General features: G+C 70.6%; 48 protein-coding genes and 1 pseudogene (1 of these 49 only partly in view). 14 read left to right on the top strand and 35 right to left on the bottom strand.

Features of this window, described 5'->3' with window-relative positions:
- The 9 genes and pseudogenes from ACIRRY_RS27690 to infC all read right to left on the bottom strand — a co-directional run.
- Positions 1–508: the 5' end (the start) of a transcriptional regulator gene (locus ACIRRY_RS27690; RefSeq protein WP_403977442.1), read on the bottom strand. It extends 833 nt beyond the left edge of the window; 508 of the gene's 1,341 nt are visible here — the first part of the coding sequence; it begins with the start codon at positions 506–508; its stop codon lies beyond the left edge, outside the window.
- A gap of 198 nt (positions 509–706) precedes the next feature.
- On the bottom strand, positions 707–1,837 hold the full coding sequence (locus tag ACIRRY_RS27685; RefSeq protein WP_403977440.1) for a PP2C family protein-serine/threonine phosphatase: 1,131 nt from the start codon (positions 1,835–1,837) through the stop codon (positions 707–709).
- Between the two features lie 250 nt (positions 1,838–2,087).
- Positions 2,088–4,592: a phenylalanine--tRNA ligase subunit beta gene (gene pheT / locus ACIRRY_RS27680; protein ID WP_403977438.1), complete on the bottom strand. Its 2,505-nt coding sequence runs from the start codon at positions 4,590–4,592 to the stop codon at positions 2,088–2,090.
- The gene (gene pheS / locus ACIRRY_RS27675) at positions 4,592–5,719 is read right to left on the bottom strand and encodes a phenylalanine--tRNA ligase subunit alpha (RefSeq protein WP_403977436.1); all 1,128 of its coding nucleotides are present in this window, start codon (positions 5,717–5,719) and stop codon (positions 4,592–4,594) included. The genes pheT and pheS overlap by 1 nt, the downstream gene beginning before the upstream one ends.
- A gap of 154 nt (positions 5,720–5,873) precedes the next feature.
- Positions 5,874–7,001, bottom strand: coding sequence for an ATP-binding protein (locus tag ACIRRY_RS27670; RefSeq protein WP_403977434.1), 1,128 nt, complete (start codon positions 6,999–7,001; stop codon positions 5,874–5,876).
- A 56-nt stretch (positions 7,002–7,057) separates the two neighbouring features.
- A complete protein-coding gene (locus ACIRRY_RS27665; protein WP_403977432.1) occupies positions 7,058–7,897 on the bottom strand; it encodes a TrmH family RNA methyltransferase in 840 nt (279 codons plus the stop codon).
- Between the two features lie 175 nt (positions 7,898–8,072).
- Positions 8,073–8,456 carry a 50S ribosomal protein L20 gene (rplT, locus tag ACIRRY_RS27660; protein ID WP_019066261.1) on the bottom strand — a complete coding sequence of 128 codons (384 nt, stop codon included), beginning with the start codon at positions 8,454–8,456 and terminating at the stop codon, positions 8,073–8,075.
- Between the two features lie 102 nt (positions 8,457–8,558).
- Complete coding sequence (gene rpmI, locus ACIRRY_RS27655) at positions 8,559–8,753, bottom strand: 50S ribosomal protein L35 (protein WP_019065473.1); 195 nt, start codon at positions 8,751–8,753, stop codon at positions 8,559–8,561.
- Between the two features lie 108 nt (positions 8,754–8,861).
- Positions 8,862–9,627, bottom strand: a pseudogene (infC, locus tag ACIRRY_RS27650) (translation initiation factor IF-3).
- A 339-nt stretch (positions 9,628–9,966) separates the two neighbouring features.
- Here infC and ACIRRY_RS27645 point away from each other — a divergent pair.
- Complete coding sequence (locus ACIRRY_RS27645; RefSeq protein WP_403977431.1) at positions 9,967–10,338, top strand: DUF1844 domain-containing protein; 372 nt, start codon at positions 9,967–9,969, stop codon at positions 10,336–10,338.
- 18 nt (positions 10,339–10,356) lie between these two features.
- On the opposite strand, the gene ACIRRY_RS27640 is transcribed toward ACIRRY_RS27645, so the two are convergent.
- Positions 10,357–11,085 (bottom strand): SseB family protein, encoded by a 729-nt coding sequence (locus tag ACIRRY_RS27640; protein ID WP_403977430.1) that lies wholly within the window; start codon positions 11,083–11,085, stop codon positions 10,357–10,359.
- A 150-nt stretch (positions 11,086–11,235) separates the two neighbouring features.
- Here ACIRRY_RS27640 and ACIRRY_RS27635 point away from each other — a divergent pair, with 150 nt between their 5' ends.
- On the top strand, positions 11,236–12,237 hold the full coding sequence (locus ACIRRY_RS27635) for a serine hydrolase (RefSeq protein ID WP_403977429.1): 1,002 nt from the start codon (positions 11,236–11,238) through the stop codon (positions 12,235–12,237).
- Between the two features lie 74 nt (positions 12,238–12,311).
- On the opposite strand, the gene mycP is transcribed toward ACIRRY_RS27635, so the two are convergent.
- Together mycP and ACIRRY_RS27625 are read right to left on the bottom strand one after the other, a co-directional pair.
- Positions 12,312–13,487 carry a type VII secretion-associated serine protease mycosin gene (gene mycP, locus ACIRRY_RS27630; protein WP_403977427.1) on the bottom strand — a complete coding sequence of 392 codons (1,176 nt, stop codon included), beginning with the start codon at positions 13,485–13,487 and terminating at the stop codon, positions 12,312–12,314.
- Entirely contained in the window at positions 13,484–14,962 is a 1,479-nt protein-coding gene (locus tag ACIRRY_RS27625) for a hypothetical protein (protein ID WP_403977425.1), read from the bottom strand. The genes mycP and ACIRRY_RS27625 overlap by 4 nt, the downstream gene beginning before the upstream one ends.
- Positions 14,963–18,125: 3,163 nt before the next feature.
- Between ACIRRY_RS27625 and ACIRRY_RS27620 the strand changes: the two genes are divergently transcribed.
- The gene (locus ACIRRY_RS27620) at positions 18,126–19,328 is read left to right on the top strand and encodes an amino acid deaminase/aldolase (RefSeq protein ID WP_403977423.1); all 1,203 of its coding nucleotides are present in this window, start codon (positions 18,126–18,128) and stop codon (positions 19,326–19,328) included.
- Between the two features lie 50 nt (positions 19,329–19,378).
- Here ACIRRY_RS27620 and ACIRRY_RS27615 read toward each other — a convergent pair whose 3' ends face one another.
- The 3 genes from ACIRRY_RS27615 to ACIRRY_RS27605 are packed head-to-tail and all read right to left on the bottom strand — an operon-like array spanning position 19,379 to position 22,987.
- Complete coding sequence (locus tag ACIRRY_RS27615; protein ID WP_403977421.1) at positions 19,379–20,161, bottom strand: 3-oxoacyl-ACP reductase; 783 nt, start codon at positions 20,159–20,161, stop codon at positions 19,379–19,381.
- The gene (locus tag ACIRRY_RS27610; protein WP_403977419.1) at positions 20,158–21,576 is read right to left on the bottom strand and encodes an aldehyde dehydrogenase family protein; all 1,419 of its coding nucleotides are present in this window, start codon (positions 21,574–21,576) and stop codon (positions 20,158–20,160) included. The genes ACIRRY_RS27615 and ACIRRY_RS27610 overlap by 4 nt, the downstream gene beginning before the upstream one ends.
- 40 nt (positions 21,577–21,616) lie before the next feature.
- On the bottom strand, positions 21,617–22,987 hold the full coding sequence (locus tag ACIRRY_RS27605; protein ID WP_403977417.1) for a glutamine synthetase family protein: 1,371 nt from the start codon (positions 22,985–22,987) through the stop codon (positions 21,617–21,619).
- 85 nt (positions 22,988–23,072) lie between these two features.
- Between ACIRRY_RS27605 and ACIRRY_RS27600 the strand changes: the two genes are divergently transcribed.
- A complete protein-coding gene (locus tag ACIRRY_RS27600; protein WP_393760448.1) occupies positions 23,073–23,807 on the top strand; it encodes a FadR/GntR family transcriptional regulator in 735 nt (244 codons plus the stop codon).
- Positions 23,808–23,892: 85 nt separating this feature from the next.
- The gene (locus ACIRRY_RS27595) at positions 23,893–24,606 is read left to right on the top strand and encodes a gamma-glutamyl-gamma-aminobutyrate hydrolase family protein (protein ID WP_403977415.1); all 714 of its coding nucleotides are present in this window, start codon (positions 23,893–23,895) and stop codon (positions 24,604–24,606) included.
- Positions 24,607–24,794: 188 nt separating this feature from the next.
- On the opposite strand, the gene ACIRRY_RS27590 is transcribed toward ACIRRY_RS27595, so the two are convergent.
- Positions 24,795–25,718, bottom strand: coding sequence for a LysR family transcriptional regulator (locus ACIRRY_RS27590; RefSeq protein ID WP_403977413.1), 924 nt, complete (start codon positions 25,716–25,718; stop codon positions 24,795–24,797).
- Between the two features lie 70 nt (positions 25,719–25,788).
- Between ACIRRY_RS27590 and ACIRRY_RS27585 the strand changes: the two genes are divergently transcribed.
- The gene (locus ACIRRY_RS27585; RefSeq protein ID WP_403977411.1) at positions 25,789–26,898 is read left to right on the top strand and encodes a TDT family transporter; all 1,110 of its coding nucleotides are present in this window, start codon (positions 25,789–25,791) and stop codon (positions 26,896–26,898) included.
- Here the strand turns inward: ACIRRY_RS27585 and ACIRRY_RS27580 are convergent.
- The 4 genes from ACIRRY_RS27580 to ACIRRY_RS27565 form a co-directional block, all read right to left on the bottom strand.
- A complete protein-coding gene (locus ACIRRY_RS27580) occupies positions 26,825–27,544 on the bottom strand; it encodes a helical backbone metal receptor (RefSeq protein ID WP_403977409.1) in 720 nt (239 codons plus the stop codon). The two genes, ACIRRY_RS27585 and ACIRRY_RS27580, sit on opposite strands and share 74 nt — an antisense overlap.
- A complete protein-coding gene (locus ACIRRY_RS27575; RefSeq protein WP_200688694.1) occupies positions 27,544–28,110 on the bottom strand; it encodes a helix-turn-helix domain-containing protein in 567 nt (188 codons plus the stop codon). The genes ACIRRY_RS27580 and ACIRRY_RS27575 overlap by 1 nt, the downstream gene beginning before the upstream one ends.
- Before the next feature lie 387 nt (positions 28,111–28,497).
- Entirely contained in the window at positions 28,498–30,294 is a 1,797-nt protein-coding gene (locus tag ACIRRY_RS27570) for an ABC transporter permease/substrate binding protein (protein ID WP_403977407.1), read from the bottom strand.
- On the bottom strand, positions 30,287–31,348 hold the full coding sequence (locus tag ACIRRY_RS27565) for a glycine betaine/L-proline ABC transporter ATP-binding protein (protein ID WP_403977405.1): 1,062 nt from the start codon (positions 31,346–31,348) through the stop codon (positions 30,287–30,289). The genes ACIRRY_RS27570 and ACIRRY_RS27565 overlap by 8 nt, the downstream gene beginning before the upstream one ends.
- Before the next feature lie 252 nt (positions 31,349–31,600).
- Between ACIRRY_RS27565 and ACIRRY_RS27560 the strand changes: the two genes are divergently transcribed.
- The 4 genes from ACIRRY_RS27560 (at position 31,601) to ACIRRY_RS27545 (ending at position 36,219) form a co-directional block, all read left to right on the top strand.
- Positions 31,601–32,530, top strand: a complete 930-nt coding sequence (locus ACIRRY_RS27560; protein ID WP_403977596.1) for a 5'-3' exonuclease H3TH domain-containing protein — start codon at positions 31,601–31,603, stop codon at positions 32,528–32,530.
- An 89-nt stretch (positions 32,531–32,619) separates the two neighbouring features.
- Positions 32,620–33,465 carry a siderophore-interacting protein gene (locus tag ACIRRY_RS27555; RefSeq protein WP_403977403.1) on the top strand — a complete coding sequence of 282 codons (846 nt, stop codon included), beginning with the start codon at positions 32,620–32,622 and terminating at the stop codon, positions 33,463–33,465.
- A 231-nt stretch (positions 33,466–33,696) separates the two neighbouring features.
- The gene (locus tag ACIRRY_RS27550) at positions 33,697–35,247 is read left to right on the top strand and encodes an amino acid permease (RefSeq protein ID WP_403977401.1); all 1,551 of its coding nucleotides are present in this window, start codon (positions 33,697–33,699) and stop codon (positions 35,245–35,247) included.
- A 24-nt stretch (positions 35,248–35,271) separates the two neighbouring features.
- Positions 35,272–36,219: a pseudouridine synthase gene (locus ACIRRY_RS27545; RefSeq protein WP_403977399.1), complete on the top strand. Its 948-nt coding sequence runs from the start codon at positions 35,272–35,274 to the stop codon at positions 36,217–36,219.
- Here ACIRRY_RS27545 and ACIRRY_RS27540 read toward each other — a convergent pair.
- The 6 genes from ACIRRY_RS27540 to ACIRRY_RS27515 all read right to left on the bottom strand — a co-directional run bounded on the left by ACIRRY_RS27540 (position 36,213) and on the right by ACIRRY_RS27515 (position 41,674).
- Positions 36,213–37,697, bottom strand: a complete 1,485-nt coding sequence (locus ACIRRY_RS27540; RefSeq protein WP_403977397.1) for a cytochrome P450 — start codon at positions 37,695–37,697, stop codon at positions 36,213–36,215. The genes ACIRRY_RS27545 and ACIRRY_RS27540 overlap by 7 nt on opposite strands.
- A 52-nt stretch (positions 37,698–37,749) precedes the next feature.
- Positions 37,750–38,370, bottom strand: coding sequence for an ATP/GTP-binding protein (locus tag ACIRRY_RS27535; RefSeq protein WP_200680124.1), 621 nt, complete (start codon positions 38,368–38,370; stop codon positions 37,750–37,752).
- Complete coding sequence (locus tag ACIRRY_RS27530; protein WP_403977395.1) at positions 38,351–38,755, bottom strand: DUF742 domain-containing protein; 405 nt, start codon at positions 38,753–38,755, stop codon at positions 38,351–38,353. Before ACIRRY_RS27530 ends, ACIRRY_RS27535 begins: the two co-directional genes overlap by 20 nt.
- Positions 38,752–39,159 carry a roadblock/LC7 domain-containing protein gene (locus ACIRRY_RS27525; protein WP_019066134.1) on the bottom strand — a complete coding sequence of 136 codons (408 nt, stop codon included), beginning with the start codon at positions 39,157–39,159 and terminating at the stop codon, positions 38,752–38,754. Before ACIRRY_RS27525 ends, ACIRRY_RS27530 begins: the two co-directional genes overlap by 4 nt.
- Entirely contained in the window at positions 39,156–40,742 is a 1,587-nt protein-coding gene (locus ACIRRY_RS27520) for a sensor histidine kinase (RefSeq protein WP_403977393.1), read from the bottom strand. Before ACIRRY_RS27520 ends, ACIRRY_RS27525 begins: the two co-directional genes overlap by 4 nt.
- Before the next feature lie 296 nt (positions 40,743–41,038).
- Positions 41,039–41,674 carry a TetR/AcrR family transcriptional regulator gene (locus tag ACIRRY_RS27515; protein ID WP_403977391.1) on the bottom strand — a complete coding sequence of 212 codons (636 nt, stop codon included), beginning with the start codon at positions 41,672–41,674 and terminating at the stop codon, positions 41,039–41,041.
- A 186-nt stretch (positions 41,675–41,860) separates the two neighbouring features.
- Here ACIRRY_RS27515 and ACIRRY_RS27510 point away from each other — a divergent pair, with 186 nt between their 5' ends.
- The 4 genes from ACIRRY_RS27510 to atzF are packed head-to-tail and all read left to right on the top strand — an operon-like array spanning position 41,861 to position 48,487.
- Positions 41,861–42,685, top strand: coding sequence for an urea amidolyase associated protein UAAP1 (locus tag ACIRRY_RS27510; protein WP_403977389.1), 825 nt, complete (start codon positions 41,861–41,863; stop codon positions 42,683–42,685).
- Positions 42,682–43,299 carry an urea amidolyase associated protein UAAP2 gene (locus tag ACIRRY_RS27505; protein WP_403977387.1) on the top strand — a complete coding sequence of 206 codons (618 nt, stop codon included), beginning with the start codon at positions 42,682–42,684 and terminating at the stop codon, positions 43,297–43,299. Before ACIRRY_RS27510 ends, ACIRRY_RS27505 begins: the two co-directional genes overlap by 4 nt.
- Positions 43,296–46,805: a 5-oxoprolinase/urea amidolyase family protein gene (locus ACIRRY_RS27500; RefSeq protein ID WP_403977385.1), complete on the top strand. Its 3,510-nt coding sequence runs from the start codon at positions 43,296–43,298 to the stop codon at positions 46,803–46,805. The genes ACIRRY_RS27505 and ACIRRY_RS27500 overlap by 4 nt, the downstream gene beginning before the upstream one ends.
- A 20-nt stretch (positions 46,806–46,825) precedes the next feature.
- Positions 46,826–48,487 carry an allophanate hydrolase gene (gene atzF, locus ACIRRY_RS27495; protein ID WP_403977383.1) on the top strand — a complete coding sequence of 554 codons (1,662 nt, stop codon included), beginning with the start codon at positions 46,826–46,828 and terminating at the stop codon, positions 48,485–48,487.
- A gap of 67 nt (positions 48,488–48,554) precedes the next feature.
- On the opposite strand, the gene ACIRRY_RS27490 is transcribed toward atzF, so the two are convergent.
- The 9 genes from ACIRRY_RS27490 to ACIRRY_RS27450 all read right to left on the bottom strand — a co-directional run bounded on the left by ACIRRY_RS27490 (position 48,555) and on the right by ACIRRY_RS27450 (position 57,200).
- The gene (locus tag ACIRRY_RS27490; protein ID WP_403977381.1) at positions 48,555–51,419 is read right to left on the bottom strand and encodes a DEAD/DEAH box helicase; all 2,865 of its coding nucleotides are present in this window, start codon (positions 51,417–51,419) and stop codon (positions 48,555–48,557) included.
- Positions 51,420–51,505: 86 nt separating this feature from the next.
- Entirely contained in the window at positions 51,506–52,468 is a 963-nt protein-coding gene (gene tatC / locus ACIRRY_RS27485; RefSeq protein ID WP_403977379.1) for a twin-arginine translocase subunit TatC, read from the bottom strand.
- A 48-nt stretch (positions 52,469–52,516) separates the two neighbouring features.
- A complete protein-coding gene (tatA, locus tag ACIRRY_RS27480) occupies positions 52,517–52,798 on the bottom strand; it encodes a Sec-independent protein translocase subunit TatA (RefSeq protein WP_200680138.1) in 282 nt (93 codons plus the stop codon).
- 259 nt (positions 52,799–53,057) lie between these two features.
- A complete protein-coding gene (locus ACIRRY_RS27475; protein ID WP_403977377.1) occupies positions 53,058–53,252 on the bottom strand; it encodes a hypothetical protein in 195 nt (64 codons plus the stop codon).
- Positions 53,253–53,271: 19 nt separating this feature from the next.
- Positions 53,272–53,583: a hypothetical protein gene (locus ACIRRY_RS27470; protein ID WP_403977375.1), complete on the bottom strand. Its 312-nt coding sequence runs from the start codon at positions 53,581–53,583 to the stop codon at positions 53,272–53,274.
- Positions 53,580–54,617, bottom strand: coding sequence for a helix-turn-helix transcriptional regulator (locus ACIRRY_RS27465; protein ID WP_403977373.1), 1,038 nt, complete (start codon positions 54,615–54,617; stop codon positions 53,580–53,582). Before ACIRRY_RS27465 ends, ACIRRY_RS27470 begins: the two co-directional genes overlap by 4 nt.
- 19 nt (positions 54,618–54,636) lie before the next feature.
- A complete protein-coding gene (locus tag ACIRRY_RS27460; protein WP_403977371.1) occupies positions 54,637–55,590 on the bottom strand; it encodes a helix-turn-helix transcriptional regulator in 954 nt (317 codons plus the stop codon).
- A 131-nt stretch (positions 55,591–55,721) separates the two neighbouring features.
- Complete coding sequence (locus ACIRRY_RS27455) at positions 55,722–56,093, bottom strand: FKBP-type peptidyl-prolyl cis-trans isomerase (protein ID WP_403977369.1); 372 nt, start codon at positions 56,091–56,093, stop codon at positions 55,722–55,724.
- Between the two features lie 93 nt (positions 56,094–56,186).
- A complete protein-coding gene (locus tag ACIRRY_RS27450; RefSeq protein ID WP_403977367.1) occupies positions 56,187–57,200 on the bottom strand; it encodes an FKBP-type peptidyl-prolyl cis-trans isomerase in 1,014 nt (337 codons plus the stop codon).
- Between the last annotated feature and the right edge of the window lie 63 nt (positions 57,201–57,263).

The following is a 57,263-nucleotide window of genomic DNA, read 5'->3' as shown; positions in this document are numbered from 1 at the left end:
TGCGGTACATCTGCTCGTAGTGGGCGCGGGCCGCGCGCAGCATCTCGATGTCGGCCATGCTCACCCGGTGCCGGCCGCCGCGCGAGACGTCCACGTCGTCGGGCGGGTTCTCCCACTCCCATACGGGCATCACCGCGGGCGTGCCGGTGACCGCGGGGGCGCCGAGGAGGTGCGGGCGCTGCTGTTCGTCGGAGCGCCACAGGGCGGTGGCCCGCTCGACGAAGCCGGAGAGGGAGGTGCCGTGCGGGGTGGACGGCTCGCCCGGTACGCCGAGGCCGATGTCGTCGAGGGTGACGGGTCTGTGCAGACGGGTCGCGAGGACCTCACAGATCAGGTCGGGGACCTGGCCCCGTGGCCGCTGGCCCTTCAACCACCGTGCCACGGCGGTGTGTTCGTAGCGTAGTGCGAGCCCGCGGGCGCGGCCGGCCTGGTTCACATGGGCGGCGAGTCCCGCGTGCGAGATTCCCGCCTCGTCCAGGATCGCGTCGAGGAGTGTGTTGGGCTGCATGGATGGCCCCCCGGTGACTCGGTGCGGACAGAGTAGTGCGGTTCGGTTCACACCCGGTGTGAATGGAGTGCGCGAATCCGTGGTGTGTGCGCGCTGTTGCGGAGAGTTTCCGACGGGTTGACTGGATTGCCTCGCAAGAGGCCGGCCGGGCCGCCGGCTCCCCCTCGTAAGTGCGGCGGCCTGGCTTTGCGGCAGCCACTAAACGCCGTTGTGCTGTGGGTGGTTGGCTGGGTGCGGCGCCGTCGTGGCTGGTCGCGCGGTTCCCCGCGCCCCTAGGTAAGGATGCGCCGGCTTGCGGTCATTGCTCAGGACGAGTAAGGCGACGTCATCAGCGGGTGTTCCGCCCGCATGACGCAGAAGCTCCGTGAAGACCAGGCCAAGTACGGACTGCGGGACTGGGGGCGGCTGTTGGGCAGCCACCTCTGCCAGTACATCGCGCAGAGGGAAGAAGCGGCCTCGGCGGTCCCGGGCATCCTCCGCGCCGTCCGTGTACAAGAACAGCGCTTCGCCCGGGAGCAGTTGACCGCAGCGGACGAAAGGCAACGTCACCGGCAGGGGAAACGGGCCGAGAGGTGGCAGAGGATCCGCTCGGGCAAGCGGCTCGACACCCTCCCCACCCAACCGATACGGCCACGGATGACCGCAGTTGAGGGCGCTGACCTCGCCGTCCCCGCCGATCTCCAGCAGCAGTACGGTGACGAACTCCTCGGCGACCGGGCTGTCCGGGTCGAGGCCGCCCGACGCCGGGTGTTCCGCGCGGGCGCGTTCGCGGAGGTGGCGGGCGAGGGCCCGCTCCAGGCGTCGTAGGACACCCGCGAGGTCGGGCTCGTCGTGGGCGGCCTCGCGGAAGCTGCCGAGGACGGCTGCCACCGTGCCGATCGCGGCGATGCCGTGGCCGCGTACGTCGCCCATCACGACCCGGACGCCGTGCTCGGTGGCGATCACCTCGTACAGGTCACCGCCGACCACCGCACCGCGTTCGGCGGACAGTTGGGCGGCGGCTATGTTCAGGCCGTCGAGACGGGGTGGGAGTGGGCGCAACAGCGCGTTCTGGGCGGCGCCCGCGATCTGGCGGATCTGCCTGAGTTCGCGGAGCAGTGAGCGCCGGACCTGGAGGATGAGACCGGTGCCGACCGCGAAGAACACGGCACTGGTGACGATGCGGGCGCCCAGACTGTTCTGCTGGGCGAGCGGGCAGGTGAGTTTGTAGGTGATCGCTATGGCGCCCCAGACCGTGGGCAGCCCCAGGGCGAGCGCCCTGCGCAGCGGACGGCGGGCACGCGTCCTCGGGCGCGGCCTGCGGGGTACCCCAGCCTTGATGCGGATCATGCCTGTGGCCCCCCAAATAGGCCCCGACAGCGCAATCGGACCGACCCCGAAAGGCCGGTCCGATTCTGTCGACCACATGCCCCGATCGGGCCACATCACCCAGACTTCTCACTCAAACGAGTGAGCCGGATACGCAGGCCCAGGCAAACGCTCTTCAGGGGCGCGGGGCTCTGCCATCGGCGGCTCCGCCGCGGGGCGTGACCAGCCACAACGAACCCGCAGCCGGCAAACCACGAGCAGCCCCCACCCCTTAGCCGCGAAGCACCGCCCCAACCCGCGACCCGGCCAACGCAACCGCCGCATCCCGGGCAGCAGACGCCTCATCCACAGTCAACGTCCGATCACCAGCCCGGAACCGCAACGCATACGCCAGCGACTTCTTGCCCTCGCCCAGCTGCGCAGCGTTCTCGTACACGTCGAACAGCCGGATGGACTCCAGCAGTTCACCCGCGCCCTCACGCAACGCACCCTCGACGTCCGCCTGCGGAACAGACGCATCGACGACCAGCGCGACATCCTGCGTGGCAACGGGGAACGTAGAGATCTTCGGCCCCTTGGGCACCCCGGCGGACGCCAACTCCAGCGCATCCAGATCGAGTTCCATCGCACTGGTACGCGCGGGCAGCCCCAGCGTCTTCAGCACACCGGGGTGCAACTCCCCGGCATACCCGATGACTTGCTCAACACCCTCGACGACGACCGCGAGTTCGGCGCAGCGGCCGGGGTGCCAGGGACCGTACTGCCCACCCCGCACGATGAGTTCCGTACCGGCCTCACGCGCCAGCACCCGCGCCGACTCGACCGCGTCGGCCCAGTCGGACGGACGGCCCTTGCCCCACCAGCCGGCCTGCTCGCGGGCGCCCGTGAGGACGACCGCGGCGTGCCGGGGCTGGACGGGGAGCGCCTCGGTGAGGGAGGCGATCTCCTCGTCGGTCGGACGCCGGTCGACGGGCAGCCGTACCGCGATCTTCAGCTCTTCGCGCGGGTGGAAGACCAACCCCGTCTCGAAGAGCGCCAGGTCGTGCGAACCACGACCGTCGTTCCGGCGCAGCGCACCGAGCAGGCCCGGCAGCAGCGTCGTACGCAGAGCCGGCTCCTCGTCGGAGAGCGGGTTGACCAGCTTGACGACCTTGCGGTTCGGGTCGTCGGCGGCCAGGCCGAACTGGTCGAAGACGTGCTCGCCGACGAAGGGGTAGTTCGGCGCCTCGACGTAACCGGCGCCCGCGAGCGCGCGGCCTACGCGGCGGTGCAGTCGCTGGCGGTCGGTGAGGCCCCGGCCCGCGGGGGGCTTGGGGAGCGTGGAGGGCAGGTTCTCGTAGCCCTCCAGGCGGATGACCTCTTCGGCGAGGTCGTTCGGATCGGTGAGGTCGGGGCGCCAGGACGGGACGGTGACGATCAGCTCGTCCTGCCCGTACACGTCGCAGCCGACCTCCTGGAGACGCCGTACGACGGTCTCGCGGCCGTACTCGACGCCCGCCACCTTGTCCGGGTGGTCGGCCGGGATGGCGATGGTGTGCGGGGCCGAGGGCGCGATGACCTCGGTGACGCCCGCGTCCGCCGTGCCGCCCGCGAGGAGGACCAGGAGGTCGACCGTGCGCTGGGCGGCGGCCGAGGCGGCCTGCGGGTCGACGCCGCGCTCGAAGCGCTTGGACGCCTCGGAGGCCAGCTTGTGGCGGCGGGCCGTACGCGAGATGGAGAGCGCGTCGAAGTGGGCGGCCTCGACGACGACCTCGGTGGTGGTGTTCTCGGTGTCGTCGATCTCGGTGTTGGCGCCGCCCATGACGCCCGCGAGGCCGATGGGGCCGCGGTCGTCGGTGATCACCAGGTCCTGGGCGTCCAGCGTGCGCGTGACACCGTCGAGGGTGACGAGCTTCTCGCCCTGCTCGGCCCGGCGCACGCCGATCGGTCCCTGGACGCGGGAGCGGTCGTAGGCGTGCAGGGGCTGGCCCAGCTCCAGCATCACGTAGTTGGTGATGTCGACGGCGAGCGAGATCGGGCGCATGCCCGCCTTCTGGAGACGGCGGGTCAGCCACAGCGGGGAGCGGGCCTCGGGGTCGAGGCCGGTCACCGTGCGGGCGGTGAAGCGGTCGCAGCCCATCGGGTCGGCGACCCGGACCGGGTAGCCGAAGGCGTTCGGCCCCGGTACGTCCAGGAGCGCCGGGTCGCGCAGCGCGAGGCCGTAGGCGGTGGCGGTCTCGCGGGCGACACCGCGGATCGACAGGGCGTAGCCGCGGTCGGGTGTGACGGCGATGTCGAGGACCTCATCGACGAGCTGGAGCAGCTCGATCGCGTCGGTGCCGACCTCGTGCTCGGGCGGCAGCACGATGATGCCGTGCGAGCCGTCGTCGCCCATGCCCAGCTCGTCGCCGGAGCAGATCATGCCGTGCGAGGTGTGGCCGTACGTCTTGCGGGCGGCGATCGCGAAGTCGCCGGGCAGGACCGCGCCGGGGAGGACCACGACGACCTTGTCGCCGACGGCGAAGTTGCGGGCGCCGCAGACGATCTCCTGGGGCTCGCCGGTGCCGTTGGCCTGGCCGACGTCGACCGTGCAGAAGCGGATGGGCTTCTTGAAGCCCTCCAGCTCCTCGATGGTGAGGACCTTGCCGACGACGAGGGGGCCCTTGAGGCCGTCGCCGAGTTGCTCGACGGTCTCTACCTCGAGGCCGACGGAAATGAGCTTGGCCTGGACGTCGCGGCCGGTCTCCGTCGCCGGCAGGTCGACGTACTCCCGCAGCCAAGAAAGCGGGACGCGCATCAGATCTCCATCCCGAACGGCCGGGTGAACCGGACGTCGCCCTCGACCATGTCTCGCATGTCATCGACGTTGTGGCGGAACATCAGCATCCGCTCGATGCCGAACCCGAAGGCGAATCCGCTGTACTTCTCCGGGTCCACCCCGCAGGCGACGAGCACGCGCGGGTTGACCATGCCGCAGCCGCCCAGCTCGATCCAGCCCTCGGAGGAGCAGGTACGGCAGGGGCGGTCGGGGTTGCCGACGGACTCGCCCTTGCAGACGTAGCAGAGCATGTCCATCTCGGCGGACGGCTCGGTGAAGGGGAAGTAGTTCGGGCGCAGCCGGGTCTTCATCTCCGCGCCGAAGAGCGACCGGACCATGTGGTCGAGGGTGCCCTTGAGGTCGGCCATGGTCAGGCCCTCGTCGATGGCGAGGAGCTCGATCTGGTGGAAGACCGGGGTGTGCGTGGCGTCCAGCTCGTCCGTGCGGTACACACGGCCGGGGCACACGATGTAGACCGGCGGCTCGCGGTCCAGCATGGCGCGGGCCTGCACGGGGGACGTGTGCGTGCGCAGCACGACACCGGACTCGTCGCCCTCGGTGCCCTTCGGGCCCTGGACGAAGAAGGTGTCCTGCATCTGCCGGGCCGGGTGGTCCGGGGTGAAGTTCAGGGCGTCGAAGTTGAACCACTCCGCCTCGACCTCGGGGCCTTCGGCGATCTCGTATCCCATGGACACGAAGACGTCCGCGACCCGCTCCATGAACGTGGTCAGCGGGTGCCGGGCGCCGGCCGGGACGCGGTCGTACGGCAGGGTGACGTCCACCGCCTCCTCGACCAGGACGCGGGCGTCGCGGTCGGCCTCCAGCTCGGTCTGGCGGGTGGCGAGGGCCTTGTTGACGGCGCCCCGGGCCTGTCCGACGAGCTTGCCCGCCGCGGCCTTGGCCTGCGGGGGCAGCGCGCCGATCTCGCGGTTGGCGAGGGCGAGCGGGGAGGTGCCGCCGGTGTGGGCGACCTTGGCCTCCTGGAGCGCGTCGAGATCACCGGCGGCGGCGAAGGCGGCGAGCGCCTCGTCCCGCAAGCGCTCGATCTCTTCCGGTTTCAAGGCCTCGACCTCTACAGGGTCGTACGACTTATTCGGTGCCGACATCTCTTCCCGTGCTTCCGGTTGGCTGGCGGATGGTCCCCGTCCCGACTCGGCTCGGGGACGCGTCGTCGTCCCTGAAACGGGGACGCAAAGGTGCCAAAGACCGAGTCTAACGGGGGTGAAGTGTGCGGACGCGCCCGTGGGTCCTCGGTCGGCGCTACTGGAGATACGCCGGGGTGCCCACGGGCAACGTAAATCGGAACTCGGCGCCGCCGCCGGGGGCGCGGCCGACCGTGATGGTGCCGCCGTGGGCTTCGACGATGCCTTTGACGATGTACAGACCGAGGCCCGTGCCGCCGCGCTTGCTGCCCCGCCAGAAGCGGGTGAAGACGCGGTTCATGGACTCCTCCGGGATGCCTGGGCCCTCGTCGCTCACCGTCACCGAGGTGCCGGTCTCCTCGCCTTCGCGGGGCGAGGCCGAGGCCGTGACGTCGATAGTGACGGTTCCCTCGCCGTGGCGCACCGCATTTTCCAGCAGGTTGCTGAGCACCTGGTCGACCTTGTCGGGGTCGGCCCACAGGTCGGGCAGCGGCTGCTCGACGCGGAGCAGGAACCGGTCGGCGGTCTGGCCCGCGGCGACGTACGACTGGATGTGACGGCCGACGGCCGCGCCCATGTCGACGGGCTGGCGGCGCAGTTCGAGCCGTCCGGAGTCGATGCGGGAGATGTCGAGCAGCTCGGCGATGAGCCGGGTGACGCGGTTGGCGTCGGCGTCGACGGTCTCCAGCATGAGCCGCTTCTGGTCGTCGGTGAAGCGTTCCCATTTCGCGAGCAGGGTCGCTGTGAAGCCCTTGACGGACGTGAGCGGCGAACGCAGTTCATGGGCGACGGTCGCGATCAGCTCGGCATGGCTGCGCTCGGTACGGCGACGCGCCTCGGTGTCCCGCAGCGAGACGACGACCCGGCAGACCGGGCCGAGGGGTTCCGTACGGACATAGCGTGCGGTGACGAGAACCTCGTGCCCGCCCGGCAGCAGCAGATTCCGCTCCGGCTGCCGCACCCGGATGGCCAACCCACCGTAGGGATCGGTCAGTTGCCACCACCGACGGCCCTCCAGGTCCTCTAACGGAAGGGCCTTCTCCAGCCGCTGCCCGAGGGCTGCGGAGGCGGCGACGGAGGTGATCCGCTCGGCGGCGGCGTTGAAGCAGACCACATGCCCGTGCTCGTCGGCGATGACCAGGCCGTCGGCCAGCTGGTCGGGGTCGATGCCGAGGTCGTCGTGCCGGGCCTCGGACGGCCGGGGCACACCCCGTGCTCCCGGCGCGCTGCTCGTGCCGACAGTCATCCCCGTACCCCACCTCTTCTCATACGGCGCAGGTGGCCCCCGAGCTGGTCACCCTACTAGCTGTGGGTGACGGAGCGGCACCCTCCGGAGGCGCGCTGTGCCCGGGCCGACGCATAGAGACATACGGCGGCGGCGGTGGCGAGGTTCAGGCTTTCGGCCTTCCCGTGGATCGGAACCCGCACGACGGCGTCCGCGAGTGCGCGGGTCTCCTCCGGAAGCCCCCACGCCTCGTTCCCGAACACCCATGCGGTGGGCCCGCCCATGGTGCCCTGGTCCAGCTCGTCGTCGAGATCGTCGGTCCCGGCCCCGTCGGCGGCGAGAATCCGCACCCCGATCCCCTTGAGCCCGGCCACGGCCTGCTCGACGGGCACCCCGACGGCGACGGGCAGATGGAAGAGCGACCCCACGGAGGCCCGAACGGCCTTCGGGTTGTACAGATCCACAGAAGCGTCGGTCAGTACGACGGCCTCGGCCCCGGCGGCGTCCGCACACCGCAGCACGGTGCCGGCGTTCCCGGGATCCCGCACGTTCGCCAGTACGGCCACGAGCTTGGGCCGCCCCTTGAGGATCTCCTCGAACGGGGTGTCGAGGAACCGGCACACCCCGACCAGCCCCTGCGGGGTGACGGTGGTCGAGATATCGGCGATGACCTGCTCGTCCGCGAGATGCACGCGCGCACCGGCGTCACGGGCCTCACCGACGATGTCGGCGTACCGCTCCGCGGCCTCAACAGTGGCGAACAATTCGACGAGCGTGTCCTTGTACCCCGCTGCCTCCCGCACGGCCTGCGGCCCCTCGGCGAGGAACAGCCGCTCCTTGCTCCGAAAATTCCGCCGCTCAAGCCGCCGAGCGGCGGCGACGCGGGGAGAGCGAGAAGAGATGAGGTCGGGGGACATGTCTGCTTCACCTTCAAATCTCAGGACGCGTGAACTCCCTTGGGGGCGCGGGGAACCGCGCGACCAGCCACAACGAACCCGCACCCGACAACGAACCGGGTCCGAGCCAGCAACAAAGGGCCCGCAGGCAAAAAACCTGCGGGCCCTTCAAGTCACCGCTCAAGCCAGCGCAGCGTCACGCAGCCTTGGGCGCGTTCACATCGCTCGGCAGCGCCTTCTGAGCGACCTCGACCAGCGCGGCGAACGCACCGGCGTCGTTGACAGCCAGCTCCGCGAGGATCTTGCGGTCGACCTCGATGTTCGCCGCGTTCAGACCCTGGATGAAGCGGTTGTACGTGATGCCGTTGGCGCGGGCAGCCGCGTTGATGCGCTGGATCCACAGCCGACGGAAGTCGCCCTTGCGCTTCTTGCGGTCGTTGTAGTTGTAGACCAGCGAGTGGGTGACCTGCTCCTTGGCCTTGCGGTACAGGCGCGAACGCTGACCGCGGTAGCCGGAGGCGGCTTCGAGGATCGCCCGGCGCTTCTTGTGGGCGTTGACTGCCCGCTTGACGCGTGCCACTTGTTTAACTCCTTGTAGCGGGGCCGTGGTTGGACTCACACGGCCCGGAATCGATGGGGTCCCGGTCCAGACGTACGGCGCTCGACGGGAGCGCCGCGTACGTCACTTGCCGAGAAGCTTCTTGATCTTCTTGGCGTCGCCCGGGGCCATCTCGGCGTTGCCGGTGAGGCGACGCGTCACACGGGACGACTTGTGCTCGAGCAGGTGGCGCTTGCCGGCACGCTCGCGGAGCACCTTGCCGGAGCCGGTGATCTTGAAGCGCTTGCTGGCACCGCTGTGCGACTTGTTCTTCGGCATAGCGCCGTTATCTCCTCGTCGGTGGCGCTCCGGTGCCCGGTCGTGAAACCGGGCACAGGTGGAGCGTCGCTCTTGTTTCGGTTACATCCCTGGACTGGCGTCCGGGGATCAGGCGTCGGCGCGAGCCTCGGCCGGGGCCTCGACGGTCTCGACCTCGGCAGCGACGTCGTCGTCGGCGATGTCGTCGTCGGCGATGTCGTCGCCCTCGATGACCTCACCGTCGATGCCTTCGCCCTCGAAGTCGGACTCCGCGGCGTTCTGCGACTTGCCCGGGTTGGCCTTCGCTTCCGCCTTGCGAGCCGCCTGAGCCTCACGGGCCTCGGCCATCGCCTCGGTCTTCTTCTTGTGCGGGCCGAGCACCATGATCATGTTTCGGCCGTCCTGCTTCGGGTTCGACTCGATGAACCCGAGGTCTTCGACGTCCGTCGCGAGACGCTGCAGCAGTCGGTAGCCGAGTTCCGGCCGGGACTGCTCGCGACCACGGAACATGATCGTGATCTTGACCTTGTCGCCCTGCTTCAGGAACCGGACGACGTGACCCTTCTTGGTGTCATAGTCGTGCGGGTCGATCTTCGGCCGGAGCTTCATCTCCTTGATGACCGTGTGCGCCTGGTTCTTGCGCGCCTCACGGGCCTTCATGGCCGACTCGTACTTGAACTTCCCGTAGTCCATGAGCTTGCAGACCGGCGGACGTGCACTCGCCGCAACCTCGACCAGGTCCAGGTCGTACTCCTGCGCAAGCTCAAGGGCCTTGGCAAGCGGAACAATTCCGACCTGCTCGCCGCTCGGACCGACAAGTCGCACTTCGGGAACGCGAATCCGGTCGTTGATACGGGGCTCGGTGCTGATGGATCCTCCTCGGTTAGCACCACACGGCCATCTGGCGGACGGCCGCGTTTGTCTTTGGTAGACAGACCTAACCGCACCGGAACACAAAAAATGCCCCGGACGATCACAAGACGGGGCTCCAAAACACTGCCGGAGCACCGCCGCGATGATCGCGGGGCGCGCTTTCGGGCGACTCCATCGTCCGTACGGAACGATGGTGACCGCCTGACCGGGGTGACCCGCCGTCCGTGAGGACAGTCAGGTGGGAGATCGGAGCCTCCACTTGTTGGCCGGGCACAGCAGTGCCTGGCCGGTCATCACACAAGGTTAGCAGCTCCCCGGGGGTGGTGCGAACCGCCGTACACCGGGCCCTATCGTGTGGGGCATGAGTGACACGCCTCCCGAGTCCCCCAATGCCGACGCCCCCGACTTCGACGCCATGGCCCGCGACATCGCGGAGGTCCCGGCGGTCGAGGTGATCGTGACGGTCGCCGTCAACCTGATGAGCGCCGCCGCCGTGAAGCTCGGCCTCACCGAGGAGGGCGACAAGTACAAGGACCTGGACGAGGCCCGCAAGCTGGTCACCGCCCTGGCCGGACTGCTCGACGCGAGCGCGACCGAGATCAGCTCGTTCCACGCGGCCCCGCTGCGCGACGGACTGAAGTCCCTCCAGCTGGCGTTCCGCGAGGCGTCCCTCGTCCGCGACGAGCCGGGCCAGGGCCCGGGCGAGAAGTACACGGGCCCGGTCTACGGCTAGGGCCTGGCCTTCAATCGATCACCGTACGTACAAGGGCTCGCCCGGAGGCGTCGTCCCGGCCGGCAGAACCGCCAGGTCGAGGCCGCGCACCAGGCGGGCCCTCAGTGTCTCGTCGGCGGCGAGGCGGCGGGCGACCGCGTGGATGCCGGCGTCGTGCGGCACGGCCGGCTCGAAGACCAGCGCGAGGGTGCCGTCGGCCCGGCCGGGGCCGAGATAGGCACGCAGCACGGCCCCCACGTCGGCGACCACGGCACGCACCGCCTCCACGACCACCGGGTCGGCGAGCGGGTCCGCGCTGGTACGCCCCTCGGCGAGGGCCAGCAGCGCGGGCCCGGACAGCTCGAAGGGCACCGGTCCCGCCATGTCCAGCACCACCGTGTCCGCCTTCTCGTGCGCGGCGGCCTGCAGCGCCTGGTGCAGCGGTACGGCAACGGGCCGGGCCGCCGGGTCCCAGCGCGCGAGCGAGTCGGTGGACGTGAAGGCGGGCAGCGCGGTACGGCCGCCGGCCTTCAACGTGGGTACGGCCATGTCGCTGGTCTTCTCGCGGCGCAGCCCGTTCTCGTCCTCCTCGACCTCGCCGAGCACGGCCACCACGGGCACGAGCAGCCGGGCGCCCCTGAGGGCCTCCAGGACGGGTCCCACGGCGGTACGGTCCGCGGTCCAGGCGGCGAGCGCCGCGCTCAGTCCGGGGTCGGCCGATCCGTCGTCGTCGGAGTAGCCGGAGTCGGGAATGTTCTTGTTCGCCACGGTGACCGACCCTATCGGGGGGATGCTGCAGGGCTTGTGCGGGTCCCGAAACGCGAAGGACACAGCTTTCACACGTTTCTCAGACACCGTTGACAGACATCTAACTTCCGTCTCACGTTTCGCACAGTCACCGCCCCCACCATCGCGGACATGGAGTCTTCCAGAGCCGCCCGCCGCAACCACCGCGCGCGTCCCTCCCGGCGCCGTCCGCTGCTCCACATCGCCCTGGCCACCGTGGCCGTCGTGGGCGTCACGGCGGCGGGGACCGTGTACGTGAAGGCACAGGCCCACTCCGGCCCCGTATCGTCGTCGAAGGCGCCTTCGGCCTCGGCGTCGGCATCGGCGTCCGGGAGCGGGGAGGCGGCGGTGGAACCTGTGACGGAGCCGACGGTGGACTACGACGCACTGCTGGCCACGGCCATGAAGTCGGTGACCCCGACCGGCGACCAGAAGGTGTCCGTGGCCGTCCTCGACCTGACCTCCGGCGAGAGCGCCGCGTACGGCAGCGCCGCCTTCGACACGGCGAGCATCGTCAAGGTCGACATCCTGGCGGCCCTGCTGCTCCAGGCGCAGGACGCGGGCCGGCAGTTGACGGCGACCGAGAAGTCGTACGCCACGACGATGATCGAGAACAGTGACAACGACTCCGCGACGGCGCTGTGGAACATCATCGGCACGGCGGACGGGCTCGACACCGCCAACAAGACGTTCGGGCTGACGGGCACCACGGGTGGCGCCGGCCCGCTCTGGGGGCTGACCCAGACCACGGCCGCGGATCAACTCACCCTGCTCCAGCAGGTGTTCGGGGACGACTCGAAGCTGAGCTCGGCCTCGAAGTCGTACATCCAGGGGTTGATGGGGCAGATAGAGGCGGACCAGCAGTGGGGGGTGTCGGCCGCGGCCGACGGCTCCCGGTGGCGGCTGAAGAACGGCTGGCTGGCGCGGAGCACGACCGGGCTGTGGGACGTCAACAGCATCGGCCGGGTGACCGGCACGGACGGCGACGAGTACCTGATCGCCGTGCTGTCGAAGGGCAGCACGACACAGACCAAGGGGATCACCCTGATCGAGGCGGCGGCGAAGGCGGGTGTCGCGGCGTTCGGCGAGAACGGCGGTTCGTCTACGGCGGCTTCGGCGGCGGCGACGGACTGACCGGGCGCGCGCCTGCTTCGGCGGGGGGGCTTCGCGGACCGCGCCCGATCAACTTCCCCTGCTCACCGCTGTGTTCAGAAGGCCTCGGGGCGTCTGCGTCGGCCGCGCCACAGGACGATCGCGGCCACGAGGAGGACTCCGCCGACGCTGCCCGCGAGGGGGCCCGCCCAGTCGGAGGTGTCGCTGTCGGTCTTGGCGGCGTCCGGTCCGGAGCCGAAGTACTTCTTGCCGAAGGCGGCGGAGCTCAGCCCGGTCGGCTTGAGACGGGTGGCGGCCTTGATGGCGGCGGCCGGGTCGATGAAGCCGTAGCCGCGGGAGTCGTCGCGGCCGGCGGCCGGCGGGTTGCGGGCGGTGTCTTCGAGGAGCTTCTTGATCTGGGCCGGGGTGAGCCCCGGGTGGGACGCCTTGATGAGCGCGACCGCCCCCGAGACGAAGGCGGAGGCGGCGCTGGTCCCCCAGCCCTCGTAGTACTTGTGGTCGGGGTCCGCGATGACGACGTTGACGCCGGGGGCGCTGACCGTGGCGTACCAGCGGCGGGTGGAGAAGGAGGCGCGGGTGCCGAAGCGGTCCACGGCGGTCGCGGCGATGACGCCCGGGTAGGCGGCCGGGTAGGAGACGTGGTCGCCCTTCTCGCCGCCGTTGCCGGCCGAGGCGACGACGGCGACGCCCTTCTTCAGCGCGTACTGCACGGCCTCGTCCTCGGCGGGCTCGGGGTGGGCGGAGGCGGAGTCGTCGCCGAGGGAGAGGTTGATGACGTCGGCGCCGTGGTCGGCGGCCCAACGGATGCCGTCCGCAAGGGCGTTGCCGCGGGTGGTGCGGGCCTTGGCGCGGGCGGAGTCGCCGTCTTCGAGGATCACGCGGACGGGGAGGATCTTGGCCTCCGGGGCGATGCCGATGACCCCGTCGTCGTCACCGGGGCCGTGTCCGTGCCCGGCGATGATGCCGGCCATGGCGGTGCCGTGACGGGCCCAGGCGCGGTCGCCCGGCTTGGCGCCGAAGCCGACCATGTCCTTGCCGGTGAGGACGTTGCCGGTGAGGTCGGGGTGATCGGCCTCGACGCCGGTGTCGAGGACGGCGACGGTGATGCCCTTGCCCTTGGTGGTCTGCCAGGCCTCCTGGGTGTGCATGGCGTCCAGGGCCCATTCCTGGGCGCGTATGCCGTCGGCGTGCGCGACGGTGGACGGGACGAGGGCGAGGGAGGCGGCCAGGAGGGCGCTCAGCAGACCGGCCCGGCGGACGGTGACGCTCATGAGGTCTTCTTCTCCGAGCTCTCTGAGGACTCGGAAGTCCCTGAGGTCGTTGAGGTCCCCGAGGGCGAGTCGACGGTCTTGCGCAGGCTCCGCTCGACGCGGTCCGCGAGACCCTGCGCCTCGTTGCCGAGACCGGCTTGGGCGGGAGCGGTGGTACTGCCGGAGGTGACGGCCTCGTCGGCGGGTTCGGGCGCGGCGACCGTACGGCCGTCCGCCCAGCCGGAGACGGCGTAGACGACGACGGGGGCGTCGGTGAGGACGGAGACGGTCCACGAGGCACGCTGTTTGTCGCCGAAGGAGGCGGCGAGGGTGCCCTTCGCGGCGTACGGGCGGGGCATGAGGTCGGTCCGGTTGCCGAGGTTCTCCCTCTTGAACCGGTTGGAGAGGGCGGTCATGGTCGTGATGTCGGCCTTGGTGAAGAGGATGCCGACGGTGGTGACGTAGCTCTGCGTGGCGTCGGTGTAGGTGGCGCGCAGGAGCCGCTGGCAGCCGACGGGGGCGAGGACGTCGCGCAGGAGCGGGTCGAAGGCATTGGCGCAGCCGGTGTCCGGGGCGACGGCGATCCGGGTCCAGGTGCGGTCGGCGCCGCCGGGGCCCGCGCCCTGTCCCTGCACGGTGGGCGGGAAGAGCTGGTCGACGGGCACGCTGTGCCACAACTGCCCGGCGGCGGCGAACGTACTGGCGCCGCGGTCCACCCCGTCGTCCCCGGTGAGCCAACTCCCGGTCACCGCACCGCCGATGAGCCCAAGACCGAGCACGACACAGACGGCGACGGCGGCGGTACGGGACCGTATCCGCGCCCCCAACGGCCGAGGCCGCGCACGCTCGTCGTAACCCTCGGGCTCCCCGAACGACACGACGGGCCGCCCCGCGGCGGGGTTCATGCTCACGGACGAGGTCCAGGAAAAGGCGGGGTCGGGGCTGGAGTTCGCTGGGGGGCGGGGCATCTCGGAGGCGGGGTGGGTGGGGGTGCCGGGGGTGGAGGGGGTCCAGGCGGGAGGTTCGGTGGGGGTGGGGGTAACGGGGGTGCTGGGGGCGGTGGTTGACCAGGCGCGGGTGTCTGTGTCGTCGGCGGTCGGTCCAACTGGCTTGCTGGGGACGGCCGGTGACCAGGCAGCGGGGTCGTCGGCGATGGGCCCGACCGGCTCGCCGGAAGCGGCTGACGACCAGGCACGGGTGCTGGCGTCGTCGACCGTGGGCCCAACCGGCTTGCCGGGAGCGGCTGACGACCAGGCACGGGTGCTGGCGTCGTCGACCGTGGGCCCAACCGGCTTGCCGGGAGCCGCTGGTGACCAGGCACGGGTGTCGGTGTCGTCGGTGGTGGAGCTCTGTGCGGTGGACGCGGAGGTGCCGAGGTCGGATGCGGTGGGGTCGGCCGGCGGGCGGGTGCCGGAACGGTACGGCGCAGCGGGGTGGGTGTCGGCCGGTCGAGGGTCGCCCGGATAGGGCGCGTTGGCACCGGCGGGCGACCACACACCACGGGTGGGCGCGCCGTGCGTGGGATCCGTGAACGACTCGCCTCGCCAGGGGATATCCGTCCGGGACCGATCGGTGGTCTCCGAAGGAGACTCGGGGGCCGGACTGGACGGGGGCGCTACGGGGCGGTCGGGGGCGTGGCCCTGCCGGTCCGGTGTCTGGTGCGGGGGCTCGGCTGCCGGGCGGGGCGGGGCGGCGGCGCCAGGGCTGGGAGGCGTTGCCGGGCGAGGGGCGTCCTGGCGGGGCCGGTCGGACGGCTGGTGCGGGGGCTCGGCTGCGGGGCGGGGCGGGGCGGCGGGGCCGGCGGATGTTCCGGGCCGCGTGGGGACATAGCGCTGCGGGTCGGACGGCCGACGCGAGGCCTCGCCCTCGGAGCGGGGTGAGGTGACCGAGCCGGCGGACGTCCCCGGGCGGGTGGGGACGTAGCCCTGGGGGTTGGACGACTGACGCGGAGGTTCGCCAGCAGGGCGCGGCGGGGTGACCGAGCCTGCTGATGTCCCCGGGCGCGTGGGGACGTAGCCCTGCGAGTCGGACGACCGACGCGAAGGATCACCCTCGGGACGCGGCGAAGCGTCCGGACCAGATGCCCCCGCCCCACGAGCAGAATTCGGACCCAGCCCGTCAGACGACCGACGCGGAGGTTCGCCAGCAGGGCGCGGCGGGGTGACCGAGCCGGCTGACGTCCCGGGGCGCGTGGGGACATAGCCCTGTGGCTTGGACGACTGCCCCGAAGGATCACCCTCAGGACGCGGCGGAACGACCGAGCCGGAAGACGCTGCCCGGCGAACGGAATCCGAACCGAGCCCGTCAGACGACCGACGCGGAGGCTCGGCCGCCGAACCGGGCGGAGCGGAAGAGCCTGCCGATGTCCCCTGACGAGTAGGAACATAACCCTGCGAGTCAGACGACCGACGCGGAGATTCGCCCTCGGGGCGTGACGGACTGCCCGAGCCAGAAGACGCTGTCTGCTGAGCAGAGTCCCGGCCGAGCCCGTCGGACGACCGACGCGGAGACTCACCCACAACACGCGGCGGGACACCCGGAGCCGGAGGCATCGGCGAGCCAACCGAGTCCTGACGTGACCAGTCCGACGCCTCGCTCGGCCCCCCACCCGCAGAACGCGGCGGTACAGCGGAGCCGGGAGTTGTCGCCGAGCGGGTCGCATCCTGACGGGGCCCGTCGGACGACTCGCTCGGCCCCCCACCCGCAGAACGCGGCGGTACAGCGGAGCCGGGAGTTGTCGCCGAGCGGGTCGCATCCTGACGGGGTCCGTCGGGCGACTGACGCGGGGGCTCGTTCGCAGGGCGCGGCGGGGTGCCCGAGCCGGACATTGCGGTCGGGCGGAAAGGGGTGGCCGACGCCGAACTGGGTTGCCCCAGCGCTTCGTTGCCATGTGCTGGCGGCGTTGGGCGGTGCGGGGGCCGGGGTGGGACAGGACCCGGTGCGGCTGCGGGGTTCGCGCGGCGCAGGTCGCCGCCGGGCGCGGGCGGGGTGTCCGGGAAGCGTGCCGAGGCCGGCGGAGGGGGTGGGCTCACGGAGTCCGTGGCACGGGGCGAGAAAGGCCGAAGGCCGGGGAAACGCGGCCGGTCGGCGGAGGACGCCGGCGCGGAACCAGACCCGTCGCGACCATCGAAGCCGTTGCTCGGAGACACGGCACGGCCATCAGCACTGTTGCTCGGAGACGCGGCACGGGCATCAGTGCCGTTGTTCAGAGGCACCGTGCGGGCATCGGAACCCGCGCTCGGAGAACCCGTACGAACACCAGGCCCAGCACCAGCACCAGCACTCGGATACCCCGCACGACCATCGGAACCGGCACTCGGGAACGCCGCACGAGCATCAGAACCGGTACTCGGAGACGCCGAACGGGCACCAGGATTGTTGTTCGGAGACACCGTTCGGGCACCAGAACCGCTGTCCGGAAACACCGCACGGGCATCAAACCCGTCACCCGAACCCGGACTCGACCCCGACCCCGGAGCCCCGGCCCGCGCATCAGGGCCGTTCCCCCAAGACACCGTGCGCGCATCGGACCCACCGCTCTGCGGTGCCGTACGTCTCCCGCCGCCGTCCCACCACCCCGTGCTGAACCCGTCGCCCCCGCCCACGCTCCCGCTACCGGTCCCCGCCGACGCCGTACCGGAATCCACCCCACGCGACGGCACGTCAGAACCCGGCTCGAACGGCTCGCGCCCGGTCCGCGACGCCCCCGCGACCCCAGAAGCCCCGGAGACGCCTTGCCCCGCATCCCCCGTGGCCTCTCGCCCCTTCGCATGGGCGCCCGACGCAGGCCGCCGCTCCGGCGAACCACCATTCATCGACGCACCCGACGTGCTCGACGTACTCGGCATCCCGCGCGCGTTCCACGCATCCCACGCGGCCGACGCACGCGAAGTACCCGACGCACCAGGCCTGTTCGGCACACCCGGACCGTCCGAAACCGTACCGCCGCCGCCACCGCCGCCCCTCAAAGGAGAACCCGCATCCCCCGAGGCCGAATCCCAAACAGAACCCGAAGCTGAACCCGCAACAGCACCCGAGGCCGGACCCCAAGCCGCACCCGAGACCGGCCCCGACGACCCCGCCGCGGCACCAGAAGTGGCCCCTGGCACACCCCCCGCACCCGAAGCGGCCCCCGTCGTCCCGGAAGCCCCCGAAGCCCCCGAAGTCCCCGAAGTCCTCCCAGAACCAGAATGCGGTCGGTCCAAGTCCTCGCCCGTTGCATCATCGGACGCCGCCTGCCCCGCAGACTTCGTCACGTTCACCGAGTTCGTCACGTTCGCCGGGTGCACGGGATCCGACGAGCCCGGGGGTCCGGGGGCGCGTCGCGCTTCCGTGCTCATGCACCCCCCGTTTCCTCGTACCCGGGCCACCGTTTGTCCGTATGCGGGCCGGCGTACTCCTGCCCGTGCTCGTATACGGACCGGTGTCCACCCCGTTCTCACCCGGCACGCACACAAAATCAAAGTCGTCCCGAGCACGCATACCCGCAGCGGCGGACCGCCATCCCGGACGCGGTCGAACGACCGGCGGCGTTTCCTCCGTGCGTGCGCGTCACTCTACGGGTTGCCTCCGCTCGAACGGGAACCAGTCCACGCCCCCGGGGCATCTGCCCGGAACGTCCCCCTACCCTGCGGTAATCCTGTCTGGCAGGCTGCGTTCATGACTGCGCGCGCCGCCGACCGGGCCCGTTACGACCGGGCCACCGCCCACCTCGACGCCCCCGTCGCGATCGTCGACCTGGACTCCTTCGATGCCAACGCGGACGATCTCGTCCGCCGGGCCGGCGGCAAGCCGGTCCGGGTCGCGAGCAAGTCCGTCCGTTGTCGAACCCTCCTGGAACGTGTCCTGGCCAGGGACGGCTTCGCGGGACTGATGTCCTTCACCCTCGCCGAGTCGCTGTGGCTCGCCCGCTCCGGGTTCGACGACGTCCTCCTCGCCTACCCCTCCGCCGACCACGCCGCCTTCGGCGAACTGACCAACGACCCCAAGCTCGCCGCCGCCGTCACCGTGATGATCGACGACCCGGCCCAGCTCAAACTGATCGACGACTCCCGCGACGGCGGCACCGAAGTCGTGCGCGTCTGCCTGGAGTTGGACACCGCGCTGCGGATGCTCGGCGGCCGGGTGCGCATCGGCGCGCTCCGCTCGCCGCTGCGCTCCCCCGCCCAACTCGCCGACATCGCAAGGACGGTGTCCCGCCGCCCCGGCTTCAAGGTCGTCGGGATCATGGCCTACGAGGGTCACATCGCCGGTGTCGGCGACTCCGTCGCGGGGCGGCCCTTCCGCTCCCGTGCGATCCGGCTGATGCAGGCCACCGCCAAGCGCGAACTCGCCGAGCGGCGCGCGGAGGTGGTGCGGGCCGTGCGGGCCGTCGTACCGGATCTGGAGTTCGTCAACGGCGGTGGCACCGGCAGTGTCCAGTACACCGCCGCCGAGGACTCCGTGACCGAGATCGCGGCCGGTTCCGGGCTGTACGTGCCGCGTCTCTTCGACAACTACACGTCGTTCACCGCCCGTCCGGCCGCCCTCTTCGCCCAGCCCGTCGTACGGCGCCCGGGCGTCGGCGTCGTGACCGTCCTCGGCGGCGGCTACCCCGCCTCGGGCGCCGCGGGACCCGACCGACTCCCGGTGCCGTACCTCCCGGAGGGCCTGCGCTACGACCCCCAGGAAGGGCCCGGCGAGGTGCAGACGCCGCTGCTCGGCCCGCCCGCCGACGATCTGCTCATCGGCGACAAGGTGTGGTTCCGGCACGCCAAGGCCGGTGAACTGTGCGAGCGGTTCGACGCGTTGCACCTGATCGAGGGCGACCGCGTGACGGCCACCGTCCCGACCTACCGGGGCGAGGGCATGACCTTCCTGTGACGAGTCACCGGGTCAACTGCCCTCACCCCGGCGAGGGTTGAGGGCAGTGCTTACATCGGTGTGACGTACGCCCCCGCGATGCCGCCGTCGACCAGGAAGTCGGCGGCGTTGACGAACGACGAGTCGTCGCTCGCCAGGAACGCGACCGCGGCGGCGATCTCGGTCGGCTCCGCGAAGCGGCCGACCGGGATGTGGACGAGGCGACGCGCGGCCCGCTCCGGGTCCTTGGCGAACAGCTCTTGCAGGAGTGGGGTGTTGACCGGTCCCGGGCACAGCGCGTTCACGCGGATGCCCTCGCGGGCGAACTGCACGCCCAGTTCACGGGACATGGCCAGCACGCCGCCCTTGGACGCGGTGTAGGAGATCTGGGAGGTCGCCGCGCCCATCCGCGCCACGAACGACGCCGTGTTGATGATGGAGCCCTTGCCCTGGCGGCGCATGTACGGGATCGCGGCCTTGCAACACAGGTACACGGAGGTCAAGTTGACGTCCTGGACGCGCTTCCAGGCCTCCAGGCCGGTGTCGAGGATGGAGTCGTCGTCGGGCGGTGAGATGCCCGCGTTGTTGAAGGCGATGTCGACGCTGCCGTAGGTGTCGAAGGCCGCCTTGAAGAGCGCCTCGACCTGCTCGGGGTCGGTGACGTCGACCTTCACGAACAGCCCGCCGACCTCGTCGGCCGCCGCCTTGCCGTGGGTCTCGTCGATGTCGCCGCAGACGACGTTGGCCCCCTCGGAGGCGAGCCGGCGCGCGGTGGCGAGACCGATGCCGCTGCCGGCTCCGGTGATGACGGCGGTACGGCCGACGAGTCGCCGGCAAACAATCTCTGAGGTCACTGTGCGGAGCCCTCCGTGCTGGTGGAGACGTTGGTGGTGGAGACGTCGCTGATGAAGACGTTCTTGGTTTCGGTGAAGGCGGTGAGCGCGTCCGGGCCGAGTTCGCGGCCGATCCCCGACTGCTTGAAGCCGCCGAAGGGGGTCCAATAGCGCACGCTGGAATGGGAGTTGACGGACAGGTTGCCCGCCCGGACGGCCTTCGAGACGCGCAGGGCGCGGCCCACGTCCCGCGTCCAGATGGAGCCGGAGAGGCCGTAGTCGGTGGCGTTCGCGAGGGCGATCGCCTCTGCCTCGTCGTCGAAGGGGAGGACCACGGCGACCGGGCCGAAGACCTCCTCGACGGCCACGCGTGCGCGGGGGTCGACGCCGGTGACGACGGTGGGCGGGAACCAGAAGCCGGGGCCCTCGGGCGCCGTGCCGCGGATGCCTGCCAGGTCGTCGGTGACGTACGAACGGACGCGCTCCAGCTGGACCTTGGAGATCAGCGGGCCCATGTCGGTCTTCTCGTCGGCCGGGTCGCCGACCGTGATCCCCTCGATCGCGGGGGCGAGGAGATCCAGGAAGCGGTCGTAGACGCCGCGTTGGACGAGGATGCGGGTGCGGGCGCAGCAGTCCTGGCCGGAGTTGTCGAGGAAGGCCATCGGAGCCGCGGCGGCGGCCGCCTCGACATCCGCGTCGGCGAAGACGATGTTGGGGCTCTTGCCGCCGAGTTCGAGGGTGACGCGCTTGAGGAGCGCCGAGCCCTTCGCCAACACCTGTTTGCCTACGGCAGTTGACCCCGTGAACACGATCTTCGCGACGCCGGGATGCTCGACGAGCGCGGTGCCCGCGACCGGGCCGTGGCCGGGCAGCACCTGGAAGAGGCCCTCGGGAAGGCCTGCCTCCAGGGCGAGTTCGGCCAGCCGGAGCGCGGTGAGCGGGGTCGTCTCGGCCGGCTTGAGGATGACCGCGTTGCCGGCCGCGAGCGCCGGTGCGGTGCCCCAGGCGGCGATCGGCATGGGGAAGTTCCAGGGCGCGATCACGCCCACCACGCCCAGCGGTTCGAGGATCGTGAGGTCGAGGCCGCCCGCGACCGGGATCTGCCGGCCGGTCAGCCGCTCCACTCCCCCGGCCGCGTAGTCGAGCAGATCACGGACGTTGCCGGCCTCCCAGCGGGCGTTGCCGACCATGTGCCCGGCCTCGCGCACCTCCAACTGGGCGAGTTCTTCGAGGTGTTCGTCGACCGCGGTCGCGAAGCGGCGCAGCAGCCGGGCCCGGTCGGCGGGCGGCAGCGCGGCCCACTTCGCCTGGGCCCGGGCGGCGCTTGCGACGGCGGCGTCCACGTCGGCCGCGGTGGCGGCCGGGACGGTGGCGAGGACCTCCTCGGTGGCGGGGTTCAGTACTTCCAGCACTTCCAGCGGGTGCTCGGCAGGCAAAGCAGTCCTCACAGACGGTCGTCGGCAGGCAAGGGGTTCCTCACAGACGTTCGAAGGAGCGGCGCAGCTCCCAGTCGGTGACGGCGGCGTCGAAGGCCGCCAGTTCGACGCGGGCCATGTTGCGGTAGTGCGCGACGACCTCGTCGCCGAAGGCGGCCTTGGCGATCGGGCTGTTCTCCCACAGCTCGGCGGCCTCGCGGAGATTGGTGGGCACGTGCGCGTAGTCGCCGCTGTAGGCGTTGCCCGCGCAGGCCTCGGGCAGTTCCAGCTTGTGCTCGATGCCGTGGAGCCCGGCCGCGACGAGCCCCGCCACCGCGAGATACGGGTTCACGTCCCCGCCGGGCAGCCGGTTCTCGAAGCGCATGGAGCGGCCGTGGCCGACCACGCGGAGCGCGCAGGTGCGGTTGTCGTAGCCCCAGGCGACGGCGGTCGGCGCGAACGAACCCGGCTGGAACCGCTTGTAGGAGTTGATGTTCGGGGCGTAGAGCAGCGAGAAGTCGCGGAGCGCGGCGAGCTGCCCGGCGAGGAAGTACCGCATGACCTCGGACATGCCCCCCGGGTCGTCCGAGGAGCCGGCCATGGCGTTGCCGCCCTCCCCGTCCCCGAGCGAGAGGTGGATGTGGCAGGAGTTGCCCTCGCGTTCGTTGTACTTCGCCATGAAGGTCAGCGAGACGCCCTCCTGGGAGGCGATCTCCTTCGCGCCGGTCTTGTAGACGGCGTGCTGGTCGCAGGTGACGAGGGCCTCGTCGTAGCGGAAGGCGATCTCGTGCTGGCCGGGGTTGCACTCGCCCTTGGCGGACTCGACGGTGAGCCCGGCGACGGCCATTTCGTTGCGGATCCGGCGCAGCAGCGGCTCGATCCGTCCCGTCCCCAGGACCGAATAGTCGATGTTGTACTGGTTGGCCGGGGTGAGCCCTCTGTAGTTGGCGTCCCAGGCCTGTTCGTACGTGTCCTTGAACACGATGAACTCCAGCTCCGTACCGACCTGCGCGGTGAAACCGTGCTCGGCGAGGCGCTCCAGTTGGCGGCGCAGGATCTGGCGGGGTGCGGCGACCACCGGCGATCCGTCGTTCCAGGCGAGGTCGGCGATCAGGAGAGCGGTGCCGGCGTTCCAGGGCACACGGCGAAGGGTGGACAGGTCCGGGTGCATGGCGAAGTCGCCGTAACCACGTTCCCAGGAGGACATGGCGTAGCCGTCGACCGTGTTCATCTCGGTGTCGACGGCGAGGAGGTAGTTGCAGCCCTCGGTGCCGTGCTTGAGCACGTCGTCCAGGAAGAACGGGGCGGCGAACCGCTTGCCCTGGAGCCGCCCTTGCATATCGGGGAAGGCCAGGACGACAGTGTCGATCTCACCACTGGCCACGAGGTGTTGGAGTTCCTCGACGCTCAGCGGGGGTGTGCGGTCTGCCACGGGAAAGCCTCCTTCGGCTTCTACGGTCAGCCGGAAGCCATAAGGTATTGCGGAGAACCATTGCTTGGGAAGGGGGTGCCGCCATATGTCGCTGGATGCGGAGAACGGGCTTGAGGACCGGTTGACCCCGGTACTGCGGCCGGTGCGGGCGGGCAACGGATTCGAAGAGGCGCTGGAACAGATACTGCAGGTCGTGCGGCTGGGTCTGGTGCCGGGGGGCGAACGGCTGCCGGCCGAGCGGGAACTGGCCGAGCGGCTGGGGATCAGTCGGGTGACGCTGCGCGAGGTTCTGAAGGTACTGCAGGACCAGGGCCTGGTGGAGTCCCGGCGCGGGCGCTACGGCGGGACGTTCGTGCTGCCGAAGTCGGACGCCGGCGGCGAGGACGAGCTGCGGCGGCGGATCAGCGCGGTCGACATCGAGGACGTGCTGCGGTTCCGGGAGGTGCTGGAGGTCGGCGCGACGGGCCTGTGCGCGACGCACGGCCTGAGCGGCGAACAGGCGGGCCGCTTGCGCGACGCCCTCGCCCGCACGCACGACGCCCCGCTCGCCGACTACCGCCGCCTGGACACACTCCTCCACCTCACCCTGGCCGAGCTCTGCGGTTCACCGACCCTGACCGCGCAGTACGCGGCGGTACGGGCCACGGTGAACGACCTCCTCGACTGCATCCCGCTCCTCGTCCGCAACCTGGAGCACTCGCAGCGGCAGCACATCGCGCTGGTCGAGGCGGTGCTGGACGGGGACGCGGACGGGGCGCGGGAGATGATGCGGGAGCACTGCGCGGGGACGGCGGCACTGTTGCGGGGCTTCCTCGCGTGACAGACGGGACTGTTTAATGGTCTCCTTCGAGTCCATTTAACTTTCTACGAAGTCCACTCGATTTCTCTCACGGTCGGAGGAGTGCATGGCGGGCAGGCCGCTGATCGGCATCAGTACGTACCTGGAGGCCGAAGCGCGTTGGGGCGCATGGCAGTTGGAGACGGCGCTGCTCCCGGCCGGCTACCCACGGCTCGTGCAACGCGCGGGTGCCCTCGCCGCGATGCTGCCCCCCGACTCCCCCGAGCACGCCGCGGCGACCGTCGCCCGCATCGACGGCCTGGTGATCGCCGGCGGCCCTGACGTCGAGCCGGTCCGCTACGGCGCGGAGCGCGATCCCCGCAGCGGCCCGCCCGCCCTCGCCCGCGACGCGTGGGAACTCGCCCTGATAGAGGCCGCGTTGACGGCCGGCATACCCCTGCTGGGCGTCTGCCGGGGCATGCAGCTCCTGAACGTCGCCGTCGGCGGCACCCTCGTCCAGCACATCGACGGCCACGCGGCGACACCGGGCGTCTTCGGCCACCACAAGGTCAAGCCGGTACCGGGAACCCTGTACGCGTCCGCGGTACCCGAGGAGACCTCGGTACCCACCTTCCACCACCAGTCCGTGGACCGCCTGGGCGCGGGCCTGACGATATCGGCCCGGGCGGAGGACGGCACTCCGGAGGCGGTCGAACTCTCCTCCGCCGACTGGGTGTTGGGGGTGCAGTGGCATCCGGAGATGGGGGATGACCTGCGGGTGATGCGGGCGTTGGTGGAGGCGGCTGCGGCGGCTACGGCCTCGCCCGCGACCGCTGCGTGAGCTTGTCGGCCGCGTGGTGCGAGAGTGCCGTGGTCGCGCGCCAGGGTTTTCCGCCCCCGCCGCCCCTACCCGTCCCATCCCTGGGGGCTCCGCCCCCAGACCCCTTTTTCGGCCTGAACGGCCTCGTCCTCAAACGCCGGACGGGCTGAAGGCGGAGACCCCAGGACGGTTCGCCTGACTCCGGTTGCCTAACCCCGGGTCAGGGACAGCAGTTCTCGTGCCGGGCCCGTCGGGCGGTGGCCTGTTGGCCATACCGCTCTCAAGTCACGGGCCAGGGTGACCCCTTCCACCGGGATGCGGACCAGGCGTCGCATCGAGAGTTCCTCGCCCACCGCCAGTTCGCTCAGGACAGCCGGGCCCGCGCCGCTCACCGCCGATGCCTTGACCGCCGTAGTGGAGGACAACTCGATCAGCGGGCGGGCCAGGCCGCCCAACGCCGCGTCCAGTACTTGTCTTGTGCCTGAGCCCTTCTCCCGGAGGATCAAGGGGGTCGATGCCAACTCCCCTGCCGGGACCGGGCGTTGGCGGCGAGCCCAGGGGTGGGTCGGGGCCGTCACGACGATCAGGTGGTCGTGGGCGATCACTGTGGAGTCGAGGCCGGGCGGTACCGAGAGGCCTTCCACGAAGCCGAGGTCCGCCTCGTCGGACAGCAGGCGTTCCGCGACCGTCGTGGAGTTGCCGGCCAGCAACGAGACCGCCGTGTCGGGGCGTTGGGAGCGCAGGGCGAGGAGCCAGCCGGGGAGGAGGTACTCGGCGATGGTCATCGACGCGGCGACGCGGAGTCGGGAGTCGCGACGGTGTCGTAGGGCCTGGGCACCCGCGTCGAAAGCCGCGGCGGCCTCGACGACCCGGCGTGCCCAGTCCGTGACCAGCGCCCCGGCGTCGGTGAGGCGGGAGCCGCGGGGTGAGCGGTCGACCAGGGCCACGCCGAGCTGCCGTTCCATCGAGCGGATACGGCTGCTGGCCGCCGGCTGGGTGATCCCCACCTCGCGCGCCGCGGCGCCGAGACTCCCGAGCCGGGCCACCGCCAGCAACAGCTCCAGCGCACCCAGATCCGGCACCCGGTGCGCTATCGACCCCTCCCGCTGATCATCCACCTCGCCGTTGCTCATAAATCCAGTTTATGTCCCCATAGACAGATGCTCCCTGGTCGGCCTTCTCAGTCGGCGAGACGGTGGAGGCATGGTCACCGCAGTTCGTCATCTCGGACCCAACTGGTACGCCTCCGTCATGGGCACCGCCGTCGTCGCCACGGCCGGTGCCGGGCTCCCCGGCCACCTCCCCGGGCTGCGCACGGCCTGCACCACCGTCTGGGCCCTCTCCCTGGCCATGCTCCTGGCCCTGCTCGCCGCCCGCACCCTGCACTGGACCCACCACCGCGACCAGGCCCGCGCCCATCTCCTCGACCCGGCGACGGCCCCCTTCTACGGCTGCCTCGCGATGGCCCTGCCGGCGGTGGGCGGCGGAACCCTGGTCGTCGGGCAGGACTGGATCGGGCTGCGGGCAGCGGTCGTACTCGACTTCGTGCTCTTCGGGGCCGGTACGGTCGTCGGGCTCACGGCGGCCGTGGCCGTCCCGTACCTGATGGCCGTACGGCATCAGGTGCACCCTTCCCAGGCGACCCCCGTGTGGCTGCTGCCGGTCGTCGCGCCGATGGTGTCCGCCGCGCTCGGCCCGCTCCTCGTGCCCCATCTGCCGGCCGGCCAGGCGCGCGAGACCCTGCTCCTCGCGTGCTTCGCGATGTTCGGACTGAGCCTGCTGGCAACCCTGTTGATGCTCCCGCTGGTCTTCGCCCGGCTCGTCGCGGGCGGCCCGCTGCCCCTCGCGCTCACCCCGACGCTGTTCCTGGTGCTGGGTCCGCTGGGCCAATCCACCACCGCCGTCGGCAAGTTCGCGGACTTCGCCCCCGGCGTCGTACCCACCGCGACCGCCCAGGCCTTCAGCCTCCTCGCCGTCCTCTACGGAGTCCCCGTCCTCGGCTTCGCCCTGCTCTGGTTCGCCCTCGCCACCGCGCATGTCGTCCGCGCCCGGCGCCGGGGCATGGGCTTCGCGATGACCTGGTGGGCGTTCACCTTCCCGGTCGGCACCTGTGTCACCGGCGCCGAGTCCCTGGCCCACCACACCGGCCTCGCCGTCTACGACGGGCTCGCGATCCTCCTCTACGGCGTGCTGGTCGCCGCCTGGGTCACCGCCGCCGCGCACACGGCCCGCGGTCTGCTCAGCGGCGCGCTGCTCGCAGGGCCGCGGCCAGCACCCGTGGCGCTTTTGCCAGTGACGGCCCGTACCACGTGAGGTGCCTGCCGCCGACGAGCGCGCACGGCAGGCCCGGGAATGCCTCCGGGCCGTCCTGGGCCGTGAAGCGGTAGGGCTCGTCCGGGAGGACCACCAAGTCCGGGGCCGCCGCCCGCAGTTCGTCGACCGTGGCGCGCGGATAGCGCTCGGCGTGCGCCGCGTACGCGTTGTCCACGCCCAGTCTGGACAGCACATCGCCCGCGAAGGTGTCCCGGCCCAGTACCATCCAGGGCCGCCGCCAGACGGGGACCACGGCGGTCGAGCGGCGGTCGGGGGACGGGAGTTGGGCCCATGCCCGCTCCGCCTCGTCCAGCCAGCGCGGCCGGGACGGCGCTCCGCACGCGTCGAGCACCCGGGTCAGTTCGCGGAACGCCTGGGGGACGTCACGCACTTCGGTGACCAGGACCTCGACTCCCGCCTCGCGCAGGGCCGTCAGGTCCGGCTCGCGGTTCTCCTCCTCGTTGGCGATCACCAGGTCGGGGGCCAGGGCGAGGATCGGATCGAGTTTCGGGTTCTTGGTGCCGCCGACACGGGTGACGTCGAGGTCCGGCGGATGACTGCACCAGTCCGTCGCACCGACCAGAACTCCCGGCCGGGACACGGCGATCGCCTCCGTGAGCGAGGGCACGAGGGACACGACGCGCATCAGCGCTGGCGGTCCTGGACCGCCTCGATGTGCTCGGCCACCGCGACCACGACCACCCGGGTGTCCGGCACGGTCGCGCGCCAGCGGTGCCGGACGCCTCCGGTGAGGTACATCGTGTCGCCGCGCACGAGACGGTACGCCCGCCCCTCCGCCTCGATCTCGACGGCGCCCTCCGCGACGTACATCAACTCGTCGTTGCGGTGCTGGAATTCACGCCCGGCGTCATGGTCACCGGTGAACTCCGAGGCGTGCAGCTGGTGATGACCGCGGACCAGGGAACGCATCCGGGGTGTGCCGACCGACTCGGGTTCCTCCGCGCGTACGACGTCGACACTGCACGCGGGGTCGGCGGCGGCCAGGAGTTCGACGGCCGTGGTGCGCAGGGCGTCGGCCACCTTCTCCAGGGAGCTTCGGCTGGGGCGGGCCCTGTCGTTCTCGACCTGGCTCAGGAAGGGCACCGACAGGCCGCTGCGTTCGGCCACGACGGCGAGGGTCAGGGACAGCGCGCGGCGGCGTCGCCGTACGGCCGCACCCACCCGAAGGGGCTGTTCTTTGTGGTCGCCCATCGCTCCGGCTCCCTCCTTCGCTCGTCGGTCTTCAGTTGCATCTGATGAGTTCTCTGCACCCTACGCATGTTCGTCAAACCGTTTCATGCGCCTGTCACATCCACGTCACACAGCGTGCGATCGGACATCATGGTTCTGGCCAGTCCGCACGGGCCCGCCGACCCTCGATCGGCGCGACAGTTCGCCTCTCCTCTTCAATGCGTACGCGGTCGCCGGTGTTCCCGCTCACCTCTCAGGCCCGATTGAGCGGTTTCGTAGCGCTATGTGGTTGGCCGGATCCTTTTCGTGCCCGAGAGTCTCCTGCCGGGCGCGGGAAAAGGTGGGCCTCGCCGCACGAAAGGGGAACGTGCGGCGAGGCCCACCTCTGAGACGGCGGCTGTGGAACCGTCAGGTCACCGGGGCCAACTGGTCGACCAGGCCCGGATGTTGCTTCAGCCAGGTGCGGACGGCGTCCTGCTCCTCGCCCTTGCCGGACTTCTGGATCTGCGCCTCCAGACCGGTGAGCTGCGCCTCGGTCATGCGGAAGTCCTTCAGCCACGCGCCCACGTCGGGGTTGTCGGCGGCGAAGCCCTTGCGGGCCACGGTGTGCACGCCGTCGCCCTTGCCCCAGGCGCCCTTCGGGTCCTTGAGCTTCTTCAGGTCGTAGTCGCTGTACGCCCAGTGCGGCGACCAGAGCGTGACGACGATCGGCTGCTTCTTGGCGTACGCGCGCTTCAGCTCGGCCAGCATCGCCGGGGTGGAGCCGTCGACGACGTCGTAGGAGCCCTGGAGGCCGTACTCCTTGAGGACCTTGGTCTTGAGGAGGCCCATCATTCCGGCGCTCGGTTCGATGCCGGTGATCTTGCCGCCGAACTCGGAGGCGTGGGTCTTGAGGTCCGCGAGGGTCTTGACGTCCTTCATGTAGGCGGGGACGGACAGCTCAAGGGACGTGGAGCCGTACCAGCTGCCGAGGTCGTCGAGCTGCTTGCCGTACTTCTTCCAGTACTCGGCGTGTGTGGTGGGCAGCCAGGCGTCGGTCTGGAAGTCGATCTGGCCGGTGGCGACGCCGGTGTACAGGGGGCCCGCGGCGTACTGGGTGGTCTTCACCTTGTAGCCGCGCTCCTCCAGGATCTCCTTCCAGAGGAAGGTGGAGGCGATGCCCTCGTCCCACGGGATGTAGCCGATGGTGATCTCCTTGCCCTTGCCGACGTCCGTGGCGGAGGTCGCCTTCGTGCCGGAGGAGGAGCCGAAGGTGCCCATGCCACCGGCCACCAGGGCGAGGACGACCACGCCGATCACGGCGAAGGCCGGGCGGGGGCGGTGGTTCCAGAGCTTGGCGCCGCCCGCCGCGCGGGCCTTGGCGGCGGCCCTGCGGCCGAGCGGGGAGATCTGGGTGCCGAGTGCGCTGGTCATCCGGTCGAGGTAGATCGCGAGGACGACGATGCCGACGCCCGCCTCGAAGCCGAAGCCGATGTCGAGCTGGCCGATGGCCTCGTTCACGGCACCGCCGAGGCCGCCGGTGCCGACCATGCCGGCGATGACGACCATCGACAGGCCCAGCATGATGACCTGGTTGATGCCCGCCATGATCGTCGGGAGCGCGAGCGGCAGTTGGACGCGCAACAGGGTGTCGCGCGGTGAGGTGCCGAACGCCTCGGCGGCTTCGACGAGTTCGGCGTCCACCTGGCGGATGCCCAGCTCGGTCATGCGGACGCCCGGGGCGAGCGCGAAGATCAGGGTGGCGATGATGCCGGCGGAGGTGCCGAGCCCGAAGAAGAGGATCGCCGGGATCAGCAGCACCATCGACGGCATCGTCTGGAGCAGGTCGAGGGCGGGCCGTACGACCGCGCTGACCGTCCTGGAGCGGGCCGCCCAGATGCCCAGCGGGATCGAGATCACCAGGGCGATGACGGTCGCCACGAGCACCAGGGCCAGGGTCGACATGGCCCGGTCCCACAGGTCGAGCGAGTCGATCAGCAGGAACCCGGCGAAGGCCAGGACACCCGCGACCAGTCCGCGCAGCCACCAGGCGATCACCGCCAGGATGCCCGCGAGGAGCAGGGGTTCGGGGGCGGTGAGGACCGCGTTGATGCCGTCGTACATGCCCTCGACGACCGTCTTGACCGCGTCGAAGAGCCAGGACATGTGGGCGAGGAGCCAGTCGACACCGGAGTCGACCCAGTCGCCGAGCGGGAGTCTAGGCATGGGCGCTCACCTGCTTCCGCTCCTGCCGGGCGGGTTCCCCGCCGAGGAACCCGACGAGGCGCTCCTGCGGTACGACTCCCACGACCGTCTCGGCCGCGTCGAGCACCGCGACCGGGTGGGTGAGGCGGGCGCTGAGGGCGCAGAGCTCGGTGAAGGGGGTGTCCGGCGTGGCGGTCTCGCAGTCGCAGTCGGCCTCGTGGCCGTCGACGCCGGTGTCCATGACGGCGCTCGCGGTGAGCACCCGGGAGCGGTCGACGTCCTGGATGAAGGAGGCGACGTAGTCGTTCGCGGGGCGGAGCAGGATGTCCTCGGCGGTGCCGGTCTGGACGATACGGCCGTCGCGCATGACGGCGATGCGGTCGCCCAGGCGCATGGCCTCGTTGAGGTCGTGGGTGATGAAGACGATCGTCTTCTTCAACGACTTCTGGAGTTCCAGGAGTTGGTCCTGCATGTCCCGGCGGATCAGCGGGTCGAGCGCGCTGAACGACTCGTCCATGAGGAGGAGGTCGGCGTCGGTCGCCAACGCCCTTGCCAGGCCGACGCGTTGCTGCATACCGCCGGACAACTCGTCGGGCCAGGAGTCCTCCCAGCCGGCCAGACCGCACAGGGCGAGCGCCTCGCCGGCGCGGGCCTCGCGCTCGGCGTGGGGCACGCCCTGCACGGCGAGTCCGTAGGCGGCGTTCTCGCGGACGCTGCGGTGCGGGAAGAGCGCGAAGTGCTGGAAGACCATGCTGATCTTGCGGGCCCGGACCGCGCGGAGGTCTCGGTCGCTGAGGGCGGTCAGGTCCTGGCCGTCGAAGAGGACGCGGCCCGCGGTGGGCTCCAGAAGTCCGTTGAGCATCCGCAGGAGGGTGGACTTGCCGGAGCCGGACAGGCCCATGACGACGAAGATCTGGCCCGGTGCGACGGAGAAGGAGGCGTCGATCACGGCGGCTGTGGTGCCGTCGGCGCGCAGTTCCTCACGGTCGGCTCCTTCGCGGAGCCGTTCCACTGCCTGGTCGGGTCGTCTGCCGAACACCTTGTGCAGGTGCTCGGCTTCTAGCCTGGCTGACACGCGTACCTCTCGATCGGGGGCAGGACATTCCGGGATCAGGACATCTCGGGGTCAGGACCTTTCAGGGTCAGGACCTGGAGGCGGTGGGCCCGGGGGGCCGTAGAAGGTTGAATGCACAACCGGCACCGCTCCGAGGCCGCGCCTGCCCATGCTTTCCGTGCGCAAACACCGGAGTGGTCCAGCTCACCGGCCTGCGGTGTTGGTCCCTCTGAGTGACACGGAGAGGTGGTCGTCGCGCTGTCGTGCGGCATGATGCGTGACGTGACCGGACGACTGATGCTTCTCGACACCGCCTCGCTCTACTTCCGCGCCTACTTCGGCGTCCCGGAGTCCGTGAAGGCGCCGGACGGGACGCCGGTGAACGCCGTGCGCGGGCTGCTGGAGTTCATCGACCGGCTGGTGAAGGACCATCGCCCGGACCAGCTGGTGGCGTGCATGGACGCGGACTGGCGGCCGCAGTGGCGGGTCGACCTCATCCCCACCTACAAGGCGCACCGCGTCGCCGAGGTGCGCGAGAGCGGTCCGGACGCGGAGGAGGTACCGGACACGCTCTCCCCGCAGGTGCCGATCATCGAGGCCGTTCTCGACGCGGTCGGCATCGCGCGCGTGGGCGTCGAGCGGTACGAGGCGGACGACGTGATCGGCACGTTCACGGCACACGCGAAGGGCCCGGTCGACATCGTCACCGGCGACCGCGACCTCTACCAGCTCGTCGACGACGCCCGTGGCGTCCGCGTCCTGTATCCGATCAAGGGCGTCGGCACGCTCCAGCTCACCGACGAGGCGTTCCTGCGCGAGAAGTACGGCGTCGACGGCCGCGGTTACGTGGATCTGGCGCTGCTGCGCGGCGATCCGAGCGACGGTCTGCCGGGTGTCCCCGGGATCGGCGAGAAGACGGCGGCGAAGCTGCTGGCCGAGTTCGGTGACGTGCCCGGGATCATGGCCGCGATCGACGACCCCAAGTCGAAGCTGACCCCTTCGCAGCGCAAGCGTCTCGACGAGGCACGGCCGTATGTCGCGGTCGCGCCCAAGGTCGTACGGGTCGCCGACGACGTGCCGCTGCCCGACGTCGACCCGGCGCTGCCGCACGCGCCGCGTGATCCGGAACTGGTGGGCGCACTGGCGGAGCGCTGGGCACTGGGCGGATCATTGCAGCGACTGCTCGCCACGCTGGCCGCGTAAGCATTGTTTTTGCCCCTGCATTCTTGCCTTTCACAAAGAATCTAGTGCTAACTTAGGTAAGCCTAAGCATGGGAATTTGGGAGGCCGTCATGGCAGAACGTCCGGCACGGAAGCCGCGAAAGCCCCACTCCGCGCAGGTCGTCCGCACCGAACGGCTGACCCCTCATATGCAGCGCGTGGTGCTGGGCGGCGAGGGTCTGACCGAGTTCGCGGCGGACACCTGCACCGACCACTACGTGAAACTGCTGTTCCCGGCCGGGGGCGCGGCCTACCCCGAGCCCTTCGACATGGAGCGCATCCGCGCGGAGTTCCCGCGTGAGCAGTGGCCGGTGACCCGCACGTACACCGTGCGCGCCTGGGACCCCGAGCACCTGGAGATGACCCTCGACTTCGTGATCCACGGCGACGAGGGCCTCGCCGGGCCGTGGGCGACCCGGGTCCAGCCGGGCGAGACGGTCCTCTTCATGGGCCCCGGCGGCGCCTACGCCCCCGACGCGGGCGCCGACTGGCATCTGCTCGCCGGGGACGAGAGCGCGCTGCCGGCGATCGCCCGCGCCCTGGAGTCGCTGCCCGAGGGCGCCACGGCACACGCCTTCGTGGAGATCTCCGGCCCGGAGGAGGAGCAGAAGATCGACTCCGACATCGAGGTCGTCTGGCTGCACCGCGGCGACCGTCCCGTCGGCGAGGCGCTCGCCGAGGCCGTACGGGCGCTGGAGTTCCCGGCGGGCCGGATGCACGCGTTCGTGCACGGCGAGGCGGCCTTCGTGAAAGACCTCCGCGCCCTGCTGCGGGTCGAGTTGGAGATCCCGCGCGAGGATCTGTCGATCTCCGGGTACTGGCGGCTGGGCCACAACGAGGACGGCTGGCAGGCGTCGAAGCGGGAGTGGAACGCGAAGATCGAGGCGGAGCAGGAGGGGGCTACGGCGGCTGCGTAGCACCCGGGAGCGAGCTGGGAACAGGGGCGGCGCCTTCGGGGCACCGCCCCTTCGTCATGCGCCGGGCGCCCGTTCGGGCGGAACGACCCGGCGGACGTGAGGACTTAGGCCCGGCGCGGACACGGTGGCGTGACGCGGCCGAAACAGCACCTCCCTAATTTCTGTCACCCGACAGGAATTCCGCTGTCGCCGTCAGGATTCCGCTCTCCTGCGCCGAAGGCAGGTGCCGCCGTGACCACCACAGCCCCCTCCGACATACGCCCCGACCCGCCCCACTCCCCCTCCCCCGACGACAGCTCCCTCGCGGAGTTCGGCTACCGCCAGGAGCTGCACCGCAGCCTCGGCCGGTACGCGTCGTTCGCGGCCGGGTTCTCCTTCATCTCCGTGCTGACGACCGTCTTCCAGTTCTTCGCCTTCGGGTACGCGTTCGGCGGCGCCGTCTTCTTCTGGGCCTGGCCGGTGGTACTGGTCGGCCAGTTGCTGGTGGCCGCGTGCTTCGCGGAACTGGCCGCGCGCTACCCGATCTCGGGCGCGATCTACCAGTGGTCGTCCCGCCTCTCGAACGCGACCTTCGGCTGGTTCGCCGGCTGGATCATGGTGATCGGCCAGATCGTGGTCGTGGCCGCGGCGGCGCTCGCCCTCCAGATGGTGCTGCCGGCGATCTGGTCGGGCTTCCAGCTCGTCGGCGGCGACCCGGCACCCACCTCACCGGACGGCGCGGCCAACGCGGCGGTCCTGGGCGTGATCCTGCTGGTCCTGACGACGCTGGTGAACATCCTCGACAACCGCGTGATGTCGGTGATCAACCGGGTCGGGGTGACCGCGGAGATCATCGGCGCGATCCTGATCGTCGTCCTGCTCCTGACCCACTCCAAGCGCACCCCGAGCATCACCTTCCACACCGGCGGCGGCCTGGAGACCGGGCTGATCGGCGCGCTGCTGGTGGGCTCGTTCACGGCGGCGTACGTGATGATCGGCTTCGACAGCGCGGGCGAGATGAGCGAGGAGACCCACAACCCGCGCCGCACCGCGCCCCGCACGATCCTCACCGCGCTCGGCGCGGCGGGCCTGCTCGGCGGCCTGATCATCCTCGGCGGCCTGCTCGCCGCACCCAGCCTGACCGACGGCCATCTCGGCGTCGACGGCCTCAGCTACGTCCTGACGAGCAGCCTCGGCGACGGCGTCGGCAAGGCCCTGCTGGCCGACGTCGTCGTGGCGATCGCGGTGGCGACCCTGGCCATCCAGACGGCGGCCTGCCGCATGCTCTTCTCGATGGCCCGGGACACCCAACTCCCCTTCTCCGCCCGCCTGTCCAAGGTCAACCCCCGCACGGGCATGCCCAGCGCCCCGGCGATCGTCGTAGGCACCCTCGCGGCGGCCCTGCTCCTCCTCAACTTCGCCTCCCCGGACGCCTTCCTCGCCATCGGCACCACCTGCATCGTGATGCTGTACCTGGCGTACGCGATGGTCACGGGCCCGCTCCTGCTCCGCCGCCTGCGCGGCGAGTTCGGGGTGGACGGCACGGACGAGACGGGCGCCCCCCTGTTCTCCCTCGGCCGCTGGGGCATCCCGGTCAACGCCCTGGCCCTCCTCTACGGCCTCGTCATGACCGTCAACCTGGCCTGGCCGCGAGCCGCGGTGTACGACCCGACGGGCGGGCACTGGTACTTCCAGTGGTTCACGGTGCTGTTCCTGCTCGTCACGGTGGGGGCGGGATTCGGGTACCGGGTGTTCCGTGCCCGTACGGTCGCGGAGGAGGCCGCCGAAGCGGTCCCCGCATGACCTGACCGCCTACGCTTGATCGCGATGACCCGAAAGCGCCGTATCCCGCCCTCGCCCCTCCCCCAACGCGACGGGGTGGACCCGGTGCGGGTCCGCCTGCCCCCCGAGGATTCCTGGACCACCGTGCGCGAGTACCTGGTGGACCGGCTCTCGGGGGCGGGCGACGGCGTCGTCGATCAGATGATGGACGACGGGCTGTTCGTCGGGGTGGACGGGACGTCCGTGGCCGGGCTGCCGTACGAACCGGGCATGTTCGTGTGGTTCCACCGGGAGTTGCCCGGTGAGGTGCCGGTGCCCTTTCCCGTGGAGGTCGTGTACCGCGACGAGCACATCGTCGCGGCCGACAAGCCGCACTTCCTCGCCACCACCCCGCGCGGCAGTCATGTCGTCGAGACGGCACTCGCGCGGCTGCGCAGGGAGTTGGGCATCCCGGCGCTGGGAGCCGCGCACCGGCTCGACCGACTCACCGCGGGGCTCGTACTGTTCACGGTGCGGCCCGAGGAACGGGGCGCGTACCAGGCGCTGTTCCGGGAGAAGCGGGTGCGGAAGGAGTACGAGGCGGTCGCGTCGTACGACTCCGGGCTCGGGCTGCCGACCACCGTGCGGTCCCGGATTCTCAAGGAGCGCGGGGTGATGGCCGCGCGGCAGGTCGAGGGTGAGGTCAACGCCGTCAGCCGGGTCGAGCTGGCGGAGCGGCGGGAGGACGGGCTCGCCCGGTACCGGCTGGTGCCCAGTACCGGGCAGACGCATCAACTGCGCGTCCACATGAGCGCGTTGGGCGTGCCCATCCTCGGTGATCCGCTCTATCCCGTGGTGACCGACCCCGTACCGGACGGCGTTTTCCGACGCCCGCTCCAACTGCTGGCGCGGGCACTGGAGTTCACCGACCCGGTCACGGGGGCCGAGCACCGGTTCCGTAGCGGGCGGGTGCTGGAGGCGTGGTCCCGCTACGACGACTGGGCCGGTCAGTAGCCCCGCCACCACCTCAAAAGCCGCTGCCACGCCCCGAGTTGGCGTACCGGTTCCGGCGTCGCCACCGGCTGGGGCGGTGGCGTCGGCTCCGGCAGGGGCGCCGCCGCCGGTGTCGGATCCGGGTCGGACGTCATGCCGACGTGCCAGGTGTGGCGTGGTTGCGGGACCGCCGCGTGGCCGGGCTTCTCCGACACGTCCTGCGGCAGGCGGGGGGCGAACTGCACCGGGAGTTCCACCAGATGGCGCGAGGCGATGGACGCCGTCCAGCTCAACTCGTCCTCGTCGCAGTCGAGTTCGATGTCCGGCAGCCGCATCAGCAGCGCGTCCACCCCGGTGTCGGCGATGGCACGGCCGATGTCCTGGCCGGGGCACTCGTGCGGGCCGCCGCCGAAGGCCAGGTGGGAGCGGTTGCCCATCATGTTGGCCTTGAGGTCGGGCCGCACCCGGGGGTCCACGTTGCCCGGCGCGGGCGCGAAGAGCAGCCCGTCGCCCTTGCGGATGCGCTGACCGCCCAACTCCGTGTCCTGTTTGGCGAAGTAGGCGAACACGGTGGAGAACGGCGGCTCGTCCCACAGGGACTGCTCGACCGCCTCCGGCACCGTCATCTGCCCGCCGTTGAGCTGCGCGCGGAAGCGCGGGTCGGTGATGACCATGCGCAGCGCGTTGGCGAGGAGGTTGGTGGTGGCCTCGTAGGCGGCGAAGAGGACGAGTCGCAGGTGCTCCCTGACCTCGTCGTCGCTGAGCCCCGCCGGGTGGGCGAGGAGGTGGCTGGTGAAGTCGTCCGCGGGCTGGGTCCGGCGCAGCACGGTGAGCCGGCTGAGCGCGTCCATGACGTACTGGTGGCTGACGATCGCGGTCGCGCTGCCCTTGAGGGCGTCGCGGGCCGCCTCCACCATCTGCTCGTTGTACTCGTCGGGCATGCCGAGGATCTCGCACAGCACGGCCATCGGCAGGTGTTCGCAGAACTGGCCGACGAGTTCCGCGTGCCCCTGCTCGCAGAAGGTGTTGGCGAGGATCTGGGTGTAGCGGTTGATGTGCCGGCGGATACCGCGCGGGTCGATCGTCGACATGGCGCCGGTCACCGCGCCGCGCAGCCGCAGGTGTTCGTCGCCCTCGGCGTGCGAGGCGATGGGCTGCCAGGCGATGTGCGGCATCAGCGGGTGGTCGGGCTTGACCATGCCCTCGCGCAGCGGCGTCCACGTGCGGCTGTCGCGGCTGTACTGCGAGGGCGTGCGCACCATGTGCAGGTTCTCGGTGTGACCGAGGACGACCCAGATCGGTACGTCGTCGTGCAGCAACACCGGTGCCACGGTGCCGTGTTCGGCGCGGAGTTTCTCGTAGAGGGCGCCCAGGTCCGCCGCTTCGGGGCCGAACAGCCGGTGCAGTCCCCCGGGCCCCTGGCCGTGTGCGGGGCAGCCGGGTGGCGGACCGAGCCTGGTGTCGTCCGTATCGGTCGGGGAGTGGGGTTCAGGCGTCACAGTGATCGCTCCGAGAACTGAAGTGGATCCGGTGTCGGGGGAGTTGGGCGGGTCAGGTCAGCGAGCCCGTCATCGCGAGGGAGTGCAGGAAGCGCATCAGGGTCATCAGGACGTCCCGGCTGGAGGCGCGGCGGCGCGCGTCGCACTCGATGATCGGGATGTCCGGGGACAGGTCGAGCGCCGTACGCAGATCCTCGATGGGGTAATGGGGGCCGTCCGGGAAGGAGTTGACGGCGATCACGAACGGCACCCCGCGCTCCTCCAGACGTCCTATGACGTCGAAGCTGACTTCGAGGCGCCGGGTGTCGATCAGCACCACCGCGCCGAGGGCGCCCTCGAACAGCCCGTTCCACAGGAACCAGAAGCGCTCCTGGCCGGGGGTGCCGAACAGGTACAGCACCAGTTGGTCGGTGATGCTGATGCGGCCGAAGTCCATGGCGACGGTGGTGGCCGTCTTGCTCTCGGAGCCGTAGTTGTCGTCGACGCCGACACCGGCCTGCGTCATGGTCTCCTCGGTGGTCAGCGGCCTGATCTCGCTGACCGAACCGACCATGGTCGTCTTGCCGACCCCGAAGCCGCCGACGATCACGATCTTCACCGCGGCCTGGGCCGTGTGCGGGAGATGGTCCTCGGTCCGCGGACCCGTGATGGTGTCAGAGCTTTTGAAGTCCATGCATCACCGCTTCGAGGAGGGAACGGTCGGGGAGCGCCTGGCGGACGATCGGGGCGCGCGCCTGCACCAGTTCGGCCGTCAGCAGCTCGGTGAGCAGGACGGTCACCACGCTGTACGGCAGGTTGAGATAGGCCGACAGCTCGGCCACGGACAGCGGGGCGATACAGAGCCCGAGCAGCGCCGCCTGTTCCGGAGTGGCCGACTGCGGCGCGTCGGAACGCGCCACGATCAGCGTGACCAGGTCGAGTTCGGCCCGGTCACCGTCCTCGGTCGCGCCGGTGAGCACGTACAGCCGCTCCGGGATCTTTCCTTCGCCCTGTTTCTTGGCGGGCTCGGGCGGCGATTCTTCCCCGGGGTGTCGCCGCCGGCGTTGCGGAGGAGTCATACGGTCTGCCCGTTGCGCCTCGGCGGGCTGGTGAGGTGGGCGCCGATTCTGACGACGAGGTCACGCATGCGGTTGCTCATCAGGCCGGGTTCGGCGACCACGTCGGACAGGACGGCCAGATAGGCGTTGGCGCCCGCGGCCATCAGATAGAAGTAGCCGCCGTTGATCTCGATGATGACCATCTTCATCCGGCCGTCGCTGCCCGGGATCTCGGAGGCGACGGCACCCGCCAGGCTCTGCAGTCCGGCACAGGCCGCGGCGACGCGGTCGGCCGCGTCCGGGTCGCCGCCGTAGCGGGCGATGCGCAGCCCGTCGGCGGAGAGCACGACGATCTGCTGGATGCCGGGCACGCCGTCGGCGAGATCCTTCAGCATCCAGTCGAAGTTGGCGCGCTGCTGGATCACTTGAGGTCCCCCTCGTCGTCGGCCTCGACACGGGCCGGCTCGGTCTTCTGGATGAAGGCGTTCGGGTCCGGGTCACCCTTGAGGCCTTCCATGAACGCCTCGACCCACAGGCCCGGTTCGGGTTCGTCCTTCTTCTCCGGCTCGGGCTCGGGCGTCTCCCACGCGGAGCGGGCCTCCCGGGCGGCGGCCTCGGCGCGCTCGGCGGCGGCCTGTTCGGCGTACCGCTGGGCGAGCGGGACCTTGACCCGGCTGCGGCGCTGCGGCAGGCCGCCCGCCGTCCACTCGGTGACCTCGGGAACCTCGTCCTCCATGCTCACCGAGGCCGGGATGCGCGGGCTCGTGGGGCGGCGCCGCTTGATCGTGCGCTTGGGTCCGGGGACCGCGCCGAGCTCCGCCTTGGGCAGCGCGGTGGCGCCGATGCCGTGGGCGAGTCCGGGCGCGGTGCCGGGGGTGAGCATCTCGCTGGGCACGATGAGGACGGCGCGGACACCGCCGTAGGCCGAGGCGCGCAGCGAGATCTGCATGTTGTACGTCGCGCACAGCCGGCCGACGACCTGGAGGCCCAGGCGCGGGCTCTCGCCGAGGTCCTGGAGGTCGGTGCCGGCCTTGGCGCGCTCCAGCATGCCTTCGGCACGGGCCCGGGACTCCTCGCTGAGGCTGACGCCGCCGTCCTCGATCTCGATGGCGACGCCGGTCTGTACCTCTACGGCGGTGACGTGGACCTTGGTCTGCGGGGGCGAGTAGCGGGTGGCGTTGTCGAGGAGTTCGGCCGCCGCGTGGATGACCGGCTCGACGGAGATGCCACGGATGTTGACCTTGGCGATGGAGTGCAGCTCGATGCGCCGGTACTCCAGGATGCGGGACATGGCGCCGCGCAACACGCTGTACAGCGGCACCGGCTCGGGCCACTGGCGGCCGGGGCGGCCACCGCCGAGCACCGAGATGGAGTCGGCGAGGCGGCCGATCAGCGCGGTGCCGTGGTCGATGCGCAGGAGGTCGTCGAAGACCTCGGGGTTGCGGCCGTGGTCCTCCTCCATCTCCCGGAGTTCCTTGGCCTGTTGGTGGACGATGGCCTGCACACGGCGGGCGATGCTGACGAAGGAGCGTTGCGCGGAGTCACGCATGTTCTCCTCGCGCTGCACGATGTTGAGCACGGTCCTCAGCAAGTCGCGCTGCGGCTGGGGAAGTTGCCGCCAGTCGGGATCGGCGTCCACGACTTGGCGAATCACCTCTCCGGGGGATTCTCCGCTGCTGAGCCGGTAGAGCGTGGCGGGCAGGATCTCCTTGCCGAGGCGGACCGTCTCCAGGGTCTGGTCGGCGATCCGCCGTTCCAGATACGCGGTGTGACGGTCGTGCTCGACGCGCAGGTTCCGCAGGTTGCGCCCGCGGCGTACCGCTTCGGCCGCTGTCGCGATCACCAGGAGTGTGGCGACGGCTCCGCACCAGCCGACGGCGATCCGGGCCGGCCCCGCCACCAGGGCGACGGCGGCCCCGGTCGCCGCGGCCATCACTATGGCAGGCGGCAACAGCACGCGCGCGTAGGGAAGTTCACGGCCACCGGGAGGCGATTGAACACTCACCATGTATGCCCTCTAAAGACAGGTCGGCTGGGGGGATCGGGAGGCTCTGGCGGGAGACTCTGGGGGGAGCTTCTGTATCTTTTGCATGTTTGGGAACAAGCGCACGAATACAGCCCAACTCGGTGCGCTGCGGGCGAGCTTAGTCCGACCGGATCACCGCTGTGTCATATTCGGCAAGCCCCTGAAAAGGGACATCGGAGAGGAGTACCCTCAGCCCATTTACACGCTGCGCCGCCATTCGCACACACTGTGTAACTGGGCGCGGGCATACGAAAATCACTCACCGTAACGGGTGAGGTTCAGCTTCCGGCGATGCGCAGCGCGGCGTCGGCCGTCGCCTCCGCGAAGGCGGACACGGGCCGCTCGGGGTCGGAACGATGGACGAGGATGACACCCTCGATCAGCCCGAACACCAGATCCGTACGCAGCTCGAGATCGCTCTTGGCGAGCGCCCCGCCGGCGGCCGTCGCGGCGAGCAACTGCCGGTAGGCGTCCTTGAGTTCGGCGCGCACTGCATGGAAGCCTGCGAAGCGTTCGGCGCGCACCTCGGGCAGCAGATAGAGCCCGCCGAGGTTGTGCGAACCGCCGCACAGCAGCTCGACGTCCGTCCGGCACAGCTCCCACAACCGGCCCTCGGCCGGGGTCCCGTCGTCCGCGAGCAGCTCCCGGGCACAGGCCAGGGAGGGCGTGACCGTGGACTCCAGGAGGTCCGCGAGCAGCTCCTCCTTGCCGGAGACGTAGTGGTACATCGACGCCTGACGCATGCCCGCGCGCTCGGCGACGGCCCGGGTGGTGGTGGCCGCGTAGCCGCGGGTGGTGAACAACTCGGCGGCGGCACGGAGCAGTTCGGCACGCGGGGACAGTCCGCTGTCCGGCCGCTGATCGGCCCGCGGCCTGCCGACCCGACGGCCCCCCTGCGCACCCGTTGTCCCCATGCGTTCGATCCTCGCACACAGCCCCGCACCCCGGACGCCCCGCGAACCCCCGGCGATCTTCGTGAGGGCTCGGTAACCGAGCGGCAACACCCGGGCAACTCCGCCGACCCGACCGCCTCCTAATTTCTGTCGAGCGACAGAAATGTCGTACGACCGAGACGTCCCCGCAGCCGGAGGTCCCCCGCGATGGCGACAGCGACCACTTACGGAGCCCGCGCCCATGCCCGCGCCCAGGAGGGCACCCGGGCCGAGGCGATGCCCGTCGTCCCGGCCGCCGACTGGCCGGCCCCACCCTGCGAGGCGGGCCACCTGGTGTGGGCCGAGACCGTCGCGGGCGGCAACTACACCCACCGCGCCCTGGCCCGCGGCACCGAACTCCGCCTGACCGACCTGCGCGGCGACGCCTGCGCCCACCTGCTCCTCCACTCGGCCGACCGCCCCTGGGAGCGGCTGAACGTCGCCGACACGGTCAAGGTCCAGTGGAACGCCTACCTCGGCGAGGGCCAGCTCCTCCTCTCCGACCAGGGCCGCGTCCTCGCCTCCCTCGTCGCCGACACCTCCGGCCGCCACGACGCCCTGTGCGGCACCTCCACGCTCGTCCGCAACACCGAGCGCTACGGCGACGGCACCCCGCAGTCCGGCTCCCCGGCCGGACGCGAGCTGTTCAAGCTCGCCGCGGCCAAGAACGGCCTGGAACCACGCGACCTGCCGCCCTCGCTCTCCTTCTTCCAGGGCGTCGAGGTCCGCGACGACGGCTCCCTCGACTTCACCGGCTCGTCCGGCCCCGGCGGCAGCGTGACCCTGCGCGCCGAACAGGACGTGACCGTACTGATCGCGAACGTGCCGCACCCGGCCGACCCGCGCGACGACTACGTCAGCACCCCGCTGGAGGTGCTCGCCTGGCGCGCGGAGGCCACCGGGCCGGGCGACCCGCTGTGGGAGGCCACGCCCGAAGGCCGCCGCGCCTTCCTCAACACAGACGAATTCCTTGCCGCGAGGGGGCTCATATGAAGACCGCGACCGTCCCGGCACGCGCCGCCTGGTCCACCGTCGTCCATACCGGCGAGACCCTCACCATCACCGACCTGCACGGCAACCAGGCCGTCGACTTCCTCGTCTACGACGCCCACGACACGTCGGTCCGCTACAGCGCCCCCGACACCATCCACGCCCAGGGCAACCTCTTCCTCACCACCGGCAGCGTGCTCATGTCCAACGAGCACACCCCGCTGATGACCGTCACCGCCGACGAGGTCGGCCGGCACGACACGGTCGGCGGCGCCTGCTCCAAGGAGTCCAACACCCTGCGCTACGGCCATCACACCTGGTCGCAGCACGCGTGCGTGGACAACTTCCTCGCCGAGGGCGCCAAGTACGGCCTGGGCAAACGGGACCTGGTCTCCAACATCAACTGGTACATGAACGTGCCGGTCGAGAAGGACGGCACCCTCGGCATCGTCGACGGCCTCTCCGCGCCGGGCCTGAAACTGACCCTGCGCGCCGACCGCGACGTCCTGGTCCTGGTCTCCAACTGCCCCCAGATCAACAACCCTTGCAACGGCTTCGAGCCGACGGCGGTAGAGATGACCATCGTTGAGGCCGTCTCCCAAGGGGACGCCGGATGACCTTCGACACGCTGCTGATCGCCAACCGGGGCGAGATCGCCGTCCGCATCATCCGCACCGCCCGCGAACTCGGCCTGCGCACGGTCGCCGTGTACTCCGACGCCGACCGCTCGGCCCCCCACGTACGGCTCGCCGACGAGGCGGTACGGCTCGGTCCGGCACCGGCCAAAGAGTCCTACCTGGACGCCGACCTGGTGCTCAAGGCGGCCAAGGACACCGGCGCGGGCGCGATCCACCCCGGCTACGGCTTCCTCTCCGAGGACGCGGCCTTCGCCCGGCGCTGCGAGGACGCGGGCATCGTGTTCGTCGGCCCGACCCCCGCCCAACTGGAACTGTTCGGCGCCAAACACACGGCACGGGCGGCGGCCGAGGCGGCGAACGTCCAACTCGCCCCGGGCACAGGCCTGTTGGCGGACGCGGACGAAGCGCTCGCCCGGGCCGCACTCATCGGCTACCCCGTCATGCTCAAGGCCACCGGCGGAGGCGGCGGAATCGGCATGTCGGCATGTCGCTCCGCCGACGAACTGACCGAGTCCTGGGAGCGGGTGCAGCGCGTGGCCGCCGCCTCCTTCTCCTCGGCCGGCGTCTTCCTGGAACGCCTCGTCGAGCACGCCCGCCATGTCGAGGTACAGGTCTTCGGCGACGGCGAGGGCAGGGTCGTCACCTTCGGCGACCGCGACTGCTCCCTCCAGCGTCGTAACCAGAAGGTGGTGGAGGAGGCCCCCGCACCGGGACTACCCGACGCCATACGCGCCCAACTGGCCTCATCCGCCCGCGACTTGTGCGCCTCGGTCGGCTACCGCTCCGCCGGAACCGTCGAGTTCGTCTACGACGCGGGGCGCGAGGAGGCCTACTTCCTGGAGGTCAACACCCGTCTCCAGGTGGAACATCCGGTCACCGAGGAGATCTACGGCGTCGACCTCGTCGCCTGGATGCTGCGCCTGGCCCGCGGTGAGACCGACGTCGTGAGCGAACCGGCCACCCCGCGCGGCCACGCCGTCGAGGCCCGCGTCTACGCCGAGGACCCGTCCCGTGAACACCGGCCCAGCGCGGGCCTGTTGACCCGGGTCGAGTTCCCGCAGGGTGTGCGCGTCGACGGCTGGGTGGAGACGGGCACCGAGGTGACGACGTCGTACGACCCGATGCTCGCGAAGGTCATCGCCCACGGCCCGGACCGCGCCCAGGCGCTGCGACGGCTCGACGAGGCGCTGGCCCGCACCCGTGTGGACGGCATCGAGACCAACCTCGGCCTGGTCCGGGCGGCGCTCGCGGAGCCGGACTTCCGTACGGCAACCCACTCCACGGCGACCCTCGCCGACGTCACCGACCCCACTCCCCGCATCGAGGTCGTCACGGGCGGCACCCTCACCACGGTCCAGGACTGGCCGGGGCGTACCGGCTACTGGCAGGTCGGCGTGCCGCCGTGCGGCCCGATGGACGACCTCTCCTTCCGGCTCGGCAACCGCGCGCTCGGCAACGAGGAGGGCACTCCCGGCCTCGAATGCACCCTCCAGGGACCGACGTTGAGGTTCACCCACGCCACCACCGTGTGCGTGACGGGCGCCCCGGCGCCGGTGACGGTCGACAGCGTTCCGGTCCCGCAGTGGGAGCCGGTGACGGTACCCGCGGGCGTGGTCCTGGAGATCGGCGCCCCGGCCCAACACGGCCTGCGCACCTACGTGTTGTTCGCGGGCGGCCTGGACGTGCCCGCCTTCCTCGGCAGCGCGAGCACCTTCACCCTGGGCCGGTTCGGCGGCCACGGCGGCCGGGCGCTGCGCACAGGTGACGTCCTGCATGGCGGCACGGTCGCCGAGGGTACCCCGGTGCCCCCCTCCGACCGCCCGGCCTTCGGCGCCGTATGGGACGTGGCGGCGGTCGAAGGGCCGCACGCGGCACCGGAGTTCTTCACCGAGGACGACATCCACGACTTCTACGCGGCCGACTGGAAGGTCCACTTCAACTCGGCACGCACGGGCGTCCGGCTGGTCGGCCCGAAGCCCCGCTGGGCGCGCACCGACGGCGGCGAGGCGGGGCTGCACCCGTCCAACATCCACGACACCCCGTACTCGGTAGGCGCGGTCGACTACACGGGCGACATGCCGGTGCTCCTGGGCCCGGACGGCCCGTCCCTCGGCGGCTTCGTCTGCCCGGCGACGGTCATCAGCCAAGAGCGCTGGAAACTGGGCCAGTTCAGGCCCGGCGACACGGTCCGCTTCGCCCCGGTGAACGTCGACGGCTCGCCCCGCCCCGACATCATGGACGGCGGAATCCTGGCCCGGGACGGAGACGTCACCTTCCGCCGCAGCGGCGACGACAACCTCTTGGTCGAATTCGGCCCCATGCAACTGGACCTGGCGCAGCGCATGCGGGTCCATGCCCTGATGGAGGCGGTCTCCGAGGCCGACTTCGAGGGTGTCACGGACCTCACCCCGGGCATCCGCTCCCTCCAGATCCAGACGGACCCGCAGCGCCTCCCCCAGTCCCAACTCCTCTCCGCCGTACGGGAGACAGCGGCGGCCCTCCCACCCACCGACCAGTTGATCGTCCCCTCCCGCACGGTCCACCTCCCGCTTTCCTGGGACGACCCGGCCACCCGCGAGGCGATCGCCCGCTACATGGCCGGCGTCCGCGACGACGCCCCCTGGTGCCCCTGGAACATCGAGTTCATCCGCCGCGTCAACGGCCTGGCCTCGGTCGAGGACGTCTACGGCACGGTCTTCGACGCCGAGTACCTCGTACTGGGCCTGGGAGACGTCTACTTGGGCGCCCCGGTCGCGACACCCCTGGACCCGCGCCACCGCCTGGTCACCACCAAGTACAACCCGGCCCGCACCTGGACCGCCGAGAACTCGGTCGGGATCGGCGGGGCGTACCTGTGCATCTACGGCATGGAGGGCCCCGGTGGCTACCAGTTCGTGGGCCGGACGACCCAGGTGTGGTCGGGCTGGCAACAGCGCGGTGCCTTCGAACCGGGCTCCCCGTGGCTGCTGCGCTTCTTCGACCGCATCAAGTGGTACCCGGTGGAGGCGGACGAACTCCTGGAACTCCGGGCCGACATCACCTCCGGCCGCTTCGTCCCGCGCATCGAGGAGGGCACGTTCTCGCTCGCCGAGTACGAGGCGTTCCTCACCGAACACGCCGATTCCATCGCGGAGTTCAGGTCCCGCCAGCAGACCGCGTTCGGCGCGGAACGCGATGCCTGGGAGGCGGCGGGCGAGTTCACCCGGGCGGAGGCGGCAGCCGCCCCCGCACCACCGCAGGCCGCGGTGACGGTCCCGGCGGGCGGCCGTCTGGTGGAGGCCGAATTCGCGGCGTCCGTCTGGCAGTTGAACGTGGAGCCCGGCGACGAGGTGACCGTCGGCCAACCCCTCCTGGCCCTGGAGGCGATGAAGATGGAGTCCAGGGTGCACGCCCCGATGGCGGGCGTGGTGACCGAGATCCTGGCCAGACCCGGCGACCAGGTGGAAGCGGGAACGGCGCTGCTGATCCTCGCCCCCGCAAGCTGAACCGCAAGGAGCAAGAAGAGATGTCGAGCATCGTGTCCCGAGTCCGCGCCGCCTACGCCCGCATCGAGGCCGTGGACCGCCCCGAGATCTGGATCGACCTGCGCCCGCAGACGGAGGTCGAGCAAGAGGCACGGACCCTGGACGAGCGAGTGGTGGCGGGCGAGCAACTCCCCCTCGCGGGCCGCCTGTTCGCGGCCAAGGGCAACATAGACGTCCACGGCCTCCCGACGACGGCCGGCTGCCCGTCGTACGCCTACGAACCGGAGACCGATGCCCCGGTGGTGGCCCGTCTCCGCGCGGCCGGCGCGATCGTGCTCGGCACGACGAACCTCGACCAGTTCGCCACGGGCCTGGTCGGCACCCGCTCCCCGTACGGCGCGGTCCGGGGCGCCCACGACCCGGCGCGGATCAGCGGCGGCTCCAGCGCGGGTTCGGCCGTCGCCGTGGCCCTGGGCATCGTCGACTTCGCTCTCGGCACCGACACGGCGGGCTCGGGCCGGGTGCCCGCCGCCTTCAACGGCATCGTCGGCCTCAAGCCCACCAAGGGCCTGGTCCCCACGGAGGGCGTGGTCCCGGCCTGCGCGTCGATCGACTGCGTGACGGTCTTCGCCCTTACCCTCCCGGAGGCGGAGCAGGCCCTGTCCTTCATGGCCTCTCCGCCGGACAGAGATCTTCCGCCCCTCGCCCAACGAGCCCCCGGGCCCTGGCGCGTCGCGGTCCCGCCACGAGACCAGCTGAGCGAGTTGGACGAGGGCTGGGCGGAGGCCTACGAGGAGGCTGTCACTCGTCTCCGAGCGGCCGGCTGCGAGATCCGCACGCTCGACCTCGCCCCCTTCACGGAGGCGGCGGCGATGCTCTACCAGGGAGCGTTCGTCGCCGAGCGCTACACGGCGGTGGGGAGCTTTGTCGACAAGGCAATCGCGGACGGCGCGGAGGACCTGGACCCCACCGTAGCGGGCATCATCACCCGAGCCCGAGACATCCCGGCCCACCAGCTCTACACGGACCAGGCCCGCCTGACCGCACTCCGAGCCCGCGCCCTGTCCGAACTGGCCGACGCGGACGCCCTGTTGCTCCCCACCACACCGGGCCACCCCACCCTGGCCGAGGTGGCGGCGGACCCCCTGGGCGCGAACGCCCGCCTGGGCCGCTTCACCAACTCGACCAACCTCTTCGACCTGGCGGCGGTGGCAGTCCCGTCGGGCAAGGTGAACGCCCTCCCCTTCGGCGTGATGCTGATCGGCCCGGCCTTCACGGACGACCGCCTGGCGCAGATCGCCCGCGAGCTGGAACCAACAGTCCAGCTGGCAGTCGTAGGAGCCCACTTGACGGGCCAGCCCCTGAACCCCCAACTCCTGTCCCTGGGCGCCCGCTTGGACCACACAACGACAACGGCCCCGGTGTACCGCCTGCACGCCCTCGCAACAACTCCACCCAAGCCGGGCTTGGTTCACGTGGGCGAGGGCGGCGCGGAGATAGAGACGGAGGTATGGCGCCTACCGGCGGAGGGCCTGGGCAAACTGCTGGCCGCACTCCCCCGCCCGATGACGCTGGGAAGCGTGGAGCTGGCGGATGGCACGAAGGTGCCGGGCTTCCTGTGCGAGCCGAGTGCGCTGTCCGGCGCAGAGGACATCACGGAGTATCGCGGCTGGCGAACCTACGTGAACCGCAGGGTCTCTTAGGGCGCGGGGAACTGCGCGACCAGCCACAACGCACCCGCACCCGCACCCGCACCCGCCAACGAACCGGTCACCCCACCGACGAGTACGCCACAACCCCCCGCAGCAACAACTCAACCGCCTTCCGCGCATTCTTCGCCACGGTAGAAGTCGCCTCCCCACCAGAAACAGGAGCCGCCGCCGAGATCTGCCCCAGCACATCGATCACCTGCTTGCACCACCGAACAAAGTCCCCCGCGGGCATCTCAACCTCCCGAAGCACCTCGTCCAGCCCCTTCCCGCTGGCCCACATATACGCGGCCCAGGCAAACCCGAGATCAGGCTCCCGCTGCCCGACCCCCTCGGTCTGAGTGATCCGGAAATCCTCCTCAAGGGCATCGAGCCGCCCCCAGATCCGCACCATCTCCCCGAGCGCGGCCTTGGCCGCACCCGACGGCACCTTGGGAACCGTCGCATCGTCACTGACCCGCGCCTCGAACACCAACGCCGAGACACACGCGGCGAGTTCGGCAGGAGCGAGCCCCTCCCAGACACCCTCCCGCAGACACTCACTGGCGAGCAGGTCGAGCTCGCCGTACAGCCGGGCCAGCCGCTTGCCGTGCTCGGTGACCTCGTCGCCCCGCAGATAACCGAGTTCGGTCAGCAGCGCGACGATCCGGTCGAAGGTCCGGGCGATCGTGTTCGTCCGCCCCTCGATCCGCCGCTCCAACTGCGAGGTGTCCCGCTGGAGCCGGTGATACCGCTCGGCCCAACGCGCGTGATCCTCACGGTCGTTGCACCCATGACACGGATGCGCCCGGATCGCCGTACGCAACTGTGCGATCTCGCGGTCGTCCGCGGCCTGCGAGCGCTGCTTGCGGGCCCGCTCCGGCGGGATGTGCCCGGCCTTGGTGCGCAACGCGGAGGCCAGGTCCCGACGGGACTGCGGGGAACGGGCGTTGAAGGTCTTCGGGATCCGCATCCGGTCCAAGGCCTCGACGGGGACGGGGAAGTCCATCGACGCGAGCCGCTTGACCTGCCGCTCGACGGTCAGGACCAGCGGCCGCGGCCCGTCGTGCTGCTCGAACCCACGATGGCCGTTGGACCGCCCGGCGGGCAGTCCCGGCTCCAACACCAGTGCCAGACCGGCGTACTTGCCGGTCGGGACGTGGATGATGTCGCCCGGCTTGAGCTTCTCCAGCGCCACGGCGGACTCCGCGCGCCGTAGCGCCACGCCCTGCCGGGCCAGCTCGGTCTCCCGGTCCTTGAGCTCGCGGCGCAGCCGCATGTAGTCGTCGAAGTCGCCCAAGTGGCAGGTCATGGAGTCCTTGTAGCCCTCCAGGCCCTCCTCGTTGCGCTGCACCTGCTTCGAGATCCCGACGACCGACCGGTCCGCCTGGAACTGCGCGAAGGACGTCTCCAGCAGCTCCCGCGAGCGGTGCCGCCCGAACTGGTCGACGAGGTTGACCGCCATGTTGTACGACGGCTTGAAGCTGGAGCGCAGCGGATACGTACGGGTTCCGGCCAGTCCCGCGAGGTGCTCGGGACTGATCCCGCGCTGCCACAGCACGACGGCGTGGCCCTCGACGTCGATACCGCGGCGTCCGGCCCGACCGGTCAGCTGGGTGTACTCGCCGGGGGTGATGTCGGCGTGCTGCTCGCCGTTCCACTTGACGAGCTTCTCCAACACCACCGAGCGCGCGGGCATGTTGATGCCGAGCGCCAGGGTCTCGGTGGCGAACACGGCCTTGACGAGCCCGCGCAGGAACAGCTCCTCCACGACCTCCTTGAACGTCGGCAGCATGCCCGCGTGATGGGCCGCGATGCCGCGCTCCAGGCCTTCCAGCCATTCGTAGTACCCGAGGACATGCAGGTCCTCGTCCGGAATGGACGCCGTGCGCTCCTCGACGAGCGCGCGCACCTTCTCCCGCGCCTCGTCGTCGTTGAGCCGCAGCCCGGCGTACAGACACTGCTGTACGGCGGCCTCGCAGGCGGCGCGGCTGAAGATGAACGTGATGGCGGGCAGCAGGTGCTCGTTGTCCAGCCGCTCGATGACCTCGGGGCGGCTCGGGGTCCACACCCGTGAGCGCTGCCGCCGCTCCCGCTCGCGCTCGGCCTCGCGCATGGCACGGCCGCGTCTGCGGTCCTGGTACGACGGGCGCTGCGCCTCCATGCGGGCCAGGCGCGCGAGGTCGGGGTTGACGGCCTTCTTCTGGCCCTCGCCCTCCTCGAACAGGTCGTACATCCGCCGCCCGGCGAGCACGTGCTGGAACAGCGGCACGGGCCGGTGCTCGGAGACGATCACCTCGGTGTGGCCGCGGACGGTGTCGAGCCAGTCGCCGAACTCCTCGGCGTTCGACACCGTCGCCGACAGCGAGACCAGGGTCACCGACTCGGGGAGGTGGATGATCACCTCTTCCCATACGGCGCCGCGGAAGCGGTCGGAGAGGTAGTGCACCTCGTCCATGACCACGTAGCCGAGGCCGAGGAGGGTCTGCGAACCGGCGTACAGCATGTTGCGCAGCACCTCGGTGGTCATGACGACCACCGGTGCTTCGGAGTTGACGCTGTTGTCGCCCGTGAGCAGGCCGACCTTGTCCGCGCCGTAACGGCGGCACAGGTCGGCGTACTTCTGGTTCGACAGCGCCTTGATCGGGGTCGTGTAGAAGCACTTCTTGCCCTGCTGGAGGGCGAGGTGGACGGCGAACTCGCCGACGATCGTCTTGCCGGAGCCGGTGGGCGCCGCTACCAGCACGCCCTTCCCCGCTTCGAGCGCCTGGCAGGCCTCGATCTGGAAGGGGTCGAGACCGAAGTCGTACATCTCGCGGAAGTCCGCGAGCGCGGTGGCCTGCTCGGCTGCCCGCAGGCGGGCTGCCGCGTACCGCTCGGCCGGGGAGAGGTCCTCTGTCATCGTGCTTTCGAGCGTACCGGGCGCCACTGACAACGGGACGATCATTATCCGTTCCCACGGGTCCTCCACACACGGAGACCGGCCGCCCGCGCTGCGGGAACGGCCGGTCTCGGCGGAGATCGGGAAGGTGATCAGGTCACGTCGTCATAGCCGTTGACCCGGTCGGAACCCGTGCCGCTCGACTGCTCGGGCAGGGCTGCCCGGCCGGCCGAGACGGTCTCGACGTCACCGATGTCCTCGGGGGTGAGGTCCAGGTCGGAGGCCTCGTCGTCGTCCGGTCCCGCCGCGTCGCGACGGCGCCTGCGCCGGTCGTTGAGCAGCGAGAAGACGACCGCGCCGAAGTACAGGACCCAGATCGGGCCGGCCAGGGCCAGCATGGTCAGCGGGTCGGTGCTGGGGGTGGCGACGGCCGCGAAGACGGTGATGCCGAGGATCATGGCGCGCCACCAGCTGAGCATCCGCTTGCCGGTCAGCGCGCCCGTGAGGTTGAGCATGATCAGCAGCAGAGGCAACTCGAACGAGAGCCCGAAGACGAGCACCATGCGCGTGACCAGGTCGAGCAGGTCGTCGAGCGGCAGCAGGTTGTTGACGTCCTTGGGCGTGAAGCCGATCAGCACCTGTGCGGTGGTGGGCAGCACCCGGTAGGCGAAGTAGGCGCCGCCGAGGAACAGCGGGACGCCGGTGCCGACGAAGCCGAGCGCGTACTTCTTCTCGTTCTTGTGCAGGCCCGGGGCGACGAAGCCCCACAGCTGGTACAGCCAGACCGGGGAGGCCAGTACGACACCGGCCATCAGGGACACCTTCAACGCCAGGGTGAACGGCGTCAGCAGACCGTTGATCGTGATCTGCGCGCACGGCTGGGACGTCTTGGACGCCCTCGACAGCTGCTCGAAGTTCTGGGAGCAGCCCACCGAGTGCAGCACCGGCTTGGTGATGATGTTGACGATGTCGTTGTAGAAGAAGGCGGCCACGCAGGTCACCACGATGATGGCGAGCATCGCCTTCGCGAGCCGGTTGCGCAGCTCACGCAGATGGTCCGCGAGGGGCATGCGCCCCTCGGGGTCCTTCTCCTTCGTGCGGGCAGACTTGGGCAACCCACGTCCTCATCTCGTGCGGCAGGCCGAGGGGGTCCCGGCCCTGCGTCAGCGCTTGGTGGTGTCCGACGGCTCGGTGACGGGACGCGCACTGGTCACGTCGCCGGGAGCCGCCTGGATGGTGCGCTGCACGGACTCGTCGGTGTTCGGCGGGCCGGCGGGGGCGGGGGTGCTGTTGCCCTCTTCCTTCATCGCCTTGGCTTCGCTCTTGAGGATGCGGGCGGACTTGCCGAGCGAGCGGGCCATGTCCGGAAGCTTCTTCGCGCCGAACAGGAGCACGATGACGACGAGGATGAGAATGATCTCGGGAGCTCCGAGCCTTCCGAACATAAGTCTTTACCTTCTCACCGAGGCGGCTGGGGTGGAGTGCTGTCCGATCGGTCGGACATCTGTCCGACCGTCGTGCTGCCAGCGATCGTAACGCTCAGGGGTAAACGTGAGGCAATCCCTGTGCGTACTCCCGGTCCGCGCTCCGGGCCTCGTTATCCGGACCGCGATCAGCAGCGTACCCGCCTCCACCGACAACGTGACAGGGCAGAGCGACGCGAAGCGCACGAGGCGCGCAACTCACACCTCGCCCATATGTGACTCACAGTGCGTCGACGGAACGGGCCGTCGCCACGGCCGCGCGCTCCAGGTCCTCGGCCGCCCTGTTGATGCGCTGCGCGGCGTCCGCGACCTGGAGTCCGAGCCGCCGCGCCTCCAGGAAGACCCGGACGGCGAGCACGCCGAGCACGGCGAGACCCAGGAAACCCACAGCTACCGCGACCATCGCCCAGAACATGGGGCGAGCCTAGACCCTGCTACCCGACGGAGGTCAGCCGCAGGGTCTTGACCCCGCCGCCGGTGAGCAGTTCGACGATCCGCTCGCCCGCGGGCTTGCGGACCGAGGCGCCGCAGTCGGGGCAGGTGAAGGAGTAGAAGGTGGTGCGGCTGGTGGCGCCGATGGCGAGGCGCAGGGCGCTCGCCGCGAGTTCGAAGTTGGCCCGGCAGTCCGGGCAGCCCGCTCTGAACATCACGGGCACCACGCTCTTCATCCCGGCGAACGCGGCGGCCACCGTCATCTCCGGACCACCCGAGACACCCGGGACACCCGTCATCGTCGACTCGCTCACAGCCCCTGCTCCTGCCTCTCGTCAACACCGTGCACTGCGTCAACAACACCCTGCGGGCCGTCGTACGCCGCCAACGCCTCGCGGGCGGCCCGGCGGGCGCTGTCGGCGAGGTCGCTCGGGGAGACGATCCGGCCGTCACGCCCTAGCCGTAGGGCCAGGCGTCTCAAGGACGTCGGGTCGGGGGTGCGCAAGGTAATACGCAACCCGCCGTCGGGAAGCTCATCGGCACTGTCGTGCGGGTAGTACTCGGCGACCCAGCGTCCGCCCGGGCCGACCTCGACGACGACCTCCGGGTCCTCGGCGGCGGGCTGCACCAGCGCCTCCGACAGATCCCGCAGTTCGATCTCCGGGGGCGCGGACGGCTCGTCGAGGATCTTGATCTCGGCGACCCGGTCGAGGCGGAAGGTGCGGCGCGCCTCGGAGCGGCGGCACCAGGCCTCCACGTACGTGTGCCCGACGCTGACCAGCCGGATGGGGTCGATCTCGCGCTCGCTCAACTCGTCGCGGGCGGGCGAGTAGTAGCGGATCCACAGTCGGCGGCGCTCCGAGATCGCGCGGTCGACGTCCGCGAAGACCCCGCCCTCGGACTCGAAGGTCACCGAGAGGCGGGCGCTGGCGCCGGCCGCCTCGCCGGCCGCCGCCTCCACCTTGGCGTTGGCCCGCAGCAGCGCCTGCCGGTCGCTCTCGCGCAAGCCGGGCAGGGTCGACACGGCGCGGGCGGCCACCAGGAGGGCGGTCGCCTCGTCGGCGGCGAGGCGCAGCGGCTCGGCTGTTTCTTCGCCGAGGGCAGCCGGGTTGCGCCACCAGATGCGGTCGCCGTCGGTGTCGATGTCGAGCAGATCGCCGCCCCGGAAACTGGTCCCGCACATGGGCAGGACGTCGAGGTCGGAGACCAGCTCGTCCTCGGTGATCCCGAAGGCACGGGCCACGTCCTCGACGCGTGCTCCGGGGCGCTCCTTCAGATAGGTCACCAGGGAGAGCATCCGCCGGGTCTGGTCGATGGCGTTGACGGGCCTGACCGGTTTGCCTGCCACAGTTCTCTTCCGCTCCCCCTCAGCCCTTGGCCACGGCGCGCAGCCGGTCCACCACGTCGGCCCGCAGCTCGGCGGGCTCCAGGACGACGACATCGGGCCCGAACTCCACCAGCCAGGCGTCCAGTCCGTGGCCGTACGGAATCTCCAACTCGTCCCAGCCGTCCCCGAGTTCCCGAACCGCCGCGGCTTTCGCCCGCAGGGGGTATCCGGAACCCGTGCGCAGCCGGATCAGCGCGGAGCGGTCGGCGGTCTCCCCCGCCCAGCTCGCGACGGTCTCGCGCACGGTCACGACGTCGGGGATGTCCGCGGTGAACCGCCCGTTGCGCGAGCGCACCTTGTCGGTGATCCGGGAGAGCCGGAAGACCCGCTCGGCACCGCGGTCCCGGTCCCAGCCGGCGAGATACCAGTGGCCTCGCCAGCACTCCAGCGCCCACGGCTCGACGCTCCGCGTCTCGGGGCGAGCGGCGGTGGCCTTGCGGTACTCGAACACGACGGGCCGCCGGTCGCGGCAGGCCAGCATCAGCGGCTCGAACGACGCCTCGTGCACCGGGATCCGCGGCTCCAGGGCGCCGTGCGGCTCGTACGGGTCGAGGTCCTCGGGCATTCCGGCGGCGCGCAGCTTCTGCAGGGCGCCGCTGGCCGCGCCGGCGAGCCGGGCCTGCTGCCACACCTTGGCGGCGAGACCGAGGGCGGCGGCCTCCTCGGCGTCGAGAGTGATCGGCGGGAGGCGGTTGCTGTCGCGGCGGGCGAGATAGCCGACCTCGCCGTCCAGGTTCTCCACCGTCTCGATGACGAGCCCGAGTTCGCGCAGATCGTCCTTGTCGCGCTCGAACATCCGGTTGAAGGAGTCGTCGGACCCGGCTTCGAGGTAGGCCTCGATGGATTCCCGCAGCTCACGCTTGCTGAGCGGCCGCCGCGTCCCGAGCAGACACAGCGCGAGGTTCATCAGCCGCTCGGCCTTGGCAATGGCCATCGACGCCCTTCGCCTTCCCTCTGTACTTACGAACGATGACCGTACCGCCCTGCGGTGGCCTGACAAAAGCCGAGGGCCCATGCCCGAGCAGGCATGGGCCCCAGCTGATCGGGTCCGGTCGGAACCGGTGATCAGACGGCGACGAGGTCGACCACGAAGATCAGGGTCTCGCCCGGCTTGATCGCCGGGGTCGGGCTCTGGTTGCCGTAGGCGAGGTGCGCCGGGATGGTCAGCCGACGGCGGCCGCCGACCTTCATGCCCTGCACGCCCTTGTCCCAGCCCTTGATGACACGCCCGCCACCGAGCGGGAAGCGGAACGGCTCGCCGCGGTTCCAGCTGGCGTCGAACTCCTCGCCGGTGCTGAAGGCCACGCCCACGTAGTGGACGGTGACGTTCTGGCCCGATCGCGCGATCTCGCCGTCACCCTCCCACAGGTCCGTGATCTCCAGGTCGGCCGGGGGTGCGCCCTCAGGGAAGTCGATCTCGGGCTTCTCGATGCTCACGTCTCTAGCTCCTGCTTGTGTACGACAAGACAACTCGGACAGTCTGTCATCCCGGCAGGAGTCGTGCGCCGGGACGTCCTTGACCTGCGGGGACTACATCGCCGCGAGGATGTCGACCGTGAAGACCAGGGTGTCGCCCTTCTTGATGACACCGCCGCTGGGCGGGGTGTCGCCGTAGGCCAGGTCCGCGGGGGCGACGATCATGACGCGGCTGCCGACCTTCTTGCCGGTGACGCCCTGGGCCAGGCCCTTGACGACCGACTCCATCTGCGAGATCGCGAACTGGCTCAACCGGCCCTGGGAGTACGTCGATTCGAACTCCTTACCGGTGCTCCAGACCACGCCCTCGAACTGGCACAGGATCGTCTGGGACGCCTTGACGACGGCTCCGTCGCTCTCCAGGACGTAGTTCGACACCAGCTTCTTCGGCGGGTCCACCTTCGGGACGGTGACCGAGGGGGCCTTGCCGTCGGTGTTCGTGCCGACCTTGGGCAGCGCGGAGTCTGACTGTGCGACGGCCTTGCCCTTGGCGGAGCTCTTGATGTTGAAGGCGTCCTGCACGTCGATCACGAAGACGAGCGTGTCGGTGCCCTTGATGCCCGCCTGGCTGTTGCCCGTCGTGCCGTACCCCCAGGTCGGCGGGATGGCCATCTCCACGCGGCTGCCGACCTTCCGGCCCGCCAGGCCGTAGCGCCAGCCGTCGATGATGCTGCCCTGGGCGAGCTGGATGACCAAGGGGGTCTTGCGGTCGTAGGAGTTGTCGAACACCTTGGCCGTCGACCAGACCTGGCCCAGGTAGTTGACCTGGACGAAATCGCCCTCCGCGACGGCCTTGCCGCCACCCGCGATCACCGTCTTCACCGCGAGGTCCTTCGACGGATCGCCGGTGCCCTTGGCAACGGTCGGCTTCTCGTCGAACTTTGTGCCCGCGGTGATCGCCGGCACCGGACCGTCGACCACCTTCGGCGGCGGAGCGGTCGTGGCCGAACCGGACGGCGAGGGCGACGGCGACGCGCTGGCCTTGCTTGAGGAGGAATCGCTGTCACCGCACCCCGCGACCGTCACGAGTCCTGCGGGAACAGCGATGAGAAGGGAGCGTCGGCGCACGGTGAAGGCCTCGTATCGGTCGATCTTGTTGATGGCGTGCGCGCAACTCTACGGCGTGGCACG

This window comes from Streptomyces sp. NPDC101776, assembly GCF_044766845.1.
Classification (GTDB): domain Bacteria; phylum Actinomycetota; class Actinomycetes; order Streptomycetales; family Streptomycetaceae; genus Streptomyces.
This window is presented reverse-complemented; position numbering and strand designations above follow the sequence as displayed.

What these genes read in the sequence shown, in the direction of transcription:
- mycP (WP_403977427.1), bottom strand. Translation starts at nt 13,487, where the DNA reads ATGAGCGTCACCGTCCGCCGGGCCGGTCTGCTGAGCGCCCTCCTGGCC.
- ACIRRY_RS27490 (WP_403977381.1), bottom strand. Translation starts at nt 51,419, where the DNA reads ATGATCGTCCCGTTGTCAGTGGCGCCCGGTACGCTCGAAAGCACGATG.
- ACIRRY_RS27530 (WP_403977395.1), bottom strand. Translation starts at nt 38,755, where the DNA reads ATGACTCCTCCGCAACGCCGGCGGCGACACCCCGGGGAAGAATCGCCG.
- ACIRRY_RS27575 (WP_200688694.1), bottom strand. Translation starts at nt 28,110, where the DNA reads ATGGGCGACCACAAAGAACAGCCCCTTCGGGTGGGTGCGGCCGTACGG.
- ACIRRY_RS27570 (WP_403977407.1), bottom strand. Translation starts at nt 30,294, where the DNA reads ATGCCTAGACTCCCGCTCGGCGACTGGGTCGACTCCGGTGTCGACTGG.
- ACIRRY_RS27460 (WP_403977371.1), bottom strand. Translation starts at nt 55,590, where the DNA reads ATGGCCATTGCCAAGGCCGAGCGGCTGATGAACCTCGCGCTGTGTCTG.
- ACIRRY_RS27475 (WP_403977377.1), bottom strand. Translation starts at nt 53,252, where the DNA reads ATGTTCTGGGCGATGGTCGCGGTAGCTGTGGGTTTCCTGGGTCTCGCC.
- tatA (WP_200680138.1), bottom strand. Translation starts at nt 52,798, where the DNA reads ATGTTCGGAAGGCTCGGAGCTCCCGAGATCATTCTCATCCTCGTCGTC.
- pheS (WP_403977436.1), bottom strand. Translation starts at nt 5,719, where the DNA reads ATGTCGGCACCGAATAAGTCGTACGACCCTGTAGAGGTCGAGGCCTTG.
- ACIRRY_RS27500 (WP_403977385.1), top strand. Translation starts at nt 43,296, where the DNA reads ATGACCTTCGACACGCTGCTGATCGCCAACCGGGGCGAGATCGCCGTC.
- ACIRRY_RS27645 (WP_403977431.1), top strand. Translation starts at nt 9,967, where the DNA reads ATGAGTGACACGCCTCCCGAGTCCCCCAATGCCGACGCCCCCGACTTC.
- ACIRRY_RS27515 (WP_403977391.1), bottom strand. Translation starts at nt 41,674, where the DNA reads ATGGGGACAACGGGTGCGCAGGGGGGCCGTCGGGTCGGCAGGCCGCGG.
- ACIRRY_RS27595 (WP_403977415.1), top strand. Translation starts at nt 23,893, where the DNA reads ATGGCGGGCAGGCCGCTGATCGGCATCAGTACGTACCTGGAGGCCGAA.
- ACIRRY_RS27585 (WP_403977411.1), top strand. Translation starts at nt 25,789, where the DNA reads ATGGTCACCGCAGTTCGTCATCTCGGACCCAACTGGTACGCCTCCGTC.
- atzF (WP_403977383.1), top strand. Translation starts at nt 46,826, where the DNA reads ATGTCGAGCATCGTGTCCCGAGTCCGCGCCGCCTACGCCCGCATCGAG.
- ACIRRY_RS27505 (WP_403977387.1), top strand. Translation starts at nt 42,682, where the DNA reads ATGAAGACCGCGACCGTCCCGGCACGCGCCGCCTGGTCCACCGTCGTC.
- ACIRRY_RS27635 (WP_403977429.1), top strand. Translation starts at nt 11,236, where the DNA reads ATGGAGTCTTCCAGAGCCGCCCGCCGCAACCACCGCGCGCGTCCCTCC.
- ACIRRY_RS27670 (WP_403977434.1), bottom strand. Translation starts at nt 7,001, where the DNA reads ATGACTGTCGGCACGAGCAGCGCGCCGGGAGCACGGGGTGTGCCCCGG.
- ACIRRY_RS27590 (WP_403977413.1), bottom strand. Translation starts at nt 25,718, where the DNA reads ATGAGCAACGGCGAGGTGGATGATCAGCGGGAGGGGTCGATAGCGCAC.
- ACIRRY_RS27520 (WP_403977393.1), bottom strand. Translation starts at nt 40,742, where the DNA reads ATGGTGAGTGTTCAATCGCCTCCCGGTGGCCGTGAACTTCCCTACGCG.
- ACIRRY_RS27580 (WP_403977409.1), bottom strand. Translation starts at nt 27,544, where the DNA reads ATGCGCGTCGTGTCCCTCGTGCCCTCGCTCACGGAGGCGATCGCCGTG.
- rpmI (WP_019065473.1), bottom strand. Translation starts at nt 8,753, where the DNA reads ATGCCGAAGAACAAGTCGCACAGCGGTGCCAGCAAGCGCTTCAAGATC.
- ACIRRY_RS27665 (WP_403977432.1), bottom strand. Translation starts at nt 7,897, where the DNA reads ATGTCCCCCGACCTCATCTCTTCTCGCTCTCCCCGCGTCGCCGCCGCT.
- ACIRRY_RS27510 (WP_403977389.1), top strand. Translation starts at nt 41,861, where the DNA reads ATGGCGACAGCGACCACTTACGGAGCCCGCGCCCATGCCCGCGCCCAG.
- ACIRRY_RS27600 (WP_393760448.1), top strand. Translation starts at nt 23,073, where the DNA reads ATGTCGCTGGATGCGGAGAACGGGCTTGAGGACCGGTTGACCCCGGTA.
- ACIRRY_RS27535 (WP_200680124.1), bottom strand. Translation starts at nt 38,370, where the DNA reads ATGGACTTCAAAAGCTCTGACACCATCACGGGTCCGCGGACCGAGGAC.
- ACIRRY_RS27685 (WP_403977440.1), bottom strand. Translation starts at nt 1,837, where the DNA reads ATGATCCGCATCAAGGCTGGGGTACCCCGCAGGCCGCGCCCGAGGACG.
- pheT (WP_403977438.1), bottom strand. Translation starts at nt 4,592, where the DNA reads ATGCGCGTCCCGCTTTCTTGGCTGCGGGAGTACGTCGACCTGCCGGCG.
- ACIRRY_RS27620 (WP_403977423.1), top strand. Translation starts at nt 18,126, where the DNA reads ATGACTGCGCGCGCCGCCGACCGGGCCCGTTACGACCGGGCCACCGCC.
- ACIRRY_RS27545 (WP_403977399.1), top strand. Translation starts at nt 35,272, where the DNA reads ATGACCCGAAAGCGCCGTATCCCGCCCTCGCCCCTCCCCCAACGCGAC.
- ACIRRY_RS27555 (WP_403977403.1), top strand. Translation starts at nt 32,620, where the DNA reads ATGGCAGAACGTCCGGCACGGAAGCCGCGAAAGCCCCACTCCGCGCAG.
- ACIRRY_RS27560 (WP_403977596.1), top strand. Translation starts at nt 31,601, where the DNA reads ATGCGTGACGTGACCGGACGACTGATGCTTCTCGACACCGCCTCGCTC.